At 44.2% G+C, this 56,530-nt stretch carries 56 protein-coding genes, 15 tRNA genes and 2 rRNA genes (1 of these 73 cut by a window edge); 25 read left to right on the top strand and 48 right to left on the bottom strand.

Translation table 11 applies throughout. From position 1 onward, the window contains the following. The 4 genes from KNQ02_RS05295 to KNQ02_RS05280 all read right to left on the bottom strand — a co-directional run. Positions 1–683, bottom strand: the start of a protein-coding gene (locus tag KNQ02_RS05295) for a glycerol-3-phosphate dehydrogenase/oxidase (RefSeq protein ID WP_088836478.1). It extends 991 nt beyond the left edge of the window; 683 of the gene's 1,674 nt are visible here — the first part of the coding sequence; it begins with the start codon at positions 681–683; its stop codon lies beyond the left edge, outside the window. Positions 684–820: 137 nt separating this feature from the next. Next, the gene (gene glpK, locus KNQ02_RS05290; protein WP_214765506.1) at positions 821–2,311 is read right to left on the bottom strand and encodes a glycerol kinase GlpK; all 1,491 of its coding nucleotides are present in this window, start codon (positions 2,309–2,311) and stop codon (positions 821–823) included. Positions 2,312–2,339: 28 nt separating this feature from the next. Beyond that, the gene (locus KNQ02_RS05285; protein WP_214802676.1) at positions 2,340–3,164 is read right to left on the bottom strand and encodes an MIP/aquaporin family protein; all 825 of its coding nucleotides are present in this window, start codon (positions 3,162–3,164) and stop codon (positions 2,340–2,342) included. Between the two features lie 190 nt (positions 3,165–3,354). Next, positions 3,355–3,918, bottom strand: a complete 564-nt coding sequence (locus KNQ02_RS05280) for a glycerol-3-phosphate responsive antiterminator (protein WP_088836476.1) — start codon at positions 3,916–3,918, stop codon at positions 3,355–3,357. A gap of 155 nt (positions 3,919–4,073) precedes the next feature. Here KNQ02_RS05280 and KNQ02_RS05275 point away from each other — a divergent pair, with 155 nt between their 5' ends. After that, the gene (locus KNQ02_RS05275) at positions 4,074–4,715 is read left to right on the top strand and encodes a YczE/YyaS/YitT family protein (protein WP_239456834.1); all 642 of its coding nucleotides are present in this window, start codon (positions 4,074–4,076) and stop codon (positions 4,713–4,715) included. A gap of 45 nt (positions 4,716–4,760) precedes the next feature. On the opposite strand, the gene KNQ02_RS05270 is transcribed toward KNQ02_RS05275, so the two are convergent. Then, a complete protein-coding gene (locus tag KNQ02_RS05270; protein WP_088836474.1) occupies positions 4,761–5,504 on the bottom strand; it encodes an ABC transporter permease in 744 nt (247 codons plus the stop codon). After that, positions 5,482–6,399, bottom strand: coding sequence for an ABC transporter ATP-binding protein (locus KNQ02_RS05265; RefSeq protein WP_214765516.1), 918 nt, complete (start codon positions 6,397–6,399; stop codon positions 5,482–5,484). The genes KNQ02_RS05270 and KNQ02_RS05265 overlap by 23 nt, the downstream gene beginning before the upstream one ends. Before the next feature lie 154 nt (positions 6,400–6,553). On the opposite strand from KNQ02_RS05265, the gene KNQ02_RS05260 reads away from it, so the two are divergent. The 3 genes from KNQ02_RS05260 (at position 6,554) to KNQ02_RS05250 (ending at position 10,236) form a co-directional block, all read left to right on the top strand. Then, positions 6,554–7,045, top strand: coding sequence for a GNAT family N-acetyltransferase (locus tag KNQ02_RS05260; protein WP_088836472.1), 492 nt, complete (start codon positions 6,554–6,556; stop codon positions 7,043–7,045). Positions 7,046–7,087: 42 nt separating this feature from the next. Next, complete coding sequence (locus KNQ02_RS05255) at positions 7,088–8,686, top strand: sensor domain-containing diguanylate cyclase (RefSeq protein WP_088836471.1); 1,599 nt, start codon at positions 7,088–7,090, stop codon at positions 8,684–8,686. Positions 8,687–8,772: 86 nt separating this feature from the next. Continuing rightward, positions 8,773–10,236: a glycoside hydrolase family 32 protein gene (locus KNQ02_RS05250; RefSeq protein ID WP_088836470.1), complete on the top strand. Its 1,464-nt coding sequence runs from the start codon at positions 8,773–8,775 to the stop codon at positions 10,234–10,236. A gap of 162 nt (positions 10,237–10,398) precedes the next feature. On the opposite strand, the gene KNQ02_RS05245 is transcribed toward KNQ02_RS05250, so the two are convergent. Continuing rightward, positions 10,399–10,896: a GNAT family N-acetyltransferase gene (locus KNQ02_RS05245; protein WP_088836469.1), complete on the bottom strand. Its 498-nt coding sequence runs from the start codon at positions 10,894–10,896 to the stop codon at positions 10,399–10,401. A gap of 267 nt (positions 10,897–11,163) precedes the next feature. Between KNQ02_RS05245 and KNQ02_RS05240 the strand changes: the two genes are divergently transcribed. After that, positions 11,164–13,326 (top strand): ATP-dependent helicase, encoded by a 2,163-nt coding sequence (locus tag KNQ02_RS05240; RefSeq protein ID WP_088836468.1) that lies wholly within the window; start codon positions 11,164–11,166, stop codon positions 13,324–13,326. Positions 13,327–13,401: 75 nt separating this feature from the next. Here the strand turns inward: KNQ02_RS05240 and mscL are convergent, their stop codons facing one another. From mscL to KNQ02_RS05205, 7 genes are all read right to left on the bottom strand, one after another. Further along, positions 13,402–13,788, bottom strand: coding sequence for a large-conductance mechanosensitive channel protein MscL (mscL, locus tag KNQ02_RS05235; RefSeq protein ID WP_029332829.1), 387 nt, complete (start codon positions 13,786–13,788; stop codon positions 13,402–13,404). A gap of 12 nt (positions 13,789–13,800) precedes the next feature. Continuing rightward, the gene (locus tag KNQ02_RS05230; protein WP_214765523.1) at positions 13,801–14,685 is read right to left on the bottom strand and encodes a Cof-type HAD-IIB family hydrolase; all 885 of its coding nucleotides are present in this window, start codon (positions 14,683–14,685) and stop codon (positions 13,801–13,803) included. Positions 14,686–14,801: 116 nt separating this feature from the next. Further along, positions 14,802–16,265, bottom strand: a complete 1,464-nt coding sequence (cls, locus tag KNQ02_RS05225; protein WP_214765526.1) for a cardiolipin synthase — start codon at positions 16,263–16,265, stop codon at positions 14,802–14,804. Between the two features lie 111 nt (positions 16,266–16,376). Beyond that, on the bottom strand, positions 16,377–17,783 hold the full coding sequence (gene hemG / locus KNQ02_RS05220; RefSeq protein ID WP_214765529.1) for a protoporphyrinogen oxidase: 1,407 nt from the start codon (positions 17,781–17,783) through the stop codon (positions 16,377–16,379). After that, positions 17,773–18,705 carry a ferrochelatase gene (hemH, locus tag KNQ02_RS05215; RefSeq protein ID WP_214769860.1) on the bottom strand — a complete coding sequence of 311 codons (933 nt, stop codon included), beginning with the start codon at positions 18,703–18,705 and terminating at the stop codon, positions 17,773–17,775. Before hemH ends, hemG begins: the two co-directional genes overlap by 11 nt. Beyond that, entirely contained in the window at positions 18,702–19,748 is a 1,047-nt protein-coding gene (hemE, locus tag KNQ02_RS05210; protein ID WP_088836464.1) for a uroporphyrinogen decarboxylase, read from the bottom strand. Before hemE ends, hemH begins: the two co-directional genes overlap by 4 nt. Positions 19,749–19,891: 143 nt before the next feature. After that, a complete protein-coding gene (locus KNQ02_RS05205) occupies positions 19,892–20,194 on the bottom strand; it encodes a MerR family transcriptional regulator (protein WP_088836463.1) in 303 nt (100 codons plus the stop codon). A 117-nt stretch (positions 20,195–20,311) separates the two neighbouring features. Here KNQ02_RS05205 and KNQ02_RS05200 point away from each other — a divergent pair, with 117 nt between their 5' ends. Continuing rightward, positions 20,312–21,607 (top strand): ammonium transporter, encoded by a 1,296-nt coding sequence (locus KNQ02_RS05200; RefSeq protein ID WP_029332822.1) that lies wholly within the window; start codon positions 20,312–20,314, stop codon positions 21,605–21,607. Between the two features lie 92 nt (positions 21,608–21,699). Here KNQ02_RS05200 and KNQ02_RS05195 read toward each other — a convergent pair whose 3' ends face one another. Both KNQ02_RS05195 and KNQ02_RS05190 read right to left on the bottom strand, forming a co-directional pair. After that, positions 21,700–22,836 (bottom strand): ABC transporter permease, encoded by a 1,137-nt coding sequence (locus KNQ02_RS05195; RefSeq protein WP_088836462.1) that lies wholly within the window; start codon positions 22,834–22,836, stop codon positions 21,700–21,702. Continuing rightward, positions 22,833–23,567, bottom strand: coding sequence for an ABC transporter ATP-binding protein (locus KNQ02_RS05190; protein WP_088836461.1), 735 nt, complete (start codon positions 23,565–23,567; stop codon positions 22,833–22,835). Before KNQ02_RS05190 ends, KNQ02_RS05195 begins: the two co-directional genes overlap by 4 nt. Before the next feature lie 338 nt (positions 23,568–23,905). Between KNQ02_RS05190 and KNQ02_RS05185 the strand changes: the two genes are divergently transcribed. Genes KNQ02_RS05185 through KNQ02_RS05165 form a run of 5 tightly spaced genes read left to right on the top strand, consistent with a single transcriptional unit; the run spans position 23,906 to position 25,344 of the window. Continuing rightward, positions 23,906–24,154, top strand: a complete 249-nt coding sequence (locus KNQ02_RS05185; protein ID WP_088836460.1) for a GlsB/YeaQ/YmgE family stress response membrane protein — start codon at positions 23,906–23,908, stop codon at positions 24,152–24,154. Between the two features lie 44 nt (positions 24,155–24,198). After that, a complete protein-coding gene (locus tag KNQ02_RS05180; protein WP_088836459.1) occupies positions 24,199–24,450 on the top strand; it encodes a GlsB/YeaQ/YmgE family stress response membrane protein in 252 nt (83 codons plus the stop codon). Between the two features lie 45 nt (positions 24,451–24,495). Further along, on the top strand, positions 24,496–24,747 hold the full coding sequence (locus KNQ02_RS05175) for a GlsB/YeaQ/YmgE family stress response membrane protein (RefSeq protein WP_214769857.1): 252 nt from the start codon (positions 24,496–24,498) through the stop codon (positions 24,745–24,747). A 42-nt stretch (positions 24,748–24,789) separates the two neighbouring features. Further along, positions 24,790–25,041 (top strand): GlsB/YeaQ/YmgE family stress response membrane protein, encoded by a 252-nt coding sequence (locus KNQ02_RS05170; RefSeq protein ID WP_088836457.1) that lies wholly within the window; start codon positions 24,790–24,792, stop codon positions 25,039–25,041. Positions 25,042–25,092: 51 nt separating this feature from the next. Next, positions 25,093–25,344: a GlsB/YeaQ/YmgE family stress response membrane protein gene (locus KNQ02_RS05165; protein ID WP_029332817.1), complete on the top strand. Its 252-nt coding sequence runs from the start codon at positions 25,093–25,095 to the stop codon at positions 25,342–25,344. A 65-nt stretch (positions 25,345–25,409) separates the two neighbouring features. On the opposite strand, the gene KNQ02_RS05160 is transcribed toward KNQ02_RS05165, so the two are convergent. After that, positions 25,410–26,474 carry a TcaA second domain-containing protein gene (locus KNQ02_RS05160; protein ID WP_214807443.1) on the bottom strand — a complete coding sequence of 355 codons (1,065 nt, stop codon included), beginning with the start codon at positions 26,472–26,474 and terminating at the stop codon, positions 25,410–25,412. 114 nt (positions 26,475–26,588) lie between these two features. Here KNQ02_RS05160 and KNQ02_RS05155 point away from each other — a divergent pair, with 114 nt between their 5' ends. From KNQ02_RS05155 to KNQ02_RS05140, 4 genes are all read left to right on the top strand, one after another. Further along, a complete protein-coding gene (locus tag KNQ02_RS05155; RefSeq protein WP_029332815.1) occupies positions 26,589–27,014 on the top strand; it encodes an HIT family protein in 426 nt (141 codons plus the stop codon). A 127-nt stretch (positions 27,015–27,141) separates the two neighbouring features. After that, the gene (locus KNQ02_RS05150; protein WP_029332814.1) at positions 27,142–27,483 is read left to right on the top strand and encodes a hypothetical protein; all 342 of its coding nucleotides are present in this window, start codon (positions 27,142–27,144) and stop codon (positions 27,481–27,483) included. Between the two features lie 84 nt (positions 27,484–27,567). Continuing rightward, positions 27,568–28,137, top strand: coding sequence for an HTH-type transcriptional regulator Hpr (locus KNQ02_RS05145; RefSeq protein ID WP_029332813.1), 570 nt, complete (start codon positions 27,568–27,570; stop codon positions 28,135–28,137). A gap of 255 nt (positions 28,138–28,392) precedes the next feature. Continuing rightward, a complete protein-coding gene (locus KNQ02_RS05140; protein ID WP_214807438.1) occupies positions 28,393–29,307 on the top strand; it encodes a peptidylprolyl isomerase in 915 nt (304 codons plus the stop codon). A gap of 161 nt (positions 29,308–29,468) precedes the next feature. On the opposite strand, the gene namA is transcribed toward KNQ02_RS05140, so the two are convergent. Continuing rightward, positions 29,469–30,491 carry an NADPH dehydrogenase NamA gene (namA, locus tag KNQ02_RS05135; protein ID WP_214807436.1) on the bottom strand — a complete coding sequence of 341 codons (1,023 nt, stop codon included), beginning with the start codon at positions 30,489–30,491 and terminating at the stop codon, positions 29,469–29,471. Positions 30,492–30,513: 22 nt separating this feature from the next. Beyond that, positions 30,514–31,434 carry an HD domain-containing protein gene (locus tag KNQ02_RS05130; protein WP_029332810.1) on the bottom strand — a complete coding sequence of 307 codons (921 nt, stop codon included), beginning with the start codon at positions 31,432–31,434 and terminating at the stop codon, positions 30,514–30,516. 103 nt (positions 31,435–31,537) lie between these two features. Between KNQ02_RS05130 and KNQ02_RS05125 the strand changes: the two genes are divergently transcribed. From KNQ02_RS05125 to KNQ02_RS05115, 3 genes are all read left to right on the top strand, one after another. After that, on the top strand, positions 31,538–32,443 hold the full coding sequence (locus tag KNQ02_RS05125; protein ID WP_214807433.1) for a magnesium transporter CorA family protein: 906 nt from the start codon (positions 31,538–31,540) through the stop codon (positions 32,441–32,443). Positions 32,444–32,505: 62 nt separating this feature from the next. Beyond that, positions 32,506–33,585, top strand: a complete 1,080-nt coding sequence (dinB, locus tag KNQ02_RS05120; RefSeq protein WP_251132114.1) for a DNA polymerase IV — start codon at positions 32,506–32,508, stop codon at positions 33,583–33,585. 56 nt (positions 33,586–33,641) lie between these two features. Further along, complete coding sequence (locus KNQ02_RS05115; RefSeq protein WP_088836449.1) at positions 33,642–33,863, top strand: YhzD family protein; 222 nt, start codon at positions 33,642–33,644, stop codon at positions 33,861–33,863. Positions 33,864–33,998: 135 nt separating this feature from the next. Here KNQ02_RS05115 and KNQ02_RS05110 read toward each other — a convergent pair whose 3' ends face one another. Next, positions 33,999–34,376, bottom strand: coding sequence for a YlbF/YmcA family competence regulator (locus tag KNQ02_RS05110; RefSeq protein WP_029332804.1), 378 nt, complete (start codon positions 34,374–34,376; stop codon positions 33,999–34,001). A gap of 20 nt (positions 34,377–34,396) precedes the next feature. Beyond that, complete coding sequence (locus tag KNQ02_RS05105) at positions 34,397–35,533, bottom strand: DUF445 domain-containing protein (RefSeq protein ID WP_088836448.1); 1,137 nt, start codon at positions 35,531–35,533, stop codon at positions 34,397–34,399. 73 nt (positions 35,534–35,606) lie between these two features. Between KNQ02_RS05105 and KNQ02_RS05100 the strand changes: the two genes are divergently transcribed. The 5 genes from KNQ02_RS05100 to KNQ02_RS05080 all read left to right on the top strand — a co-directional run bounded on the left by KNQ02_RS05100 (position 35,607) and on the right by KNQ02_RS05080 (position 39,563). Next, positions 35,607–36,437: a helix-turn-helix domain-containing protein gene (locus KNQ02_RS05100; protein ID WP_088836447.1), complete on the top strand. Its 831-nt coding sequence runs from the start codon at positions 35,607–35,609 to the stop codon at positions 36,435–36,437. Between the two features lie 119 nt (positions 36,438–36,556). After that, positions 36,557–37,663, top strand: a complete 1,107-nt coding sequence (locus KNQ02_RS05095) for an ABC transporter ATP-binding protein (RefSeq protein WP_029332801.1) — start codon at positions 36,557–36,559, stop codon at positions 37,661–37,663. 160 nt (positions 37,664–37,823) lie between these two features. Then, positions 37,824–38,585 carry a transporter substrate-binding domain-containing protein gene (locus tag KNQ02_RS05090; RefSeq protein WP_088836446.1) on the top strand — a complete coding sequence of 254 codons (762 nt, stop codon included), beginning with the start codon at positions 37,824–37,826 and terminating at the stop codon, positions 38,583–38,585. Continuing rightward, on the top strand, positions 38,582–39,232 hold the full coding sequence (locus tag KNQ02_RS05085) for an amino acid ABC transporter permease (RefSeq protein ID WP_088836445.1): 651 nt from the start codon (positions 38,582–38,584) through the stop codon (positions 39,230–39,232). Before KNQ02_RS05090 ends, KNQ02_RS05085 begins: the two co-directional genes overlap by 4 nt. Before the next feature lie 142 nt (positions 39,233–39,374). Then, the gene (locus KNQ02_RS05080) at positions 39,375–39,563 is read left to right on the top strand and encodes a hypothetical protein (RefSeq protein ID WP_014969669.1); all 189 of its coding nucleotides are present in this window, start codon (positions 39,375–39,377) and stop codon (positions 39,561–39,563) included. Positions 39,564–39,922: 359 nt separating this feature from the next. On the opposite strand, the gene KNQ02_RS05075 is transcribed toward KNQ02_RS05080, so the two are convergent. Further along, a complete protein-coding gene (locus KNQ02_RS05075; protein WP_088836444.1) occupies positions 39,923–40,819 on the bottom strand; it encodes an aldo/keto reductase in 897 nt (298 codons plus the stop codon). A 147-nt stretch (positions 40,820–40,966) separates the two neighbouring features. Next, a complete protein-coding gene (locus KNQ02_RS05070) occupies positions 40,967–42,703 on the bottom strand; it encodes a phospho-sugar mutase (protein ID WP_214767940.1) in 1,737 nt (578 codons plus the stop codon). A 91-nt stretch (positions 42,704–42,794) separates the two neighbouring features. Here KNQ02_RS05070 and KNQ02_RS05065 point away from each other — a divergent pair, with 91 nt between their 5' ends. Beyond that, complete coding sequence (locus KNQ02_RS05065; RefSeq protein WP_239456828.1) at positions 42,795–43,607, top strand: sulfurtransferase; 813 nt, start codon at positions 42,795–42,797, stop codon at positions 43,605–43,607. Between the two features lie 38 nt (positions 43,608–43,645). Here KNQ02_RS05065 and KNQ02_RS05060 read toward each other — a convergent pair whose 3' ends face one another. Genes KNQ02_RS05060 through KNQ02_RS05045 form a run of 4 tightly spaced genes read right to left on the bottom strand, consistent with a single transcriptional unit; the run spans position 43,646 to position 49,837 of the window. Next, complete coding sequence (locus tag KNQ02_RS05060) at positions 43,646–46,069, bottom strand: glycogen/starch/alpha-glucan phosphorylase (RefSeq protein WP_214807431.1); 2,424 nt, start codon at positions 46,067–46,069, stop codon at positions 43,646–43,648. A gap of 28 nt (positions 46,070–46,097) precedes the next feature. After that, positions 46,098–47,549: a glycogen synthase GlgA gene (gene glgA, locus KNQ02_RS05055; RefSeq protein ID WP_214807429.1), complete on the bottom strand. Its 1,452-nt coding sequence runs from the start codon at positions 47,547–47,549 to the stop codon at positions 46,098–46,100. Between the two features lie 13 nt (positions 47,550–47,562). Continuing rightward, positions 47,563–48,663 carry a glucose-1-phosphate adenylyltransferase subunit GlgD gene (gene glgD, locus KNQ02_RS05050; RefSeq protein ID WP_029332793.1) on the bottom strand — a complete coding sequence of 367 codons (1,101 nt, stop codon included), beginning with the start codon at positions 48,661–48,663 and terminating at the stop codon, positions 47,563–47,565. Between the two features lie 13 nt (positions 48,664–48,676). Further along, positions 48,677–49,837, bottom strand: coding sequence for a glucose-1-phosphate adenylyltransferase (locus KNQ02_RS05045; protein WP_088836440.1), 1,161 nt, complete (start codon positions 49,835–49,837; stop codon positions 48,677–48,679). Between the two features lie 207 nt (positions 49,838–50,044). Between KNQ02_RS05045 and KNQ02_RS05040 the strand changes: the two genes are divergently transcribed. Beyond that, entirely contained in the window at positions 50,045–51,826 is a 1,782-nt protein-coding gene (locus KNQ02_RS05040) for a transglycosylase domain-containing protein (protein WP_088836439.1), read from the top strand. Positions 51,827–51,829: 3 nt separating this feature from the next. Here KNQ02_RS05040 and KNQ02_RS05035 read toward each other — a convergent pair whose 3' ends face one another. The 21 genes from KNQ02_RS05035 to KNQ02_RS04935 form a co-directional block, all read right to left on the bottom strand. After that, the gene (locus KNQ02_RS05035) at positions 51,830–52,396 is read right to left on the bottom strand and encodes a DUF5366 family protein (protein WP_029332790.1); all 567 of its coding nucleotides are present in this window, start codon (positions 52,394–52,396) and stop codon (positions 51,830–51,832) included. Positions 52,397–52,642: 246 nt separating this feature from the next. Beyond that, positions 52,643–53,116, bottom strand: coding sequence for a tRNA (uridine(34)/cytosine(34)/5-carboxymethylaminomethyluridine(34)-2'-O)-methyltransferase TrmL (gene trmL, locus KNQ02_RS05030; protein ID WP_029332789.1), 474 nt, complete (start codon positions 53,114–53,116; stop codon positions 52,643–52,645). Further along, the gene (locus KNQ02_RS15760; RefSeq protein ID WP_088836437.1) at positions 53,116–53,601 is read right to left on the bottom strand and encodes a methylated-DNA--[protein]-cysteine S-methyltransferase; all 486 of its coding nucleotides are present in this window, start codon (positions 53,599–53,601) and stop codon (positions 53,116–53,118) included. The genes trmL and KNQ02_RS15760 overlap by 1 nt, the downstream gene beginning before the upstream one ends. Beyond that, positions 53,591–54,736, bottom strand: a complete 1,146-nt coding sequence (queG, locus tag KNQ02_RS05020) for a tRNA epoxyqueuosine(34) reductase QueG (RefSeq protein ID WP_214767949.1) — start codon at positions 54,734–54,736, stop codon at positions 53,591–53,593. Before queG ends, KNQ02_RS15760 begins: the two co-directional genes overlap by 11 nt. An 82-nt stretch (positions 54,737–54,818) precedes the next feature. Next, a tRNA-Gly gene (locus KNQ02_RS05015) sits at positions 54,819–54,889 on the bottom strand. A 31-nt stretch (positions 54,890–54,920) separates the two neighbouring features. Continuing rightward, positions 54,921–54,991: transfer RNA gene (locus tag KNQ02_RS05010), tRNA-Gly, on the bottom strand. A 4-nt stretch (positions 54,992–54,995) separates the two neighbouring features. Next, positions 54,996–55,076 (bottom strand) — tRNA-Leu (locus KNQ02_RS05005). Positions 55,077–55,111: 35 nt separating this feature from the next. Next, positions 55,112–55,185: transfer RNA gene (locus KNQ02_RS05000), tRNA-Cys, on the bottom strand. Between the two features lie 6 nt (positions 55,186–55,191). Beyond that, positions 55,192–55,266, bottom strand: a tRNA-Gly gene (locus KNQ02_RS04995). A gap of 8 nt (positions 55,267–55,274) precedes the next feature. After that, positions 55,275–55,346 (bottom strand) — tRNA-Gln (locus tag KNQ02_RS04990). Between the two features lie 10 nt (positions 55,347–55,356). After that, a tRNA-His gene (locus tag KNQ02_RS04985) sits at positions 55,357–55,429 on the bottom strand. Positions 55,430–55,438: 9 nt separating this feature from the next. Then, positions 55,439–55,509, bottom strand: a tRNA-Trp gene (locus KNQ02_RS04980). Between the two features lie 4 nt (positions 55,510–55,513). After that, a tRNA-Tyr gene (locus KNQ02_RS04975) sits at positions 55,514–55,597 on the bottom strand. Positions 55,598–55,633: 36 nt separating this feature from the next. Continuing rightward, positions 55,634–55,706, bottom strand: a tRNA-Phe gene (locus KNQ02_RS04970). A gap of 7 nt (positions 55,707–55,713) precedes the next feature. Continuing rightward, positions 55,714–55,789 (bottom strand) — tRNA-Asp (locus KNQ02_RS04965). Between the two features lie 7 nt (positions 55,790–55,796). Then, a tRNA-Met gene (locus tag KNQ02_RS04960) sits at positions 55,797–55,870 on the bottom strand. Between the two features lie 10 nt (positions 55,871–55,880). After that, positions 55,881–55,955: transfer RNA gene (locus tag KNQ02_RS04955), tRNA-Glu, on the bottom strand. 33 nt (positions 55,956–55,988) lie between these two features. Beyond that, positions 55,989–56,079, bottom strand: a tRNA-Ser gene (locus KNQ02_RS04950). A gap of 26 nt (positions 56,080–56,105) precedes the next feature. After that, a tRNA-Asn gene (locus tag KNQ02_RS04945) sits at positions 56,106–56,180 on the bottom strand. Between the two features lie 6 nt (positions 56,181–56,186). Continuing rightward, a 5S ribosomal RNA gene (gene rrf, locus KNQ02_RS04940) occupies positions 56,187–56,302 on the bottom strand. Positions 56,303–56,395: 93 nt separating this feature from the next. Next, positions 56,396–56,530: ribosomal RNA gene (locus KNQ02_RS04935) — 23S ribosomal RNA — on the bottom strand; the annotation flags it as partial.

The raw sequence follows: 56,530 nt of genomic DNA, 5'->3' as shown, positions 1-56,530 counted from the left end.
ACTTTTTTAGCACGGATTTCATGAACATCTCCTGTTAAGAGATCTGTCACACGCATACCGACGACTTTACCTGCTTCGTAGATGATTTCTTCAGCTTTCGTATAGTTGACGACACGTGCTCCGTGACTGACGGCTTCTTTCATGACTTCAATCGTCAATCGTGCATCATCTGTCCGGTACTCGACGTAATAGCCGCCACCTTTTAATCCGTCTTGTTTGACTAACGGTTCTTTTGCGAGTGTTTCTTTTGCAGATAACATCGAACGCCATTCTGAACGTTTGACACCCGCTAGGAAATCGTAGACACGGAGTCCGATTGACGTACTGAACGGTCCGAATGTACCACCTTTATGCATCGGTAGTAACATCCACTCCGGTGTCGTAACATGTGGTCCGTTCTCATAGACGATTGCTCGTTCTTTCCCGACTTCAGCGACCATTTGAATTTCAAATTGTTTCAGGTAACGTAAACCACCATGGACGAGTTTCGTTGAACGACTTGACGTCCCGGCTGCAAAGTCTTGCATTTCAACGAGACCGATTTTCATGCCGCGTGACGCAGCATCGAGTGCGATTCCTGCGCCTGTAATTCCGCCACCGACGACGAGTATGTCAAGTTCTTCACGTGTCAATCGATTGTAGACGTCTGTACGGTTTTTGCTTGAAAAAGATTGGTTAGCCATGAATAGTTCCTCCTGTTAGGTTCGAAAAAGAAAAAAAGAGACCACAACGAACAAGCTGACTATGCCAACTGCTGTTGTGGTCTCTCCATATTCTCCGACCGGTTTATTAACTTATACCCAATATAACATATGTCACATCATTTAAACAACATCGTTGCCTGGACAGCTTTTTTCCATCCGTCATATAATGCATCGCTTTCTGTTCCATCCATCTCTGGTTCGAAACGACGATCCATTTTCCAATGTGCCGCGATTTGCTCTTTGTCCTTAAAGAATCCGACTGCGAGTCCTGCAAGATATGCAGCACCAAGTGCCGTCGTCTCATTGATTTCCGGACGTTCGACTGGTGCATTGATGATATCGCCTTGGAACTGCATTAAGAAATCATTTTTAACAGCACCACCATCAACACGAAGTGCTGACATTTCAATTCCTGAATCTTGCTCCATCGCCGTCAAGACGTCGCGTGTCTGATACGCAAGCGACTCGAGTGTCGCACGAATGAAGTGTTCCTTTTCTGTTCCACGCGTCAGGCCGAAGACTGCTCCACGGACGTCGCTATCCCAGTAAGGTGTCCCGAGTCCGACGAATGCCGGAACGACATAGACGCCGTCTGAAGAAGTGACACGTTTTGCGTAAGCTTCCGTTTCCTTCGCATCATTAATGAGACGTAAGCCGTCGCGCAACCATTGAATTGCTGATCCGGCAACGAAGATGCTTCCTTCGAGTGCATATTCGACTTTTCCGTCGACACCCCAAGCGATCGTCGTCAATAAGCCGTGATCCGAAACGACTGGTTTTTCTCCTGTGTTCAACAACATGAAGCATCCTGTACCATATGTGTTTTTCGCCATTCCTTTTTCAAAACAAGCTTGACCAAATAATGCCGCTTGCTGATCGCCTGCTGCTCCAGCGATCGGAACCGACTCACCGAAGAAATGATAACCTGCTGTATTCGCATAAATTTCAGACGACGGACGGACTTCAGGAAGCATGGCTTTAGGCACATCAAGAATCTCAAGTAATTCGTCATCCCACTTCAGTTCATGAATGTTGTACATCAATGTCCGACTGGCATTTGAATAGTCTGTCACGTGCGCTTTTCCACCTGACAACTTCCAAATCAACCACGTATCAATCGTTCCGAATAAGAGTTCTCCTCGTTCTGCACGTTCTCGTGACCCCTCGACGTGATCGAGGATCCACTTGACTTTTGTACCTGAGAAGTAAGCGTCAATTAAAAGACCAGTTTTTGAACGGAACAATTCACCATGACCCGCTTCACGTAACTCTTCACAGATTTCAGCTGTCTGTCTGGATTGCCAAACAACTGCGTTGTGAATTGGCTTACCCGTTTCTTTTTCCCAAACGACTGCTGTTTCACGTTGGTTCGTAATCCCGATTCCAGCGATTTGATTCGCTTTTACGTTCGCTTCTGTTAAACATGTTGCGACAACTGCAAGGACTGTACCCCAGATTTCATTCGCATTATGCTCGACCCAACCCGGTTTTGGAAAATACTGCGTGAATTCACGTTGGGCGGAATGAACGATTTCCCCTGCTTGGTTAAACAGAATCGCTCGTGTACTCGTTGTTCCTTGGTCTAATGATAAAATGTAGTTCTCCATCTCTTCCCCATCCTTTGTATCTAGTAAGTTAAGCTGACTTTGACGCTACTGACGTTTCTTTATTCGGACGAATACCGAATTTATAGCATAAACCTAAAATGACAATTGTCACAAGTCCGACGATAATGAAGGCCGGTGTATCCTTGCCTGAGAAAACAGACCGATAAAATAATCCACCTAAGCTTCCGCCTAATACGGGACCGAGTACTGGAATCCAAGCGTAACCCCAATTCGATGATCCTTTTCCTGCAATCGGTAAAATGAAGTGTGCGATCCGCGGTCCTAAATCACGTGCCGGATTCATTGCATAGCCTGTCGTTCCCCCGAATGACATACCGAGACTAACAATCAAAAAGCCGACGATGAGTGGATTCAAACCATCTGAGAACGTATTAGCACCAATCGATAAGATTCCGACGACGAGCAGGAACGTAGCAATCAATTCACTGACTACGTTTGCGAATGTATGTGGAATAGCGGGTGACGTTGCGAAAACACCCAATTTTGTTGCCGGGTCTTTTGTTTCTGCCCAGTGCGGTAAGTAATGAAGATAAACGATACTGGCACCGACGATTCCACCTAAGACCTGCGCGATCATGTATCCTGGTACATCTGCCCAAGCAAATGAACCGTCAAAGGCTAATCCGAGTGTGACGGCAGGGTTCAAGTGGGCTCCACTGAACTGACCGACGGCATAGACGGACAACGCTACCGCAAATCCCCAAGCAAACGTAATGACAATCCATCCAGCGTCTTTAGCATACGACTTTGATAGCGAAACCCCTGCCCCGACTCCGTTACCTAACGCAACAAGTAAGGCTGTCCCTAAAAATTCTGCTAGTACTGCTGACATGTTCTATTCCCCCTTTTATAAAAATAGCAACAAAAAAAAGAGATTCACACTTCCTCCCTCTTGAGAATTACTCAAAGGGAATAAAAGCGTGAATCTCCGATTTCTCCGTCACTGTGTATTAACTTAATGTCACTATAACAATCGATGAAAACGCTGTCAAACACTTTTTGTGCGTTTTATCATAGCGCTTTCATCGTTCAGGTTCAAAATGTCGCCACAACTCTTTATTGGACGTCGTAATACTCGACGCACCCGCTGCGATCGCTTGTTCTACTTCCTCGACCGTATCAATCAACCCACCCGCAAAAACGAGTCGTCCCGTTTTTCGTTTAACTTCTTCAATGTATTTTGGCATCAATCCGGGTAACACTTCGATATAATCAGGCTGAGTCCGCTCCATCAATTGATAACTTTTTTCGAGTGAACTGGAATCGAGCAAGAACATCCGTTGCATCGTTTTAACTTTCTTTTGACGCGCCTTTAAGATGACGCTCGCTTTCGTCGAAATGACACCATATGGCTTTAATTCCTGACAGACGTACTCCGTCGCGTATTCATCATTTTTTAGTCCTTGAACTAAATCCATATGCAAAAACATTTTTTTATCATATCGATTGGCTAATTCATAAACCGACTTTAAACGCGAGACGTGCATCTCGAGTAACACCCCGTATTCATACGGACTTTTCAGCATTTTTTCAAAGTCCTCAAGTTTCCTGACGGACGGTAAAATTTTCTGACCAAAATAAGTCATCGTCTCTCCCCATTTCTTTGAATTGTTTTCAGTATGTCGTGTCCAGTAAGGGTTTCGCAATGGGATTTCCTGAATTTCCATGAAAAGAATCAACACTTTTAGGGTATACCTTAACGTAAAACTGTCTGAAAAGGAGGTGAGAAGCGTAGCATCACTTGCTACGTTCCACCATGAGTCAACAAAAACGAATTACGATTTACTTATTTTCTATCATCATCAACGCCTTAGGGAACAGCTTTATGGTCACCGCCGCAATCGGGAGTGCTCCTTGGACTTCCGCCAGCGAAGCTTTAGCGAGAATTTCACCTTTAACGGTCGGGTTAGCAATCGTTTGTCTGCATATCTTCGCGCTCGCCAGCGCTCTCGCTTTAGGAAGTCGTTTTAGTTGGTGGACAATTATTTTAAGTTTTTCGCTCGTCGTTTTATTTGGTGTTGCGATTGACTTTTTCTTAGCTATTCATCAGTTACTCTATGTGCCATCGAACCTTGTAACCCGTTCGGTTTATATGATAATCGGGATGCCGATGATTTCATTAGGTCTCGCCCTTTATCTACAAATCGGCTTCGTCTTAATGCCGCCTGATTACTTGATGAAATCGTTAATCAGTCGTTTTAACAGTACGACAATCGGTGCGACGATCAGCTTAGCAATCCCTTTCCTCATCGCAAGTGTTCTTTCCATCGTCGAACACGAATTGATTGGAATTGGTGTCGGAACCTTTGTGTTCTTGTTATTGAATGGTCCATTAATCGAGTTTTTCCAGCGGATTTTCCCGATTTCCAATCGAGTGAAGTAATTAAAAAAATCCCGCCCTCACGAATCATATGAGGACGGGATTTTTTTACGTATATGATTTCTTTTGGAAGATTAAAATTGATCCACCGAGCAATACTAAGATATGCGCAAGTACAAAGAGCACGGAGAATGTCAATGTCGTGTCCATTTGATTAGCCATCTCTGCCATTAGTGAACCATCGAAGTACATCGACCAATCGAGGTGCATGAAGACGATCCATTTCGCGATTTCTGGTTTAAAGGCAAGCAAGACGTTCCCGGCAATCGAAGTAAAGAACTGAGCAAGTACAGTAAAACCGATGATCATTCCGACGGAGCGGAAAACGAGCGAAAAGAATAACGTCATGAAAATCGTAAAGATTGGACCTACCAGTTGTAACCAGGTATCCCGCATGACGAGTGGGTCTCCAGCTTCAGAGAACGTAAATGACAATGCGTATGAAAGCAGGACGATAAACAGGAACTGACCGAGCATGATGAGAACGGAAAACGCTAATTTCGAGAAATAAATCGTCATCCGAGAATATGGACTCATCAATAAATGTTTCATCGTATCATACCGGACTTCATTACCAATCGCTTCAGCTGTGAAGACGATTGTGATGATACCAAGCAGTGCAATTAAAACCATCGACGTGATTGAATAAAATTCACTTCGCGTAAAATCGATATCATTTGTCTTTGCGATTATGATGATTCCAATCGTAACGAGTACATACAAGGCCAATACGATTTTCGATTTTTTCATCGTCCACCATTTCATCCATTCATTTTGTATGAGTGAAAGCATGTGAATCCCCCTCTTTTTTCGTGACTTGCAAGAATTGTTCTTCTAACGTCATCCGTTTAATGGTTAACTCGTGTAAATCAGCAATCGGAACGACTAGGCGAGCAATCGCCGGGCATGACGTTTCAGGAGCCGTAACGACGATTCGATCATTCCACAGATCCGCTTGATAGTTTGCTGCTTTAAGTGCTTCAAGTACGTCTTCCGTTTCTTCCGTCGCAACACGTAATAAAATTTTCGATCCCGTCTCATTGCGGACGGATTCGACAGATTTGATGACACCTTGATCGATGATGGCATACCGGTCGCTAATCTGCTCCATTTCACCCAACATATGACTCGATATTAAAATCGCAATCTGTTGATCCCGAGCCATCGCCCGTAAATACTCACGCAGTTCTGCGATTCCGGCTGGGTCAAGCCCGTTCGTCGGTTCATCGAGAATGAGAACACGCGGATTATGTAATAAAGCGCGGGCAATTCCTAAACGTTGTTTCATCCCAAGAGAATACTCGCCGACTTTTTTCGACAGCTTCCCTTCCAGCCCAACGAGACGGGAAAGTGCCTCGTAGTCGACTTCACCTAAACCTGGAATTAAGTTTTTCGCATGAACGAGGTTTTGCTTCCCTGTCATATACGGATAAAATGCCGGATTTTCGACAATCGCTCCAATTTGCGTCAATGCTTTCGAACGCTCCTCGACGACATCATGTCCATTCACGGTCACTTTACCTTCGTCCTGCTCTAACAACCCTGTAATGATTCGAATTGTCGTCGTTTTCCCTGCACCGTTCGGACCTAAAAATCCAAAGACTTCTCCGGGTGCAACTTCAAAGCTGACATCTTTTAAGATTTGCTCTTTTCCCAGCCGCTTCGAGATATGTTCAATCTTTAACATTTTTTTCGCCTCCTCATTTTTTTACTCTACCTTTACATTGTACGGGAAATAAAAGAAAAAGTTCCTTTTCTTACAATTATGTAATCAAAACCCACTTGCTCTTTGTATAATAAAAGCATTGAATGTTACGAAATTGATGAAAGAGAGGTTCGACATGGACGTTACGTTTATTGAAATCACCCCGGACCACTTTAAAGATGTTCAAACCATTTTTAATCACAACCTGGCATATGCTCAGCTAGAAAATCGTCAACTTCCTTTAACTCGTCAAGCATTCACAGAAGAGTTCCTTAACCCCGAAACCGTCAGTCTTCTATGTCGAAGTGATGCGGGATTTTTTGCAATTATCGACTATTTGCCTGAACATCCAAGGGACGGATCAACTTGGATTGGTCTCTTTTTGATTGATGGCCGCTATCATCACCAGGGAGTCGGTACAATCCTTTATCATACTTTTCATGAACGCTATTTAAAGAACAAAGACGTCATTCGTTTAGCTGTTCTTCCAAAAAATCAAATCGGACAATCTTTTTGGCGGAAACTAAGTTATATTTTCGAACAGAAAAGTATTTCTAATACGAACCAGGAGGTCGAAGTTTTCGTCAAATTTCAAGACCTGTCGAGGAACTATGATAAAATAAAGTAGAATACGTCATCGTATATTTACAGGTGAAATGGAGCTCACTAGATGCAAAAGTTATCAATTCGTTTTGATGTGTTACTTGCAATGCTAATTGCCCTACTCTTTTTTACAATGACCTTATGTTTAACCTTTTTTATTAGTGACCGTGCAACAGATCGCCTAAAAGAAGAAGTCGGAATGACGTTGTCTGCGACTGCCTACCAGTTGTCTGATAAACTCGACCATTACATGTGGTCACGGGCAGCAGAAGTTAATCTACTTGCTACGCTTCCGACGCTTAAAAATTCAGCAGACCTCCCTGTCACGCGAACGACGTTAGAACAACTTCAGCAACAAATTCCTGATTTCTCTTGGATTGGTCTACTCGATGCGAACGGTACAGTGCGTGCTTCGACGGATCAAATCTTAGAAGGGCAATCGATTCAATCACGCCCCGTCTTCCAAGAAGCGACAGAACGCCCATTCATTGGTGATGTCCATGATGCCGTCTTGCTTGCAAAACTGCTTCCCAATCCGAGTAATGAACCTTTACAGTTCGTTGATATCAGCACCCCTTTATTCACTGATGGTCGATTGACTGGCGTCCTTGCAGCGCACCTGAGCTTCGCCTGGGCAAAAGAAATCGAACAAAGCTTTAAGAGTTCAACCAAACAAATCGAGGGTTTAGAATTTTTCATCGTCAGCGAAAATCAACGGACTGTTTTACTCGGACCGAATGAGTGGCGCGGTAAAGCGCTCCCACAGAATCTCGTCGAACCCGTCGAGTCCGGTTATCATGTATCGGAATGGTCTGATGGAAATGTCTATTTGACCGGCTCGACTAAAAGCCAAGGCTACAAAAACTACGATGGTCTCGGCTGGACGATTCTTGTCCGTCAACCAAGTGAAATCGCTTTTAACGACGCCATCCTATTGAAGAAATTTATTTTTTTCGCTGGACTGATTGCTTCCATCGTTACTGCCGTCATCGGTTGGTTCATCGCGCAACTCATTACGAAACCACTCAAGAAAATTACATTGGCTGCTGAGCAGATGCAACACGATCATTCAATCTCAATCCCGTCCCATAAAGGAATTCGAGAAATCACCGTTCTATCGGTTGCCTTACGTCAACTGATTGCTCAGCTGTCTGATACAGAACAGCAACGAACGACGTATGAGACGTTAGCGCTCATCGATCCGCTGACCGGTTTACCGAACCGAAACGGACTGTCGAACTACTTACATGAGATTTCTTTAAATGAAACGCCCGAAATCTATCTTTATATTGATTTAGATGGCTTCAAAGCAATCAATGATCGATTTGGACATCAGACAGGTGACGTATTATTAAAAGAAGTAGCTGAACGTTTAAGCCAGATGAGACGCCCGAACAGTATGATCGCACGACTTGGCGGAGATGAATTTTTAATCGTTTTGAACGATGTCGTATCCTTTGATTTACTCGATCAGTACGGAACAGAAATCATAGCGTATCTTTCAGATTCCTATGTCATCAATCAATCCACACTTCAGATTGGGGTAAGTATCGGAATTGCGACGCGACGATTAAACGAATCGGTTGAACAAGTCATCCACCGTGCTGATATTGCACTATATGATTCTAAAAAACTTGGTAAAGGTCGATTGACGTTCCATCGCTAACATTAGACATTGACAAGAGGGAACGCTCTCCGTAATGTAAGCAAATAGAAGAAAAAATATAAATAAATGCATAAGGAGCTGTCAGCATGAATCAGTGGACACGCGAGGCACGCTATCGCCCCCTCTCAGATATCGCACCGGAAGTTTATCAAACAATGAAGGAAGAAGTAAGAAATTCTCCTTGGCGGTTTTCTTACCATATCCAACCTCCAACCGGTCTCCTAAACGATCCGAACGGTTTTGTATATCACGACGGAACGTATCATTTATTTTATCAGTGGTTCCCACTTGGACCTGTTCATGGTCTAAAGTATTGGTACCACATGACATCAAAAGATTTAGTCCATTGGTTTGACGAAGGCGCGGCACTTATTCCGAACGATGATGCAGATTCCCATGGTGCATACTCAGGTAGCGGCTTCATTAAGGATGATGCTGTCCATATTATGTATACAGGAAACAAACGCGATGCAGATTGGGTACGGCATCCAAGTCAAATCGTTGGTCATTTGCGTTCGGATGGTCGCATCGACAAACACTTACCTCCTGCGATTCCGAACGTTCCTGCAGGTTATACAGAACATTTTCGCGACCCGAAAGTCTTCCAGGAAGCGTCTGGTACATGGTATTGCATCATCGGAGCTCAGCGCGACGATTTAACGGGATGCACCGTCCTCTATCAGTCGGAAGATACTGAAACATGGACGTTCCTCGGAGAGTTGAAGACACAATACCCTGACTTTGGCTACATGTGGGAATGTCCTGATTACTTCGAGCTCGACGATAAAGGTATTTTATTATTCAGCCCACAAGGCATTGAGCCGGACGGGGACGCTTATCAAAACATTTTCCAATCCGGATACATGATTGGGGAAAAACTAGCTTTGCCTGAGTTAACGTATCAACACCATGCCTTCTCAGAACTCGATTTCGGGTTTGATTTTTATGCCCCCCAAACGACGCAAGCAGCAGATGGACGCCGGATTTTAGTCGGATGGATGGGCTTACCAGACATTTCATACCCGAGCGACATGTATAACTGGGCTCATGCATTAACACTTCCACGTGAACTGACGTTGCAGGAAGGACGTTTGAAACAATTGCCTGTCCGTGAACTCGATCTTCTTAGAAAACGTACAATTTACGCGCAATCTACTGAAATTAATCATGCGATGGTGATGGCCCAAGCAGAGACATTTGAACTCGATCTATCAAACTTAGCACTTCAAACAACGCAGTTCGAGATACATGTTCGAGCCGCTGACCAGGAAGCAACCGTCCTAACTTATGATGCGATGACACAACGCTTTACGCTTGATCGTAGTCGTTCTGGCGCTGAAGTTCCTGCTGTCGATTACGGTACGACACGTACTGTTCAATTAGAACAACCGTTACATCAACTACGGCTATTCGTTGATCGCTCATCAATCGAAATCTTTTTGAATGACGGTGAAGCTGTCGCTTCCACTCGCATTTTCCCGAAATCAACGAGTCAGGATATTACGTTAATCGGTGATTTGACAGCGGATATTGCGATCTACGAATTGTAAATATAAAAAGCACAGCACTTTTAGACCGAGAGTCCGAAACACGTGATTTGCTCTAAAAAAAATTAAAGAAGGGATTGCCATCTAAAATCGATGCGCAATCCCTTCTTTAATTTCGTCCTGTTCAAAATCATCCGATTGTATCTCAAGCCTTTTCGATGGTACTCAACGCTCTAATTGCGTTTCTTTTTGCAAGCTAAAAGCGAGTATGTGTTGTTCGCCGATTGGTCCCATGACTGATTGGAGCGTATCTACATAACCGGTTTTAAAATATAACGATTTAGCCGCGATATTTTTTTTATTGACAGCTAATGTAATGGCAGTTACTTGTGGAAAGTGTTGCTGAACGAATTTTGGTAGCTGCAACATCGCTTCTTTGGCATACCCTTGTTTTTGATGTTTAGCATCAATCGAAAATGCACGTAAGAGAACACTTTGTTCTTCTGTCCGATGCGTTTTCGGGGGGTTTAAGTGCAAGATGAAAAAGCCGACGACTTCCAAGTCTTTTTTGATGACGACAGGAAACTTATCTGGATTTTCTAACGCTTCCGTTACGACACGAGTCGGGAAAGTCGTAAATTGAACTTGTTCTTCCGGAAGTATAAAGGCATCGCATTGCTCATAGTGTTCATCCGTATACATAAATAATCTGATTTGAGACATGGTTTTTTTCATCCTTCCGTCTATTTCAAAAAGAGCTACTTTAGCTCACTAGACTTACATCAATTCCCATTTTACACTGATTTTAAGTTTTATCCTATACATAACTCACCGAAAAACGAAGTCACTTCTCATTTTTTCTCATATCATACTTTCTGTTTCGTTCTAATATTATTCCACTTCTTTTACTTCCTTAATCAATTATGATGTCGGAAATGCTAAACTAGGGAAAGAAAATCGAGTTTACAGATGTTAGAGGTGAAGATTGACATGTCCGATGATTTCTTTAAAAAAATGGAGCTTGAAACTGGTACGAAGTTGAACCCCGTCCAACGTGCTGCGATTGAGCATGATGAAGGTCCGCTTCTGTTACTTGCTTCCCCCGGGTCTGGTAAGACAACTACCTTAAACTTTAAAATTGCTTATTTAATCTTAGAAAAGAAAGTAAATCCACGAGCGATTCTAGGTTTGACGTTTAGTAAAGCAGCAGCCCATGAAATGGCGGAACGGTTTCACGGTTGGTTTCATCATCTTATTGGGACGACTGCGTCCTTTTCCACCATCCATAGTTTCGCTTTTCAGGTCGTGCGAGATTATGCGTCATTGAATCAGTTACAATATACGATCATCGAAGGTGCTTTGGAAAAGACAGCGAATCAGCCGATGCATAAACGAATGGTATTACGTCGTATTTTCCAGGAAATAAACCGTAGCGTCATCACAGAAGATCAAATGGACGAGTTGTTACGGATGATTTCTTTTGTCAAAAACCGCCTCCTCGTCGAAAAAGATATTCGTACATTAAAAACAACGATTAAAAACTTCACAGAAATCTATCTTGCATATGAACAATTTAAACTGCGCGATCCCTCACATCCTTTGATGGATTTTGATGACATGTTGACGTATGCCAATACGATTCTTGCTGACGATGCTTCTTTGTTAGCTAACTATCAACGACGTTTCGAATATATATTGACGGATGAAAGTCAGGATACCTCTCTCGTCCAGCATCAACTCGTTGAAAAATTGGCTCTTCCGCATAACAATCTCTGTGTTGTCGCTGATGATGACCAAACTTTATATAGCTGGCGTGGTGCCGATGTTTCGAAGATTATCCACTTCAAGGACACGTACCCGGATGCAACGGTTTTGTATATGGAACAAAATTATCGTTCGTCAAAAGAAATCGTCGAAACGGCGAATCAATTCATTCAACGGAATAAAGTACGACATCCGAAAAAAATGTTCACAGAAAATCCATCCGTCCGTCCGATTACGATTGAACAGCTTGCTTCTTATGAAGATCAAACGCGATATGTCATCAATCAGTTGCGGCAGGAAACGAACTTTGAGGAAGTCGCGATTCTTTACCGGAACAATGCATCGTCAATCAATGTCATGAATGCACTCGATTTAGCAAATGTTCCATTTTACATTAAAGATGTCGATCATAAATTCTTCAGTCACTGGGTCCTAAAAGATATTTTACATTTTATCGAATTCGCCCAGGATCCTTCCGACATCGATGTATTGGCACAAATTCATACGAAGTTTGCCGGCTATATTTCTAAAGTCCAGTTGCAACGCCTCTATGAATTACGTAATGGTGAACATGCGTTTGACTTGTTACTTCAACATGTCGAGATGAAGTTTTACCAAAAGAAACAATTAAAAACGATGAAAACTGTTTTCGCTTCGATTCAAACTGCCCGTCCGGCTGCTGCTCTTGCTTTGATTCGTAATGAACTCGGATACGAAAAAAACTTACGTAAGATGAGTGACAGTCTTGGATTCAGTATCGATTATTTACTTGAGATGTTGAACACGATTGAAAATGTCGCCAGTGACTTACCGACCGCTCTCGCATTCAAGGAGCGTATTGTTCACTTAGAGCAACTGATGCGTGATGCCAAGTCCAATAAACATCAAAACGCAGTCACGCTTTCCACGTTCCATAGTGCAAAAGGACTCGAATTTAATCGTGTCTTCATGATTGATTTAATCAATGGCGTTTTACCATCATCAGATAATATCAAATCCTATAAAGATGGTCAGCTCGAAGAAATGGAAGAGGCTGCTCGGTTGTTCTATGTCGGCATGACACGAGCACGTCATGAACTCCATTTGATTTCGTATCGCTACAAATCAAAAGTCGTCGAAGAATCGATTTTTGTTGGCAACGTGCGACAAATCCTGAATCCAGATGCCGCTAAACGACAAAAACAGCAAGCACAAGTTCGACCGAGTATGCGTCCTCCCGTAGAACTATTACCAATCGAGGAAAAGATGCGGATTGCCCATAAATCATTTGGCGAAGGGACTGTTCTTCATTTAACAGGAGACGTTCTCGATGTTCAATTTGATCAAGGTGTCGAAAAACAATTTTCCCTTCAAGTTTGTTCAGAGAATCAACTCATTTCCATTTTATAAGAAAAACCCGCTGCATTTTCTACTGCTACGACGAGTAGAAAAGCTGACGGGTTTTTTCTTGATTTAATTTTCTACTTAAATACGATCATCGTTTCGACTGACGAGTGCATCTCGAATTTCTGTAAGCAGTCTTTCTTCCGTCGTCGGTTCCGGGACTTCTTCCGTAACTTCTTCTTTACTCCGAAAACGATTGATAGCTTTGACGAATAAAAACAACGCAAAGGCAATTAAAATGAATTCAATCGTTGCTTGAAGAAACTGTCCATACAATAATTCTGCACTCCCGACGGACACTGATAATCCTTTTACATTTACTCCACCAACTACGATGCCAATCAACGGCATGAAGATACTGTTGACGAGTGCCTTGATGATACTACTAAATGCTGCCCCTAAGATGACACCAATCGCTAAATCAACGACATTTCCGCGAAAGGCAAACTCTTTAAACGCTTTAAACATATTACCCTCCCGTTAAGACCATGTTCCGGCTGCAAGTTGACTGATTGCATGACCGACACCATGTTCATCGTTTGTTTTTGTGACGTGAGAGGCAATCGCTTTTGCATCTTCATGTCCATTTCCCATCGCAATCGCAACACCTGCGACTTTGAACATTGGAACGTCGTTTAAGTTGTCACCGATGACTGCGACCTCATCGATTGATACACCTAAGTGCTTCGCTAACGTTTTGACAGCTGTTCCTTTATCGGCACCGACTGCCATGACTTCGATGTTATCGTGACCAGACGACGTCACATAAATGCCGTCAACTTTTTCTTCGACTTCTTTCCAAATCTTATTCATTAAGTCTTGATCGAACGAGAATGAGATGAATTTAAAGACTTGTCCCGCCTGATTCCGGATGAAGGAACGGAACCCATCAATCATTTTTACATCTTCATTGACGTAATAGCGTTTATAGAAAAAGTCGAGAACTTCTTTCGCACGGTCACTTTCACGACTCATATCTTTTAATGAGTCATACGCTGCATCGATTGTTGCGCCTTGCGCTGTTACGAGACCTTGATCACAGAACATCTCGAAAAACACTTCATATTGGCTGATGATACTATAAATTTGTTGCGCTTGTTCAGCCGTCAACGTCGTTGCGCTCAGTTGTTCACCATCGCGCGTCATGACACGTGCACCGTTCGATGCAATGATTGGACAAACGATTCCTGCTTGATCCGTTAATTCCTTCGCATTTAAGTAGTTCCGCCCTGTTGCAATCGCAAAATCGACGCCTTGTTCCTTTGCCGCCTTAATCGCATCAATCGTTTCCTGTTCGATTTTTTGATTACTCGATAAAACCGTACCATCCATGTCGGAAATCAATAACTTGATTGCTTTTGCCACTTCTTCCACTCTCCTTTATCTTTTTCAATCCCACTATACCATTTCTCTTTTTCTTTGCCTTCTCAAACCTGTTTCGAACGAATCGTGATCAAAGTCATACCTTTACTTTTTCTTCCTTACAAAATCGGAGACAACAATCTAGAAATGCTCTCTTTAAATTTAATCAGCCTCGACCGTTCTGCATATATTTCAGCAGTTAACAACTTTGATACATCACAATCAGCGAGAAATAATTGTTCTAACTCGAGCGCAGTCGCTCGGTCATATACAATCGAGTTCATTTCAAAGTTCAATCGAAAACTCCGGGCATCAATGTTCGTCGTTCCGACTGAAGCAATCTCTCCATCGACGACAATTGTCTTTGCATGAAGAAACCCTGGTTCGTACGTATAGATTTTCGCTCCATAGGCAATCAGTTCTCCCGCTGCGGCTGTCGTCGCCCAGTAAACGAATGGGTGATCCGGTTTATTCGGAATCATGATTCGAACATCGACACCAGACAATAGCGCCATCTTACACGCATCCATGTAACTGGCATCTGGTATGAAATAAGGCGACTGAATCATTACTGATTTCTTAGCAAGTGAAATCATTTTAATCAATACATTTTTTAAATGTTCTGTCTCAGAATTTGGTCCGGATGTGACAATTTGCATGGGTAACGGCTGATTGATTTCGTGAGATCCATAATAAAAGAGCGTTTTATCCGTGTAGATGTCATTCGCTTGATTCCAATCCAAAATAAATCGATCCAATTGATCGTGAACGACCTCACCTTCTAGCCGAAAATGTGTATCACGCCAATAGCCGAATTTCTCATCAATTCCAAAATACTCCGTTCCGACATTAAAGCCTCCGATGTAACCAATCTGCCCATCGACGATACAAGACTTACGATGATTCCGGTTGTTCATTCGAAAATTAATGACTCCAAACGTCGGTGGAAAAAACGCAAACACTTCTCCACCATGATGAAGTAAGTCTTTAAAATCTTGTCGTTTCAAATCACGAGAGCCTACTGCATCATACAATAAACGGACTTTGATTCCTTGACGCGCCATCTTCGTCAATGCGTCAATCAATGCTAAGCCAAGGGAATCTTTTTGGATGATGTAATACTGGATATTGATTTCATGTTTGGCATTCATGATGTCTGTCATCATTCGATTAAATTTTTGTTCACCATCTGATAGAATCGTCACTTCATTTTTCAGGCTGAGTAATGACCCGTTTGATTTCAGATTCATTTGAATCAATTGATTGTATCGTTCGATCAACGGATATGTCCGTCGAAGGTCACCCAAATGGTTCAATTCTGCAATCTGTAGCTCGACACGTCGTGACTGTTCCAACCGCTCCTCTTCTTTAACATGATAAAAATCCTTTTTCTTGAGTAGGCGTCCAAAAAATAAATAAATTAAAAATCCAACGATCGGAATGAAATAGAGGACGAGCATCCAGGCCCATGTCGCACCAATATCACGCCGTTCCAAGAAGATGACCGTCAACACTGCAAGTAAATTCATGATTCCCAGTCCAAACAGTAAGACAACTGTAAACGTGCTAAGTACATCCATCATATCCATCCCTCCTCTCCCTTCTATTCCCCAGCATCCATTCTTTAGTCCCTTTGCCGTTCATTAAAAAACATGCCTGAAATTCAGTAGTAACTGAATTTCAGGCATGTTAGTTTAAGCGTTCGACTGTTCGTGTCCGTGCTGTATAGCGATTTCTTCAACCATCGTTTTCGCACTGGCAACACAATCCGGTAAACCGACGCCATCATAAGCCAATCCCGCTAAATACACACCAGGATACTTACTCATGACTTCGTCACGGACAATTTGAATCCGTCCTGCATGACCAACCGTATAAGCTGGTAAACCATCAACTAACCGGCTGATGATGACTTGTCTCGGTGCAAGCGTTTGACCACAAATTTGTTCCAAATCTTTTAATACTGTTTCCTTGATGACATCATCCGTCTCGTGAACGAGCGCATCATTACCTGGCCGACCGACAAAAGCGCGTAAAACCGTATGATTCGGTGCAGAATGACTCCACTTTTGATCGATCGCCGTACATGCCGTAATCGAATACGGGGCACGTCGATTGACGACAAAACCTGTACCTTCAATGGGTAATGTCGCTTGCTCATCGAAAATCAGCGTAACCGTCGCCGTTGAATGGGTCTTCAACTGCTCAAGTTCCCGTAAATCGGCATCCGGAAGTAAACTGACGACTTGAGGATGAGGAATCGTCAAGAGTACATAATCGGCATACTCAGGACCATGATCTGTTTTTAAGCGATACCGTTCATTTTCACGCGCAACTTCGAGTAAAGGCGTTTCTAGACGAATTTCAGTCCGTTCAAGCACTTCTTCTAAACGTTCGACTAGCGATTCAAGTCCCGTTGAAAGTGACAGGAACTGTCCTGTCGCTGGTTTCGTTTGTCCTTGAACTTGAGCAGTCGGACGCATCAAACGCATCCCTTCGAATAACGATCCCGCTTTTTGTTCATTCGCAACGAACTGCGGATATGTCGCGAACGTACTCATTTGATCAATGTTCCCGGCATAAATTCCCGACAATAACGGTTCGATCAACTTCTCGACCAGCGCATCCCCGAGGCGAGGACGCAAGTAACTACCGAGCGGAATATCTTCTTCAGGAATCGTCAATTGATCAGAAGGATGAAGCAACAATCGTGCAACCTCCGCTTTTTCCGAATCTGTCAGCAACGTCGTCTCTGAAAATAAGTTTAAATCGGTCGGGATCCCCATCACAGACCCTTTCGGAATCGGATGGAGACCACCTGGATCTAAAATGAATGCTTGCGACGTGTTGTTTCGAACCAACTTATCGCCTAATCCAACCGCTTCAATTAAATCGGTCAAGATGTGTTTTCGTGCGACGTAAGAATCCGGACCACGCTCAATCATGAAGCCGTCTTCTCGATAGGTCGCGACTTTACCACCAAGTCGCTCACCTGCTTCTAGGACGGTGATATTTAAATCAGGAAATAAACGTTCTGCGAAATAGGCAGCGGCAAGACCAGTAATACCCCCGCCGACGATAACGAGACGTTTACTTGACATAGCTACCAACTTGTTTTGCGACGGCTTCCGTGACTGCCTCCATGAAAGCCGGCTCCGCATTTGGCATACCTGGTCGAGCATAGTGGATACCGAGTTCGTCACATACGACTTTACACTCGTAATCATTATCAAACAAAACTTCTAAATGGTCAGCGACGAATCCGACTGGTACGTATACGAATGCTTCATACCCTTCTGCTTCATAAACATCACGCGTTAAATCTTGAACGTCTGGCCCGAGCCAAGGTTCAGGTGTTTGTCCTGCCGATTGCCATCCTGTAATCATATGTTTGACACCAGCACGTTTTGCAATCAACTCTGCCGTTTCTTTCAATTGATCCGGATACGGGTCACCGTTTGCAATGATTTTCTCAGGAAGACTATGCGCTGACACGACGAGGACCGCTTTTTCTTCTGTTACAGGCAGTGCATCGAATGTTTGACGAATCGCTTGTCCCCACCAGTTGATGAATGCTTCTTCTTGGTACCATGATTCGACAGAAGCAAGCTGAATTCCGTGTTTGTCCGCGACTTCTTTTGCTCGTCCATTGTATGAACGAATGCTGAATGTCGAATAGTGTGGTGCTAAAACAACCGTCACTGCTTCCGTGATGCCGTCTTTTGCCATTTGCTCGACCGCATCTTCGACGAACGGTTCGATGTGCTTGAGACCTAGATAGAGTTTGAACTCAATTTCGCCCGCATATTTTGCAGACAACTGACGATGTAATTCTTCCGCCTGGTCAATCGTGACTTGTGCAAGTGGCGAGACACCGCCGATTGCTTCATAACGCTCCGTCAGTTCAGCGAGTGCTTCAGGTGACGGTTTACGCCCACGACGGATGTGCGTGTAATATCGTTCGATATCTTCCGGTTTATACGGTGTTCCGTATGCCATTACGAGTAATCCAAGTGTTTTCATTTTGCTACCTCCATTTTTTCTTTCGAATAATCATGGATAAATGCAGTCAAGCGTTTTAAGACTTCTGGGTCGACTTCCGGGAAGATTCCATGTCCTAAATTAAAGATGAATCCAGGACGTTTCATTCCCATGTCAAGAATCTCTGTTGCTTTCGCTTCTAAGATTTCCCATGGTGCAAGTAAATAAGAGGGATCAAGGTTTCCTTGCAACGTTTTTGTCAACCCGCGTTCGCGTGCTTCGTCGATCGACAGACGCCAATCAAGTCCAACGACGTCGAGCGGTAAATCATGCCACTCTTCTGCTAAGTGACTTGCACCGACACCAAACATAATCATCGGAACGCCCGTTTCTTTTAATTCCGTGAAAATCCGCTCCATTGTCGGTTTGATGTAGAGAACATAATCTTTCTGACTTGTCGTTCCGACCCATGAATCAAAAATCTGAAACGCTTGAATCCCAGCATCAACTTGAGCTTTAATGTAGTCAATCACCATGTCTCCGAGTTTCTCCATTAATGCATGCCATACATCCGGATGTCCATACATCAATGCTTTCGTTTTATGGTAGCCTTTTGAAGGTCCACCTTCAATCATATAGCTGGCAAGTGTAAACGGTGCGCCTGAAAACCCAATCAATGGTACTTCTAATCGTTCCCGTAATAACTTGATGGTCTCGAAGATATATGGAATATCTTCTTTTTTAAACGGTTGTAGCGCCTGTACATCTTCCATCGTTTGAATCGGATTCGCGATGACCGGACCGATGCCACTTTTAATTTCAACATCAACACCCATAGATGGTAATGGCGTCATGATGTCTTTGTACAGAATCGCTGCGTCAACACCAAGTTGTTTAACCGGCAATTCAGTAACGTATGCACATAGTTCTGGATCATGTGTGATCTCGAACAGCGTACGCGTCTTTTTAATTTCACGATATTCCGCTTGATAACGACCTGCTTGTCGCATGTACCAGACAGGTACGTGGCCCACTTGTTCGCCACGGACCGCCCGTAAAAACGTATCATTGAAGTTTTTCATCATAACTACCCCTTTATACTCTTACTAACGCCCCAAAATAACGTACGATAAGTTTGTGAACACAGAAACATTATATCTGAAATGAAGAAGTCTGTGCCAATAAATCGGTTACAAAATTACAGTTCCTTATCCAGTTCATTAAATGTTCACCGTTTCTTGTAAAGACCAAACGCAGCATTCAATTGTCCCCGAATTAAATCAGTTCGTTGCTGCTCCGTTACTTTCCGCTCTTTTTCACGGATTTCATGCGTCCGCCAACCATCTTCGATTTTTTCTGCAACTTCAACTAGTCGTTCAATATCTGTAAATGAATATTTTCGTGTTTTCCCGTTCGTACGCTCCGGGAAAATAAGTTTCCGCTCCTCATAGTAACGAATCTGACGTTCCGATAACCCTGTCAATTCACAGACAATCCCGATCGACATCACTTTCTTTTCACGGTAACTCATCTTCGTCACTCCTTTTGATAAAAATACCATGTCAGATTTTCTGACACAAGTCGTTCCTTAAAAACAATTTCCGTTTAAAGTAAACACATACTTTAAATTGATAAAGGAGGAACGACGATGAATCTTGAAGAAATGATCATTTCAGTTGATACGTTTTATGTCTTATTCGCTACGCTACTCGTCTTTACGATGCAAATCGGTTTCCTATTACTTGAAACGGGAATGTTACGCGCCAAAAATGCAGGGCACGTCGCCGTCAAACAGCTCATTAGTTTTTCCGTCGCCGCGTTAGCTTTTTGGGCGATTGGGTTTGGACTGACGTTCGGAGACGGACCTGGTCTAATCGGAACGGAAGGATTCTTCTTACAAGGAGGGTTCTCAAGTCTCGACTGGTCAAATGTTACAATCGATGTTAAGTTCCTCTTCCAACTCTCATTCGTCGCTGTTTCCTTAGCGATTGCCTGGGGCGGGTTTGCTGAACGAGCTAAACTATCTGTTTATCTGCTGTTCGGAACATTCTTTGTCGCCATCATTTATCCAATCATCGCTCGCTCCGTTTGGGCAGGTGGTTTCCTCGGTTCACTCGGTATGCAAGACTTCGCCGGTTCGACCGTCGTCCACTTACAAGGTGGAATCGCCGCTCTCGTCGCCGCGTTAATTTTGAAAAAGCGGATTGGCGCTGAAAAAACGCCGCTCCTTGGTCACAACGTCATCTATTCTGTCGTCGGCGCCTTCATTCTTTGGTTATGCTGGTTCGGCTTCAACGCTGGATCGACATTGACGATTGCCGACGGGTTCTTCAGTTATGTCGCCTTGACGACGTTACTTGCGACAGCTGCCGGCGCACTCGGCGCACTCGCTATTTCTTTCTGGCATCGTCGTGTGGCAGACATTCCTTCGATTATCAACGGCGTACTTGCAGCACTCGTCGCGATCACTGCAGCCTGTGCATTTGTTGAGCCGTGGGGTGCCGTCGTCATCGGTTTCCTCGCAGGTATCATCACGTACGGAACAAGCATTTTACTCGCGCGCCGTGTCGATGATCCATTATGTGCCTTCTCTGTTCACGGTGTCGCCGGGATTTGGGGCACACTTGCTACCGGGTTCTTCGCCTCACCACGCCTCGTTGAAATCACAGGGATTGGACAAGCTGGATTATTCTACGGGGGTGGATTTGGTCAACTCGGTGTCCAAGCACTCGGTGTTGTCTTCGCCGTCGTCGTCGTCAGTGTCTTAAGTTATGCTTTCCTCAAACTCCTCGATGTAACGATCGGTCTTCGGATCACGCGAGAAGATGAACTCCGCGGACTTGATGTCGCTGAACACGGACAAGCTTCCTATGACCTCCCCGCTCCAATCAGTAAAGAACTAAAAGCAACGTACGATGCTGAAACTTCTGAAAAAGTGAATTAAGCTCTCGCTTTCTTAAACAAGAAACTAACCCCCGATTTCTCGTGCCTACTTAGGAACGAGAAATCGGGGGTTAGTCTGTCATACATTACATTTCATTTTCTGAGATACATTTCACTAACGGCAATGGCGATGATTGCCCCAATCAAGACGATAGGTTGTCCGTTCATTAACATAGCGATTAATGCTAATGCGATAATCTGAAGGATTGACGCGACCCGAATGACTTTTTTACGAGAGCTATTCGCATCTCCAAAAGGCAACAAGCGCGTTAAGAGGTGTGAGTCAATCGCTCGTGTGAACGGTGCCAATTGGAAACTTGTCAAACCACTGAAGGCAGGAATTGCAAACGTGACAAGCCATGGATTATCTTTTCCGAGCCAGATGAAGACTGCTCCAATCAATGTAAGCCGAACAATCAATCCAATTCCGTCTGTGCTACGAATGAGTTGCTTCATGTAAAGGTAGTCGAACGTTTGTTTTTTATCAAATTGAATTTTTTCGACGAGTTGACTTAAGATACGGCGTTGTTTATACGTCTTCGATAAGCGTGGAACATCGACGAACCAGTTCGCAATCCGATAGAAACGATCACGCGACTCTTGCTCGATTGCAATCCATTCCATCAGCGGTAACTGCTGATATTTTTTTAGGTGCAGCGTGACGAGCAGTAAGCTCGTAATCACTATACTGAAAATCGGCATGTCAATCATCACTAAAACCCCTGCACCCACTGCATGCAGAACGACAAGTCGGTGCGGAATCGCTTCTAGTTTCGATAGGTTCGCGCTCGCACCAATCATCGCGAGAGCGAAAAATAATACGATCATCTCAAGCGGACTCGTTGATTCCGTTCTTACATAAAGGACAGCGATTGCTAAAAACGGAATGACAACTCGAACCATTCCTAAAAAAGCATTGTACAGTCGGACCCGCTTCATATAAGAACTAAGTTGCGGCAAGTTCGGCAATAAAAATACTTGGTCAGCTTCGACTAAGAACGTTCGTGCCGTCCGATAAAAGGCGATGATAATGAATAAACCGCCCATCAGCAGATTTCCAGGAAAGTCGCCATTGATTTGATTCAGAAACCGCCCATAGACGACGAGAGCATATAATACGACGAAGTAGACCGTAAATAACAACCCACCGTTCGCCATGTACTTCGTGTACTTGGTCATTTCCGACATCGCAGCTTGATAGCGTTCTCGCCATAAGGTAGCACTCGTCATCCTTCTGCCTCCTCAATGGCAGCTACATAAATGTCATCAAGCGAACTATCCGTTAAATCAAAACGTTTCCGCAATTCCTCGGTCGTCCCCTCTGCTGCGATATGTCCATCGTGAAGGAGAATAAATCGATTACAATGCCGCTCCGCAGTCTCTAAAATATGTGTGGACATTAAAATACCTTTTCCATCGGTTTTTAATTCACTAAAAATATTCAACAATTCCCGGATCGCTAGTGGATCGAGACCAACAAACGGTTCGTCAACAATCAATAACTCACTGCCTGTGATTAAAGCACAGAGAATCATCGCCTTTTGTTTCATTCCTTTAGAAAATACACTTGGAAACCATTCCAGCTGTTTCGTCATCCGCAATCGCTCTGTGTAATGTTCGATTCGTTCTTGTGCTGTTTTCTCATCGACATCATACCCTTGCGCCATTAAGCGAAGGTGCTCTCGAAGAGTCAACTGTTCGTATAACATCGGCTGTTCCGGGATGTATGCCACTTGTTTCCGGTACGTTTGTTCATCAGCTGACAGACTGACACCGTTAATCAAGATTTCACCTGACTTAATGGGTAACAATCCTAATATGTGCTTAATCGTCGTCGATTTCCCGGCACCATTTAATCCAATCAGTCCAACTAACTCCCCTTGCTTTACTGCTATATCAATATGATGCAACACTGTTTTCGATCCATATCCACCTGAAAGATCTTTAATTTCTAATAACAAATCTAGCCACTCCTCTCATTAACTATCCTAGACAATTCATCCTTGTTTTTCTACTGTTGATGATTTTTTTTAAAAGAAAAGGTTTCAATACATCTTATTACGGCAATTACTCTAAGTGTAATCGTTACATCAATATATGAAAAACGATTTACAAAAATTGAAAGTGTATGTCACATCAAACGTTTTATAGAGAAGTAACTGGTCTAATCGTCTAGCTATCTTATCTACTTGTATTGTTTTACTTCTCATCAAAAATTACGTTTATGAGTCATTCATTTTCAAAGTGTTTATAACAACCTGAAAACAGGTAAATCTAAGTATGAAAAGGAGTGCTTCAAATGGGATTCTTATGGGCTTTAATCGTTGGTGGACTAATCGGTTGGGTAGCAAGTTTAATCATCGGGAAAGACGTTCCTGGTGGCATCATCGGTAACATCATCGCTGGTTTCATCGGCGCAATCATCGGACAGTCAATCTTCGGTTCAATGGGACCTGATCTTGCCGGGTTCGCAATCATTCCTGCAATCTTAGGTGCAATCATCTTAATCTTCATCGTGTCATTGATTCTTCGTGCCATTCGCAAGTAATCATTATCATCGAATAACAATTTAAATTAGAGGAGTGTTTTTAAATGGGATTTTTATGGGCTTTAATCGTCGGCGGTTTAATTGGTTGGGTAGCGAGCTTAATCATCGGGAAAGACGTACCGGGCGGCATCATCGGTAACATCATCGCAGGTTTCATCGGTTCAATGATCGGACAAGCCATCTTCGGGGACATGGGACCTTCTATCGGCGGTTTCGCGGTAATTCCTGCAATCATTGGTGCAATTATCTTAATCTTCATCGTGTCACTCGTTCTTCGTTCAGTAAATAAAAAGTAAGTAGCAGTAACCACTAAAACTAGTAATTCAAAGGAGTGTTTTTAAATGGGATTTTTATGGGCTTTAATCGTTGGCGGTTTGATTGGTTGGGTAGCGAGCTTAATCATCGGGAAAGACGTACCGGGCGGCATCATCGGTAACATCGTCGCAGGTTTCATCGGTTCAATGATCGGACAAGCCATCTTCGGGGACATGGGACCTGACCTTGGTGGATTCGCGATCATTCCTGCAATCATCGGTGCAATCATCTTAATCTTCATCGTATCGTTGATTCTTCGTTCAGTAAACAAAAAATAAGTAACAGTAACTACAACTACTAATTCAGAGGAGTGTATTTTAATGGGATTCTTATGGGCTTTAATCGTCGGCGGTTTAATTGGTTGGGTAGCGAGTTTAATTATCGGGAAAGACGTTCCTGGCGGCATCATCGGTAACATCGTCGCTGGTTTCATCGGTTCAATGATCGGACAAGCCATCTTCGGAGACATGGGACCTTCTATCGGCGGTTTTGCAGTCATTCCTGCCATCATCGGTGCAATCATCTTAATCTTCATCGTATCACTCGTTCTTCGTTCAGTTCGTAAACGGTAATAAAAACTAATTACTTGAGACCTTATTCAAACTAAAAAAGGAGTGTTTTAAATGGGATTCTTATGGGCTTTAATCGTCGGTGGTATCATTGGTTGGTTGGCAAGTCTTATTCTTGGTAAAGACGTTCCCGGTGGTATCATCGGTAACATCATCGCAGGTTTCGTCGGGGCCATGATCGGTCAAGCTCTCTTAGGTGACTGGGGACCAGTTATCGGAGGATTTGCGATTATTCCAGCATTACTCGGAGCAATCATCTTGATTCTAATCGTTTCGTTCATTCTTCGTGCAGTGAACAAAAAATAATAAATGAAAGCACCGGTAACAGACTCGAAGTTCTCAAAGTCGTTACCAGTGCTTTTTTTGTACCATCAGCGAAATTCTAACCACATTTTATCCGAACGCTCGATTACTCTTTTTTCTGACCGTAAGTTAAGCCACCCTAGTATATCTTCAAAGAAGCTCGTCGGGTACTCCCAGACGGTCCCGATCGATTCATTACTTTTCGATTCCGGTTTACCGGCGACTGCTTCAAGCTCAGACGGCGTCTTATTTAAATCAATCATGATGCTTTTTACATCATTGTTTGCATACGTCACTTCAAAACCGTCGTACACTGCACGATTTGCTACATTTGATGCGGGAGGACCAAATTCTTTTTCAACAGAAGAACGGTTCTCATCCAAATAAGCTGTCATCGCGTCGATCGACTTGCCTGTTCTTGCCTCGACTTCAGTTTCTAACAATTTTTCGATGTCTAATCCATACTGCTCCGTGACGTCTGGTTTGATTTGCTTCGCCAACTTAAACGTTACTTCCGTTGTTTTTTCGTCTCCCAGTTGAACGGTTTGACGGTCTCGTCCCGTCTTACCATTGGCTTCGACACTTGCAAGTACATCGTACTCACCCGGAAAACGTTTGATTTTCAACGGCTCATCCTCCTGGACGCCTACTTCTTCATCATCTATGAAGACGGTCGTCTCTGGTACATCACTCGTTACTTGAAGTAGCTGTTTATTTAGATGAAGCACATATTCGTCATACCAAAAGCGCCCTGCTGTTTTTTTTAGCTCGAACAAATCCTGTTCATTTTTCTCTGCTGTAGGTTCAGGGTAGTTTCGCTGATCGGCTCTAATCTCCGCCGCTGCTCGGCTGAGACGTCCATCCTCTGCCTGAAACCATTTCATCAAACGAGTTGCTTCCGCAATCGATACGACCTGATCATCTTCATAGACGAGTTTTTGGAACGCAGCCCGATCCTGATCGTTCACGGCTTTCACAAAAACAGCTTCTGTACGCTCTCGCTCAGCAGCCGGCTTGATTTGGCTTACGTACCCCCAGACTCCCCCTGCAACTAAGAGGAGAACGATTCCGATGATGAGCAAACGCTGATTTCGTTTTTTCCTTCGTTCATGTAACGTCATACGAGACGGCATCGTGAGTTCCCTACTTTCTTTAATCTTGTGTATCTAAGTGTAAAAACGTTTGATTACGTTGTCAATCACACTTAAGATGGAGATAATTCTATTTTTATAAAAGGAGTAATCCCTATGCAAAAAGATAACTGTATTTTCTGCAAAATTGCTAAGCACGAAGTACCTAGCCATAAAGTCTTTGAAAATGATGAGGTTCTTGCATTCCTCGATCTTTCTCAAGTTACGAAAGGTCATACATTAGTCATTCCAAAACAACATGCAGATCACGTATACGATTTATCCGTCGAAGATGCTCAATCAGTCTTTGCCGTTGTTCCGGAAATTAGTCGTGCCTTACAAAAGGAAACACAAGCTGCTGGCATCAACATTCTATCGAACACGGGCAAGGTCGCTGGACAGTCCGTATCACACTTTCATATTCATTTAATCCCACGGCATGATAAACATGATGGTTTTGGCGCAAAATGGGAAGTTCATAATGAAGACTACACGGCTGAAGAGCTTGCCATTTTAGCAAATTCAATCTCGACTCACCTGTAAAAAGACCTTCGAATGCATTATTCCATACACCCTTTTTTAGAAATATTGTCAAAATAGGTTTCCAATATCGGATTTTCGGTAAAATAATATGAAACAAATATTTTAATATTAAAGAAGGAGGTAAACTATGTCGAAGCGTCCCCAACGTAACTGGGTCGCTTTTGGTGCTACGCTGTCGCTTGTGACTTTTTACGGTTTGAAGGCGCTTCGCCAAGGTACTAAAAGTGACTCTTCGAATGGTAAACAACGTCGAAATTCTTATTCTACAATCGTAACGAACGTGCAGGATTTAACACAGGAGGGCAAGAACTTAATAGAGACAGCTAAAATTTCCGGTACAACCTTCAAAGATGAAGTTACGAAAGATGTCTCTGTGTATCAAGCCGAGATTCAAGAATCCATTTCGCGTATCCAAGAATTAGCTGATGAGGCGAAACAAGATGCGGATCACCTCTCTCCTCAAAAGTAAGGTCCATTGCTTCGATTTGTTTTTTGTATAGTTTGCATTTTGCGTTTTTTAGCCATCGTCACCTTTCGAAAGGATGAGTCAGATATGGAACATGAAAAATTATATCCTGGACAAGAAGCACTGTTATACAGTCATAAAATTGTCCAGCTGAGCAAAGCACTATGGAAAACGGTAGAAAAAGATTGGCAAAATTGGATTAAGCCCTTTGATTTAAACATCAATGAGCATCATATCCTCTGGATTTCACATGCTTTAGGTGGTGCTTCGATTTCTGAGATCGCGAAGTACGGTGTCATGCACGTTTCAACGGCGTTTAACTTCTCTAAAAAATTAGAAGACCGTGGTCTGTTGACATTCTCGAAGAAAGAGACGGATAAACGAAATACGTACGTCCAGCTTACACCAGCCGGCGAAACGTTATTACTTGAAACCATTCAAGCGTTCCGCCCGGAAGAGAATGGTGTCTTCCGTGCCTCACTCCCGCTTCAAGAATTATACGGGAAGTTTCCTGAGCTGACGGACATCTCTGCGATCGTTCGTCGTTTATACGGAGACAGTTTCATGGATATCTTCGCTGAAACGTCGAAAATGATTACAGAAGAAGCTGATCGTCGCCCGCAAGACCCTGTCATCGATTCAATCAAAAAGGCATGAATTCGTTTAGTATTTGAAGAGCTAGCGTTCTGGCCGATGCCTAGAGCGCTTTTTTTGATTGCGGTCATATTACTAGCCAATGTCAAACATCGCTTCCCCTTCACAATTTCCCATAAAAATAGTCATCAACGCGGATCGTGTATGTGATAGCATAGAAAGGAGCAAACATCTTTTGAAAAGGTGTGCAGCTGTCAACCTAGCCAGGATATGATATGATAGAACGGTTGAAATAAATGGTAAATTAGGGGTGTATGTATGAAGAAGAAATTTTTAAGTGCAGCAGCAGTCGCAAGTGTTTTCACACTAGCAGCGTGTGGGTCAAATGATGAAGCCGTCATCAACTATAAAGGTGGCGAAGTGAACAAGGCTGATGTCCAAGAAGAGGCCTATGAAAAAGCGGGTGCACAAATCGCTTTCCAACAAACAATGAACGAGCTTCTTGAAAAAGAATATGGCAAGAAAGTAACGGATAAAGAAGTAGAGGCAGAAGTCAAAAAAACAAAAGACCAATTCCCGGATGAAGAGCAATTCAACTCTACATTGGAAACAGCCGGTATTAAAAGTGAAAAAGAATTCGAAAAAGTTCTTCGCACACAAATGCTCTTAACAGAAGCAAAATCTGCAAAATCTAAAGTAACAGATAAAGAAATTGAAGAACGTTTCGATCAAGAAAAAGTTGAAGTAAAAGCAAGCCATATTCTTGTCGAAAAAGAATCAGAAGCAAAAGCAATCAAAAAAGAGTTAGATGACGGTGGAGACTTCGCAAAAATCGCGAAAGAGAAATCGACAGATACAGGTAGCGCTACGAAAGGTGGAGACCTCGGTTACTTCACAAAAGGTAAAATGGTCGAGGAATTCGAAACGTATGCCTTCAAAGATGGCGTTGAAGGTAAAATCTCTGATCCAATCAAAACGCAATTCGGTTACCACATCATCAAGGTAACGGATCGTAAAGAGAAAAAAGATTTCACACTTGAAAAAGAAAAAGACCGGATCAAAAAAGAACTTGCTGAAGAAAAAGCAGCACAAGTCAATCCGAACGATATCTACCGTGCATTGATGAAAGAGTACGATGTCAAAGTCGAAAATAAAGACTTTAAAGACGCATTTGATCTCGATAAACAAGAACAAGAACAAATGCAGCAACAAATGATGCAACAACAGCAATAATCAAAAAACGCCGATGATTCCGTTTTCTATACGGAGTCATCGGCGTTTTCTATACATATTTTCTGAACATGGCGACCAAGTGCGTAGATGAAGCAACTCCCCCGCCTGAAAAAAGCACATGTGCGAAAGCGTGATTCCTTTTTAAGTCCGTTCTTTTTTGATCAACGAATGGGCGCACGTTCGTATTGCTTCGGAAGGATGACCTCATCATGGAGTTCTGCCGCTGCATGATGAACCCAGTACGGTTGCCGTAAGAGTTCACGTGCGAGTAATACGACATCAGCACGTTGACTCCGTAAAATCTCTTCTGCCATCGTTGCTGTCGTAATTAATCCAACTGCCCCTGTCTTGATTCCTGTCGCTTGCTTGAGCTCTGCAGCATAGGGAACTTGATAACCAGGGTATACGTCTGGAACTGCATTAGCGACGACGGCACCGGAGCTACAATCGAGTAAATCGATACCTCGTTCTACTAATGCTTGCGCGAGTGGAATATAGTCCGTCGCTGTCATTCCACCCGGTGCGTGATCAGCTGCTGAAATCCGGACCCATAGTGAGATATCCGATTTTGCTTGAATGCCTTCGATGATTTCAAGTAAGAAACGCATCCGGTTTTCAAGCGATCCGCCATACTGATCGTTTCGCTCATTTGATAACGGTGATAAAAATGTATTGATTAGATAGCCATGTGCCCCATGTAATTCAATGAAATCGTACCCTGCTTGTTCAACGCGTAATGCTGCATCGATAAATTGTTGCTGAATTTTTTTAATGTTTTCTATAGATAACTCGGCTGGACTTCCATATGAATCATCAAAGGCAATCGGACTCGGTGCGACAGGCGGACGTGCTGTCGTACTTTTCCGTCCCGCATGTGCTAGTTGTACGCCAGCTTTCGCCCCTGCTGCTTGTACTTGCTCCGCAATCCGTCGTAAGCCTTCAATTTGCGAATCTGACCAAATTCCTAAATCGCCTGCCGAAATCCGTCCGTCAGGTGTCACAGCTGTCGCTTCTAACATGACACCTCCGACACCCCCTACTGCGCGGGACGCGTAATGTGTCACGTGCCAATCCGTCACCTTACCGTCTTCTTTCGCGCTATACATACACATCGGTGCCATGATGACACGATTACGAAACGTCACATTCCCAATTTCGATTGCTTCGAATAATTTTGCCTTCATTTTATTCTCCCCCTACCGCTGATTATAATTTTGGTCGATAAAACGAACGGTTGTCGAGTGCAAACGAACGTTCAGAGAATTGTCCTGGTTCCACGTATTCAAGAAGACGATCCATCATCGTCATTCGTGCATCCAAGTTATCAATTAAAAATAACACTTCTGCTTCGCGCATTTGAGGTGCTACTGCCGATCCCCACTCAGGACGACCGTGATGACTGAGCACTAGATGTTGTAAGACCGTCAACACTTCAGCATCAATCTCGAGTTCTGCTCCGACTTTTTCAAGTTCTGCGACCATTAATGAAATATGACCGACAAGTTTTCCAGGAAGCGTATACTCTGGCGTGACAGGATCTGATAACTCTTTTATTTTTGCATAATCATGTAACACGACACCCGCTACGAGTAGATCGCGATTCAATGTCGGATAGAGCTTCGCGATTTGATCGGCAAGCTTCAGCATCGACAGTACGTGGTACGATAACCCTGAATAGAACGCATGGTGGTTCTTAACAGCCGCCGGATGCGTAAAGTAGGCATTAAAGTTTTTAGTGACAAGGTGTTTGACGATTTTTTTCATATCCGCTTGTTGAATCGACTCGATGTACTGGAGTACTTCTGTTTCGATTTGTTCCCGCGGGAGCGGTGCTGCCTGAATGTACTCTTCAACATTGGTCTCATCGAGTACCGTAATTTGTTTTAGTTTCAACTGTGTCCGGCCGCGATAATCCATCACTTCACCTGCCGCATGGACGATGAACTTAGGTGCATACTTTTCGACATCACTCGTATCCCACATCTTCGTCTCAATTTCACCTGTCTTATCTGCTAAAATCAATGTGAGATATGGTTTTCCGTTCGCCGCGATGCCTTTCATCGACTGCTTAATCATCACACGTTGATCAAGCATTTCTCCAACTGCCAGTTGTCCAATACCTTTCATTTCACAACACGTCCTTTATTTTAGAAGTTAATCGTATCTTTAATATTTTTCATTATGCTTACTGCAATTCACTTATTTATTCTACTATATGGGAGCCTTAAACATGAAATTCGATTCGCACTTTAACTGGTACCGCTACATGACTGTATCAGACTACGACCAACAACTAAATAACGAAGAGACCGTCAGTCCCTCAAAAATTGAGTGGGTTCGTCAGCTTCGTACAAAAGATGTCAACTTTACCCGAGCAGAACTCGGTGTCTTATACGGTTCAATCGTGACTTGGCAAAATCCTGACGACAAAAGCGACCGTCGCTTCATCTGCTATTACATCACGCCTACTGAACTCATCACGATCGGACTCTCTGAACATATTATGTCACTGACTGCACCGTTTGACTCAAAAACAGCTTTTGATGCCTTTTATGCGATTCTTTCGTTACAAATGAATACGTACTTTTCAGGCATCGATGACTTTGAAACGGAACTCTTTTCTCGACAAGATGAACTCCGGGGCAACATCAATGAGAATTCACTCGATAGCATCTTTGCCTTACGCGATACAATTGAGAACTGGTCCGACTTAATCGTCCCTTTTCAAGAATTGATTCTCGCAGGCCAAGAAGCCTTCGTTGCAGTCACTGATTTTGAACAACATCTTCCGTTTCGCCTTGCCAAACGACGTGTCGAGCGTTTATTGATGTTGATTGAACACTATCAAAAAGATATTGAGGTTCTGCTCGATTTATCGACGACCGTCTCGAACTTCAGGGGAAATGAAATCATGAAGGCCCTGACGATCTTCACGGCTGTTGCGACCCCGATGATGGCCCTCGGCGCGATTTGGGGCATGAACTTCAAGAACATGCCCGAACTTGACTGGAAATACGGTTACGCAGGTGCACTTACCCTGATCGTGATTACGACCGGCGGAATCTTTTATTGGATGAAATGGCGTGGATGGCTCGGAGCACTCGTTCGCATGCCTAAAAAACGGACAAAAAAATAGATATAAGAACATAAGTTCGTTATACTTAGTTTATCATATTTAGTTGGAGGAGGTGACTTTTGATGGGACGAAAAATCATTCATATCGATATGGACGCTTTTTACGCTTCTGTCGAACAACGCGATCGCCCTCACTTAAAGGGTGTTCCTGTCATCGTCGGTGGCCCTCCTCATGCACGTGGAGTCGTCGCGACTTGTTCCTATGAAGCACGGAAGTACGGTGTCCACAGCGCGATGCCATCTCGTCGTGCCTTTCAGCTCTGTCCGCGTGCCGTCTTCATCCGTCCCCGATTCGACGTCTATCGTGCAGTTAGTGCGCAAATCATGGAACTGTTTCTTGAAGTCACACCGCTTGTCGAACCATTATCACTCGATGAAGCGTACCTCGATGTGACGGAGAATAATTTAAATATGACGAGTGCGACCCACATCGCAGAGTATATCCTTGCTGAAATCAAACGCCGGACGGACTTGACGGCATCCGCTGGTGTCTCTAATTCGAAGCTCGTCGCAAAGATTGCTTCCGGTTATCAAAAACCGAACGGCTTAACCGTTCTCCCACCTGAGGAGGTACTTCCCTTTTTGTCTTCTTTACAAATCGGTGACTTGCATGGTGTTGGGAAAGTCACCGAGCAGACGCTTCGAAAACATGGATTTGAGACCGTCGCTGATATCCAACAGTCACCGGTCGAAGAACTCCGCGGGTTACTCGGTCGGGACCGTGGAACAGAATTGTATACGATGGCCCACGGTGAAGACGAACGTTTAGTCCGTCCCCACCGTGAGCGCAAATCGATTGGATCTGAAACGACCTTCGAAGAAGATACGGAAGATATTGATACGATTTTCGAAACCTTAAAGCGAGAGGCCCAATCTGTCGTCCGTAGTCTGCAACAAAAAGAACTCGTTTGTCGGACGGTCACCGTTAAGTGGAAAACAGAGACATTCCAATCACGTTCAAAACGTTTCACCTTTCTTGAAGAGACGAACGACGAAGATCGGTTACTCACGGTAACGACAAAATTATTTAATGAAATCGAATTCACGGGTCCGATTCGTTTAATCGGAATGAGTGTCAGTCATCTTGAAGTACCACCAAAGTCGAGACAATTAACGTGGCAAGATATTGACTCCTACTTGTAAAATGAATGACTATTCAGTACACTTGAATTAGTTATTTTATTAAAGGAGGAAGAGACATGCTCTATACACTTACTGTATTCGCGGACCGTGGAGAAACTTTACTCGATGATACGTTTGAATCACCTAACGATTCAGATGCAAGGGAGGAAGGGATCCGTCGTCTCAAAGAAGGAAAGTTCGAACATAAAGGCGCCCGCGTCACGCGTGCCGGTAAATTAATTCATTTCGAGCGTGCTTATTTACCTAAAATTGTGCCTGTTGCAGGCAGTTCAACATAAGTTCTTATTGAAATCAGAGTCATCTATGTACAAATTAAGAGGAACGCGACGAAAAAGAAAGAATCTTCTATTGTCTAATGCCACTTTGTCTACACACCGAGAGCCCCGGACATTGTCCGAGGCTCTGTTTACATCTTATTGCACGTCGTCTTGATTTTGCTCCATCATTGGCGCATAAAGTTCTTCGAGCGGCTTCATGATGATTTGAGTAACTTCCGTCAACATCGTATGCATCCGTTGTTCTTCTTGCATCAATTGACTGATGAGTGGATTGTTTTGAACTTCCAACATTTTTGCTTGAGCTGAAGCCATATCGTCAGGTGTGATTTCTTCACCTTCCATTTGCTTTTGTTGAAGCTCAAGTTGAACGTTACGGAATGAAGCAAACAGTTCATTCGATGCTGGATCAGCGTTCACTTGTGTGTATAAATCTTGTAATGTTGTGTACTCCGGAGTTTCTCGCAGTGCACGTTCGAGCGTATAGGCGTGGTCATACAAATTTGTTTCAGACATATTAAAACCCTCCAATTTAGTTAAGCAATCACGATGATTGCTTGTATCATCCCAATTAAACCACCTAACAGTCCTCCAAGCCAAGTGATAGCCCGGAATTCCTTCCGAGAAATCGATAAGACGATTTCTTCGAGATACTGTGTATCGAGTAGGTCGACCTCATCACGCACAATCGATTCGACGTCGAGTGTCGTCATGATTCGTTCTGCGTGTTTCACCGCTTGGTCAATCAACCGGTCGACAATCACCGGAACGAACTCGGTCCGCACTTTCTCATCAAACCGGCCGAGATAATGGTGTAATGGCTTATCCAACGTTTCTGTTAGTGGAATCCGGTTGATGATTTCCGATTTGACGCGTTCGATGACTTGTTTCTCTAACTCTTCATCAAGGAGTGTATGAATCGGACGTTCCATCACTTGTTCGATTTCTTTCTCGACCATTTCAGTAATGAACTGACGCGTCGACTCTCCTTGTAATACCCGTTTGATTTCAGGTTGAATCATCTCCACCAAATTGATATTCGCAAGTAACATCCCGAACATTCCGCCTCCAAGTTTTCCTTGGATGAATCCGGCGGCCGTCTCCTCTAATTTCATCTTCCCTTCTGGACTATCAAAATAAACATCCGTTTGTTTTAACAATGCATCTACGACGTCAGGGATTGCTTCCTTGACTTTTAAGACTCCGCCTTCGCCGATGACTTCTTGAATCGTTGAGTTTTTCAGATGAATCACGCCGTCCATCAATTCATGTTCAAGCGTCTGTTCGATTTTTTTTCGCAATTGTTCTTCCGGTTGATTGACGAAGCGGCCGATCACTTCTCGAATCGTGACGGTTGAGTGTACCCATTTCATGAGTTCGGTCGTGACAAGATTTGTAACGGCCTCGTGCATCGCAGGTTGTCGAAGGCGTTTCCCGATTCCTTCAGGGGTCACTAAATGCTTGACAACGGTCCGTCCGAGATTGGCTGCTAGTTCATCGCGCCGTTTCGGAATTAGACCTGGTGTAAAAGGAATCCGGTACTTTCCGATATATTTTGCTTCTAGCGGTCGAAATAACATACGAATCGCAAGATGGTTCGTGACTGCACCGATTGTTGCACCTAATACAATCATTCCGATGATTTTTAAGATGGTCATGAATTCGATTTGCATAGCTCATCGTTCCTTCCGAATTTAGTATTGTGGTAAAGTCTGAGTATCACTTTTTACGTAGGAGAGATGTAACGTGCTACAGCAATTGATTTCCTTATTCAAAGATCAGTTATCGACAGACCCCACGGTATATTGCATGGATAATTATAGCGTATATCAGTTAGCGGATGGGCTTCGTTTCGGAATCGAAAGTTCCGCGTTGTCCGGGCGTGAAATCGACTTATTGAATTTAATCGCAGAACGCGTCGTCGTTTCAGCATCAACCGATACAACTTACTGGCATCAGCGTCTGGAATTATCGAGCGCCGTCGAGCACGAACCCTTCCGGATGACCCATTTCTTATTCAATCAACTCGATGATCGGACGACTGAAGATCTCGAACAGCTATTGACTTCTTTTTTCGACTCCTCGAGCATCTTTGTCCCCTTGACGACGACTCGACTGCTTGTCATTGAACGAGATGAGTTAGTGAGCGAACATGATTTAAATGACTTATTCACAGCTTTACAATCTGATTTTCTAACAGATGGAAAAGTATTAATCGGTCAACGCCGAATAAATGGAGATATCGCAGTCCAGTTCCGTCTAGAACAAGCAGCCCTTAACCTGCTTCCGTTCCGTGTCGAACGTTTCTTACCTGCCCTCACACGACTCGCTCTTTTATCGGAAACGGTCCGTGACGAGCTGACAGATCGCTTCATTGCACCACTCGAACCTGAATCGCGTGAGACGATTGATGCTTTCTGTCGTGCCAATCTGAATGTATCGTTGACAGCAAAACACTTATTTCTTCATCGTAACAGCCTTCAGTACCGACTTGACCGGTTGACAGAACAGACAGAAATCGATATTCGATCGTTTGAAGGTGCCGCCTTTTTATATACCTTGTTACTTCTAGCATAGTGCCCAAATGAAAACGGTTGCATTTCGTCATCTTGTCCATGTTCAGTTGATCCCTTTTCTTCTATACTAAGGATTGTAAGCGTTACATTACCCGATCACACTACTAGGAGGATATACACATGGCAGATATTCGTCTTGAACATATTGATAAAATTTATTCCGGCTCAGCAAAGGCCGTTGACGACTTTAACCTTCACATCCAAGACAAAGAATTCATCGTTTTCGTCGGACCATCAGGTTGTGGTAAATCAACGACACTTCGGATGATCGCTGGACTCGAAGAAATCTCGGGTGGAGATTTCATCATCGATGGTAAACGGATGAATGACGTCGCACCGAAAGACCGTGATATCGCAATGGTTTTCCAAAACTATGCGCTGTATCCACATATGAACGTGTTTGATAACATGGCATTCGGACTCAAGCTACGTAAGTTCCCGAAAGACGAAATCAAACAGCGCGTCGACAATGCGGCACGTATCCTTGGACTTGAAGAGTACCTCGAACGGAAACCAAAAGCATTATCAGGTGGACAGCGTCAACGTGTTGCAATCGGCCGTGCCATCGTTCGTGATGCAAAAGTCTTCTTGATGGATGAACCCCTCTCGAACTTGGACGCAAAACTCCGTGTTCAGATGCGTAAAGAAATCATCCAACTTCATAAACGTCTCGAAACGACGACGATTTATGTTACCCATGACCAAACAGAAGCGATGACGCTTGCGACGCGTATCGTCATCATGAAAGCAGGTCTCATTCAGCAGGTCGGTTCTCCTAAAGAAGTATACGATCACCCGGACAACATGTTCGTCGCCGGATTCATCGGATCGCCTTCGATGAACTTCCTAACAGGCAAACTGGCTGACGATGGACTTTTCCACGTCACAGGGACAGAAGAGAAATTCGAAGTCCCTGAAGGCAAAATGAAAGTTCTCCGTGAACGCGGCTATACGAGCAAAGACCTCGTCCTCGGAATCCGTCCGGAAGACATTCATGCTGAATTGATTTATCAAGACACAAAAACAGCACACCGTTTCCCGGCACATATCGAAGTTTCCGAATTGATGGGTGCAGAATCGTATCTCTATTCCAAGGTAGGTAATCAAGCCTTCACAGCTCGTGTCGACTCACGCTCACACGTCGAGATGGGATCAGATCTCGACCTCTTCTTCGACATGACAAAAGCGCATTTCTTCGACGCTGCAACTGAAGCGACAATTCGTTAATTTCAACTGAATGTTTACTTTTCTAAGACTGTCCATTCGTGGGCAGTCTTTTTTATTGACAGACGTTCTTGTAACTTTGTATGATACTGCTTGTAGTCTTAAATTAATCCTATTCGAAAACTAGGAATTGAAATCATTTATTTTTAAAGGAGAGAGCGCTATGAAACACGGACTAAAGCTAGCAGTAGCAGCACTATCAACGGCGGGGGTGTTAGCAGCGTGCGGCGCTTCTAATGAAGAAGCAAGCAAAGACAGTAAGATGATTACGGTTGGTACTGAAGCGACATACCCACCATTTACGTATAAAGAAAAAGGCGAACTGACTGGTTATGACATCGATGTCATGAATGAAGTCGCTAAACGCGCCGGCTATAAAGTCGACTATAAAGCAATGGACTTTAAAGGATTGATTCCAGCACTTGATTCAGAACGTATCGATGTCATCGCGAACCAAATGGGTATCACGGATGAGCGGAAAGAAAAGTATGCATTTTCTGATGCATATACGGTATCCGGATCAACAATCATCGTCAATGAAAAAACGGACGACATCAAAACACTTGATGATTTAAAAGGTAAAGTCGTTGGTTCGACACAAGGTTCGCTTTATGCAAAGACAGCAGAAGATGCTGGCGCAAAAGTGAAGTATTATAAAGGTGCAAACCAAGTTTTAAAAGATCTTGAAGCAGGACGTGTTGATGCTGCGATGAACGATCGCTTGTTCGTTTTGACTGAACTCAAAAAAGCCGGTTATAAAGTGAAAGCAGTCGGAGAAACATTTGATAAAAATGAGTCTGGTTTCATGATGGCAAAAGATAGCAAGTATGCAGAGGACTTCAATGAAGCACTTGCAGAAATGAAAAAAGACGGTACACTTGCAGACATCGGTAAGAAATACTTTGACGAGGATATCAGTCAGTGACGGAATTGTTCACGATCGTTCGCGATAATGCGAACGTCTACGGAGAGGCGATTGGCATTACACTTCTTGCAAGTGGACTTGCCATCGTCTTTGCGCTTTTCCTCGGGTTGATTCTTGCCGTCATGCGTGACAGCCGCTTCACCGTCTTTAGCGGTTTCGCTCGATTGTATGTCTCGTTCTTCCGCGGAACACCTTTACTGTTACAGATTTTGATTTTATATAATGGTCTTGTCGCATTACAACTGACGGGCTTTCAGGCACTCGCTTTTGGATTATCACTGCACTTTTCCGCTTATATTTCGGAATCGTTCCGTGCCGCCATCGCTTCTGTCGATCGCGGGCAATGGGAAGCAGCTGATTCGCTCGGAATCCCGCGTCGGAAAACGTTCAAGGACGTCATCCTTCCTCAAGCATTATCACGCGCCATTCCGCCACTGTCGAATTCTGTCATCGATATCATTAAATCGACGTCACTCGGTACGCTTGTCGCTGTCGAAGAGTTAACGTATGTCTCGGATCAAATTTCTGCTACGACCTATCTCGTCATGCCACTTCTGCTGTTCTCAGCAGCGATTTACTGGATCATGTCGACGCTCGTACAGATGGTTCAACACCGCTTAGAAGTTCGCTTTAGCATCCCGAATTAAATGAAACCAACTTGGAATGGTCAGCACATTCCAAGTATTTTTTTGTTCTTTTTAAGGTTTAACACTAGGCAACACGGGAATAATCAAGTATACTAATAAAAAATCAGAATTATCTGATAACTTTAAAAGGAGCGTGGCCAAGATGAAACAAGTAATTGAAGCTTTCCGTAGACAAGATGCAGAACAGCGGATTCCAGTGCTACGCCTCGAGATTGATTATGAGCTCAGCACACTCTTTGATGCTATCCAAGTCAGTGACCAAGCTGCCGTAGTTGCCAGTAAAGAACGTCTAGATAAATACCGCCAGGAGATGCTTCGCCTAGAAGCGTGACCCTATAGATACCCATCTCAAATCCCCCTTGAGATGGGCTTTTTGTGCAAAAAAAATAGCCCGGAGGCTATTTTTAGGCTATGGCCAAACTCTAATGAAGGATTTATACCGATATGATCGTGTGTAACGCTTCCCTGTCTCGCCTCGTCTCAAAAGCGTCACTTTTCCGTTGACTCCTACGGGGAAAAGTGCGTTTTTAACGCACTGTCAGAGGTAGGCAAGACCCTGCTCGTTATCCGCTAGGATCAAGGAGCAACGGCTTGCCTCTCGCCCGAGGAATGCAACGGAACAGGGATAAGCTTTTATCTCACCCTATGTTACTTCGGCTAGACGCTGAAAATAGCCCGAAGGCTATTTTTTTAATCGACGTCACGTCCGCGAGACGCTTTCAAAATTTCGAACCACTGTTCACGTGACAATGTCAAACGCGTCGCATTGACCGCGGATTCAATCCGTTTGATTTTCCCTGAACCGACAATCGGCATGATGCGTGCCGGATGTTTCAAGAGCCACGCATAGGCGACTTCATCAATATCTGTCGCTCCGATTTGTTGTCCGATTTCTTCAAGCTTATCTCGTAAGACGCGATATTCTTCTTCTTTGAATAACCGTCCACCGGCGAGCGGACTCCATGCCATGACCGGCATCTCGTTTTCATGGCAAAGATCCACCGATCCATCTTCGAAATGTTTCAGTTCAGCAACTGAGAGTTCCAATTGATTCGTCACGAGCATGAACGGTAGACGTGATTGAATTAAACTTTGTTGAGCTGGCGTATGATTCGATAAACCGAACGTCCGAACTTTACCGGACTCTTTTAATTCAACAAACGCTTCGGCAATTTCGTTCGGGTCCATCAATGGATCCGGTCGGTGAATCAATAACGTATCAATGTATTCGACACCAAGTTCCTTTAATGAACGTGTCGCATTTTCAATGATATGTTCTTTTGTTGTATCGTAAAATGAAAGGTTTTGATCGGAATAGTAGTTCCCTTTCATCTTGATCCCCGTTTTCGTCACAATCTCCATTCGTTCACGTAATTCTGGTTTTAAGGCCAACGCTTCTCCGAACAAACCTTCATTCGTATAATCCCCGTAAATGTCCGCATGATCAAACGTCGTGATCCCAAGCGCTAAACATTGCTCAATCAAAGCAAGACGTTCTTCTGCCGTCATGTTCCACTCATTTAATCGCCATAATCCATGAATCACACGCGAAAATGACAATTCTTCTGTTAGTTGAATTCGTTCCATTCCAATTCATCCTTTCGATCTCGTACTTTTTCTGTCCCATTTAACTCTACAGGAAGTTGGTAACGGTTGCACGGATTTCGCTTTTCACAAAAAGGCACGAGATACCTGTCCGGTACTCGTGCCTTGATAATCATTTAGTCAACGGTCTTACTGAATTTGTTCCACTTCTTGCATCACTTCATCTTCAATCAGTTGACGTTTACGTGTCGTATCCGCCGCATCCGGTGAAGTTACACTGAAGTAAAACTTGATTTTCGGTTCCGTTCCTGATGGGCGGAGGCAGAACCATGAACCATCCTCAAGCGTGAACTTCAGCACGTTCGATTTCGGAAGATTGATTGGCGATGGTTTGTGTTGAATCAAGTCGTGCGCCATGCTCGCATCGTAATCTTCGAACAAGACCACTTTCTCTCCCGCCACTTGTTTGGGTGGGTTTTCACGGAACGTGTTCATGATTCGTCCAATTTGTTCCACTCCGTCCTTTCCTTTTAACGTCAGTGAACGTAACGACTCTTCGAAGTAACCGAACTGTTCGTAAATGGCTTGTAATGCCTCATACAACGTCCGTCCTTCTTTCTTATGGTACGCTGCCATCTCTGCTGCGAGTAAGCACGCCTGGACAGCATCCTTGTCGCGACAAAAATCGCCGATCAAATAACCGTAACTTTCTTCATAACCGAACAGGTATTCATATTCACCTGACGCATTATATTGTTTAATTTTTTCACCGATGAATTTAAAGCCCGTTAATGTGTTTTCGACATGCAGATTGTAATGACGGGCAATTAACGCACCGAGTTCTGATGTTACGATTGTTTTCGCGACAAAGCCGTTCGCCGGTAATGTACCTTGGGCTGATTTTTGCGACAGGATGTAGTCGAGTAACAATGCACCCGTTTGGTTTCCTGTCAGTACCGTCCATTCCCCACTTGCATCGCGCGTCGCTACACCGACGCGGTCTGCATCAGGATCTGTCGCGAGCAGTACATCCGCGTCGACCCGATTCCCGTATTCGATGGCAAGTTCAAACGCAGCGTGTTCTTCCGGGTTCGGTGACGAAACCGTTGGGAACGCCCCGTCCGGTTTTGCTTGTTCTTCAACGACCGTCACGTTTTCAAAACCGTAGTTCTTTAGTCCGACAGTAACAGGAACAAGACCTGTTCCGTGAAGTGGCGTGAACACAATTTTTAATGAATCTTGCAACTCGTCTTGAATCGCCGGTAAAACACGAATCGTTTTTAATTTTTCTTGATACGCATCATCGATTTGTTCTCCGACACGAACGATAAGTCCATTTGCCCGAAGGACTTCTTCTGCTTCTAACACGATCGATAGTTCATCTTCAACTTGATCGACATACGATACGAGTTCATCCGCTTCTTTTGGCGGCAATTGTCCACCGTCATTACCGTATACTTTGTAACCATTGTACTCAGGCGGGTTGTGGCTTGCCGTAATGACGATCCCCCCTGCAGCGCGAAGCTCACGTACAGCAAACGATAATTCTGGTGTCGGACGTAGTCCATCGAATAAATATGCTTTAATGCCATTGCTTGCAAGCGTTTTTGCTGCTTCTAAAGCAAACTCAGGCGAAAAGTGACGCGAGTCATGTGCAATGACGATTCCTTGCGTGACAGCTTCTTCCCCTGCCGCTTTAATAAAGTCTGCAAACCCTTGAGATGCTTTACGGACTGTGTAAACGTTCATCCGGTTCGTACCGACACCGATTTCTCCACGCATACCGCCAGTACCAAACTCAAGTTCTTTATAAAAAGCGTCCTCTGCCGCTTTATCATCTGCTGATAACGCGACGAGCTCTTCTTTCAATTCAGGCTCTAATTTTTCAAACTGATTCCACTTTTGATAGGTCTCTTTCCATGACATATTCATTCCACTCCTTTAATTTATCGAAGTCACACTTGCGATGAAGCGTCACCTTTCATATGATTAATCTAGAAAGGTCGAGGTGATTCAAATGTTTCCAACCATTCAAATGGCGGACTTACAACAACTCGTCCACTCGGATCAAATCCGTTGGTTCGATTGCCGCTACGATTTACGTGATCCGAATTATGGTCGTCTAGCTTTTGAGGACCAACATGTGCCTGGTGCACTGTATCTAGATTTAGCAAATGATTTATCAGGACCCGTATCCTCTACGGGCGGGCGTCATCCTTTACCGTCGAAAGAAAAATGGATTCAAACGCTAGAAGCGCACGGCATTAAAAATGATGACTTCGTCGTCTTATATGATGATGGTTTTCCTTATGCAGCACGCGCATGGTGGCTTTTCAAATGGGCCGGTCATGAACGCGTCGTCGTACTCGAAGGCGGCCTCTCCTCTTACCTTGCGTTTGACTATCCGATGACACAAGATTTGGAATCCTTCGCGCCTTCTACATACGACGCTGAGTTCCAAGATGACATGCTCGTCGATTTTGAGACAGTCAAAGGACGTTCGACGGATACGCTACTCGTCGACTCTCGTTCCCCTGACAGATTCAAGGGTCAGAACGAAACGATTGATGCTGTAGCTGGTCACATTCCCGGTGCTGTCAATTGTTTCTTCGAAGAAGCGATTTCACCCGACGGAAGACTGAAAGATGCAGAAGATTTAAAGGAGCTTTATGCTCCGTTACTTGAAGAAGCATCTCCGATCCTCTATTGTGGTAGCGGTGTGACAGCTTGCGTCAACATACTCGCATTACACTCGCTCGGTAAAAATGATGTTCGGCTATACGCTGGTTCTTATAGCGACTGGATTAGTCAAACGAACGATATTTCATAATTTTTAAAAGCCTGATTAGATCAGGCTTTTTCTTATGATCAAACTTGAACCGGCTTGATGTTCCAAATCGCGTTCGCATATTCTTTAATCGTCCGGTCACTCGAGAAGACACCTGATTTTCCAATGTTCATAATAACCATCTGGTACCACTTCTCAGGGTTTTGATACGTCCGGTCGATTCGTTCTTGTGCCTGCTGATACGACTGGAAGTCTTTTAAAATCAAGTACTCATCGTTATACGTGATGAGCGAGTCATAAATCGCTTGAAACTCCCCAACCGGGAATAATGAACCATCAACTAAGCTATCGACGATTCTCCGTAACTCCGGTTGTGAACTGTATTGGTCGTATGCATTATAGCCACCGTACTTTTTATAGTTCATGACCTCTTGCGGTGTAAGTCCGAAAATAAAGATATTTGCATCCTCGACCTCGTCCCGAATCTCAATGTTCGCTCCGTCAAGTGTCCCGATTGTCAAGGCCCCGTTCATCATGAACTTCATGTTTCCTGTACCAGACGCTTCATAACTCGCCGTCGAGATCTGCTCACTGACATCACTCGCCGGGAAGATTTTTTCAGCAAGCGAAACACGATAGTTTTCTAAGAACACGACTTTCATGTAAGGGCTGACTTCCGCATCAGAATTAATCAATTTTGCGAGTGCATTGATGTAACGAATGACTTCTTTCGCATAATGATACCCCGGAGCTGCTTTTGCTCCGAAAATAAAGGTCCGTGGTGTCATCTTGAAGGATTTATCTTCTTTTAGACGGTAATACAACGAATGGATATGCAAAGCATTAAGTAACTGGCGTTTATAGACATGGAGACGCTTGACTTGCACATCAAAAATCGAATATGGATCGACAGTAATGCCTGTCTCCGCTTCAATCAATCGAGCAAGTTCCTGTTTATTTTCAAGCTTAATTTGTTTGATATCCTGTTGGAGTTGACGATCTTCCGACCATTTCGTCAACTTTTGCAAGTCTGACGGATGATTGATCCAGCTATCTCCAATCGCTTCCGTCACACGGTTCGCGAGTTGCGGGTTCGATAACAAGAACCAGCGACGATGCGTAATCCCGTTCGTTTTATTGTTGAAACGAAGTGGGAACATCTCGTAAAACAGACGCATCTCCCGTTGTTTCAGGATTTCAGTATGAATCTGTGCGACGCCGTTCGTCGAATGTGTCCCGACAACTGCTAAGTTCGCCATGTTGATCCGTCCATCGGCGATGATGGCGATTTCTTGCATGTGTGAAGCAAGGTGTGGATAGTTATCAAGGACGTCCTGACAGAAGCGACGATTAATTTCCTCGATGATTTGATAAATCCGCGGTAATAAATTTCTAAATAAGTCGACCGGCCAGCGCTCGAGCGCTTCGGCGAGCAATGTATGGTTCGTAAACGACATGACACTCTTCGTGATGCGCCACGCTTCTTCCCACTCATAGCCTTCCTCATCAATTAGAATCCGCATCAGTTCTGGAATCGCGACGACTGGGTGTGTGTCGTTGATATGAATCGCGATTTGATTTCCGAGCTGTTTAAACGATGCATTTCGTTTTTTGTGAGACAAGAGAATACTCCGTAAGCCGGCGGCAACAAAGAAATATTGTTGCTTCAAACGTAGGACTTTCCCTTCGTACGTCGTATCGTCCGGATAAAGAAACTCTGAAATCGTTTGAATCGATTGTTTATGTGCAAGTAAATCTTTATAGTTCCCGCTGTGCTGGTGCAACAGTTCATCATCATCATATGGAGATTCTGCGCTCCAAAGACGCAAGTTATTGACGACACCATTTTGATAGCCGACGATTGGCATATCATACGGGACGGCCCGGACAATTTCAGCTGGTTCATGATGGACACGGTACCCGCCGTCTATTTCCTCGAGCCAGACGTGTCCACCGAACGGAATATCGACTGCCTTATCGGGACGACGTATCTCCCACATGTTTCCGTTTTTGAGCCAGTTATCCGGGAGTTCGACTTGATAGCCGTCGATGATTTTTTGTTTAAATAAACCATACTGGTATCGAATTCCGTTCCCGTGTCCAGGTAGACCGAGAGCTGCCAACGAGTCTAAGAAACATGCTGCTAATCGTCCGAGCCCTCCGTTACCAAGTCCTGGTTCCGGCTCTTCTTCCGTCAAGTCTGCTAGGTCGTAGCCAAGTTCCTCTAATCCCTCGCGAACTTCCTCGAGTACGTCTAAGCTCAGCAAGTTGTTGTACAGAAAACGTCCGAGCAAAAATTCGAGCGAGAAATAGTAGACTTGCTTACTCTTTTTATGGATATAGGTTTCCTTCGTGTGCATCCAATCTGATGTGACATATTCCCGGACCATGTAGGCGAGTGTTTGATACACATCATTCTCTGTTGCTTCACTCAGTGCTTTTCCGTGCATCGACACAAACCGCTCATTAAACCTCTTCTTGAACTTCTCTTTATCTTTAAACATGCCAAAACCTCATTTCTCTTAATCCCAATCAGTCAACAGATGGTGCGATGAGATGATAGAGTGCTAAATATTCATCGGCTGAGCGAATCCAGCTAAAATCTTCTTCCATTGCTGTCTCAATCAGATGCTTAAAGACTGGTTTATCTTGATAGGTATCAATCGTTCGCTTGATCGCGTCAAGGAAGTCATGTGCATTATAATTCGAGAACGAGAAGCCATTTCCCTCTAATGTAAATTGATTGAATGGTGTCACCGTGTCTCGCAAACCACCTGTTTCACGGACGACAGGTAAAGAACCATACTTCATCGAAATCAATTGACTGAGTCCACACGGTTCAAAGCGTGACGGCATCAAGAACGCGTCGCTCCCTGCATAAATACGTTGAGCGAGTCCGACGTCAAAGCCGATGTATGAAGCCACTTTATCCGGACGAATTGTTGTCGCATGGTGGAACAAGCCCTCGTATTCCGCCTCACCTGACCCGAGAATGATAAACTGCGCGTCGAGTTCGAATAAATCAGGTAAAATGTGCGCAAGTAAATCAATTCCTTTTTGGTCGACAAGACGCGACACGAATCCGAAAAGTGGAACATCCGGATTGACCGGTAAACCCAATTCTTTTTGCAATGCTTCTTTATTTACTGCTTTTCCTTCTTCAGCCGTCTCAACATCATAATTCTCGACAAGATGCTCGTCTGTTTCCGGATTGAATTGACGGTAGTCAATTCCGTTTAAAATCCCACGAACATCGACTGCCCGGTGTTGCAAGATGGATTCTAGACTCTCACCATAGTACGGGTCCATGATTTCATCCCGATACGATGGGCTGACCGTCGTAATTTGATTGGCGTGAACAAGTCCCGCTTTCATATAGTTGACGAGACCGTTATGCGCAAGTCCATCCATCGTAAAGTGTTCATGACTGAGGCCAAGTAAATCGCCAAGAACTTCTTCCGGGAAAATACCTTGGTACTGCAAATTATGAATCGTAAAGACCGTTTTGATGTCTTGATAACGCTCAAGGTGTTGGTAATGAATTCGTAAGAAAGCTGGAATGACACCGGTCTGCCAATCATGACAATGAATGACATCTGGTACTTCCGCACGATCAAGGTGTTGAATCATCTCGAGCACCGCCCGGGAAAAGTATGCGAAACGCTCCGCATCGTCGTAATGACCATAAATAATCCCATCTCGATTAAAGTAATATTCATTATCGATGAAATAAAATGTGACACCATCCTGTTTCAGACGTAGGACGGCACCAAACTGTTGCCGCCAGCCGACGGGTACGATGAAATCGAATAAAAATTCCATTTCCGACTTGAACTGTTCTTTAATTTGACCATAGTTCGGTAAGACAACGGATACTTCCGCACCCTCTTCAGCAAGCGCTAAAGGGAGCGAGCCGACGACGTCAGCTAGCCCCCCCGTCTTGATGAAGGGTGTCGCTTCTGTGGCAGCAAACCATACCTTCATGATGACATCCCCTTTAAACGATTGTTTGTTTTTTGATGACGATCGGTTCTTCCGCCGTTCCACGAATCACTTGTCCACGTTTGACAGTGACTTCTTTATCGAGAATCGCGTATTCGACGACTGCACCTTCTTCGATGACCGATTTTTGCATGATGATTGAATTTTTAACACGAGCATGTTTCCCGACTTTCACACCCCGGAATAAGATGCTGTCTTTCGCTGTTCCTTCTAATTTACATCCATTCGCGACGAGCGAGTTCTTGATCGTCGAGCCTGGGAGATAACGTGTCGGTGGTTCATGCTTAATCTTCGTGTAGACATGTTGGAAATCATTGATTGCTCCCCACTGCTCGAGCAATAGCATGCTCTCACGGTAATACGAGCGTAGTGAGTGGATGACTTGTGATGTGCCCTGATACTCGTACCCATGAACATGCAGACGGTTCAACTGCGAGCGAATGATGCTTTGAAGCAAATCATATTCGCCACGACCGACTGCTTCGTCAACGAGACGGACGAACAGGTTTTTCGATAGGACGACTGTTTCCATATAGAATGTTTCGTCAGACGGTTCAAAACCGCGCGAACCAATCGCTGTCACTCGATTTTGATCACCAAAACGAATCGGACGGCAATATTTACATGGCAAGTCACGCTTCGTATAGACGACTGTGATGTCAGCATTCGATTCTTTATGTTCACGCAAGACATCGCGATAATCTACTGCCGATAACACATTCGAACCCGAAATCACGAGGTAGTTTTCTTTACTACGCAAGAAGAAGTCGCGGTGTAAATGGAAGTTTGATAAATCGCCCCGGAATTCATGGGCATCTTGTGATAATGCCGGTGGGAAGATATAGAGTCCCCCGTTCGAACGGTCAAGATCCCACTCTTTTCCCGACCCAAGGTGGTCCATCATCGCTCGGTACTTTTCAAGCGTAAAGACACCAATGTTGGCGATTTCATTTTGTACCATGTTCGTCAACGTGAAATCAATCAACCGATACCGTCCGGCGAACGGAACCGCGGCTAAATTTCGATGCTCCGTCAGTTCTTTAAAGAATCCTTCTTCTCCACTTAAATTAATGACACCCAATAGATCTGCTTTCATCGGTAGTTCCCCCTTATTGAATCGCTTCTTTTACGACTTCATTTTTCTTGATGACACTATTTGCCTCGATGACGAACACTTCGCCGCCCGGTGTACCGATTGTTGCGCCGTCTTCGACGACGACGCCGTCCGCTAAAATCGCACGATGAATCGTGACATCTTTTCCGATTTTGACATTCGGGAAAATGACCGAATCTTTCACGAGTGCACCTTCCGCGACATCAACGCCGTAGAAGAGAACGGAATGGTTGATTTCACCTTCAATGTGACAGCCTTCATTGATGATTGACGTTTCAATCGTCGCATTGTTTCCGATGTACTGTGGTTGTTGATTCGGGTTAACGGAATGTACTTTCCACGATGGTTCATACAAGTCGAACTCTGGTTCCGCTTCAAGTAAATCCATATTCGCTTCCCATAACGACTGGATTGTCCCAACATCTTTCCAATATCCTTTAAATTTGTACGCGCGAATATTTAAGTTTTCAAACAACATATTCGGAATAATGTTTTTCCCGAAGTCAAAGCTTGACTCGGCATCCCCGGCGTCTTGAATAAGGTGACGTTTTAAAATATCCCAGTTGAAGACGTATATGCCCATTGAGGCTAAGTTCGATTTTGGATTTTCAGGTTTTTCTTCAAACTCATTGATCCGTAAATCATCATCTGTGTTTAAGATTCCAAAACGTGGTGCTTCTTCCCACGGCACTTCACGGACTGAAATCGTTACATCTGCCCCACCTTGACGATGCTCTTCAATCATCTTCTCATAATCCATCTTATAGATATGGTCTCCAGATAGGACAAGGACATAGTTTGGATCGTATTGATTGATGTAACTCATGTTCCGATAAATCGCGTTGGCCGTTCCTTCATACCAGTTCTTTCCGTTTTGGGCTTGATATGGAGGCAAGATCGTTAATCCCCCGTTTCGACGGTCTAAGTCCCAGGCACTCCCGATTCCGAGATAACGGTTCAATTCTAGTGGTTCATATTGCGTTAAGACACCGACTGTATCGATTCCCGAGTTCGTACAGTTCGATAATGGGAAATCAATGATTCGATATTTCCCTCCGAACGCAACTGCTGGTTTTGCAGTGTGTTTCGTAAGTGCTCCTAGACGTTTTCCTTCTCCACCAGCAAGTAGCATTGCCACAACATTCTTTTTAGCCATTTCGTCCCCTCCAGTTTATGCTCTTTCTTTACAGTCAGACCATGATGTAGTTTTTATACAGATACTCTTATATACCCACCTTTTCTCTTTTTAATATAACATTCCTGCAAAATAGGTTTATTAAAATACGAAATTCAGAAAAAAATCTATTCCTTTGCTTAAAAGAGACCGATAATAAGAAGGAAATGTCTTTTGAGAGGAGTTTTCATGAGAATTACGACTGGCTACCTTTTATTAATTGGACTTACTATCGGTTTACTTTTGACGTTGTTTTCCGTTCGCGACCAACTCGAGACGTCCCGCAAACTTTTCCATTGGGCAGATGTACAGACGACCCGTCAACCATTGACGTCGTACAAACCGATCACTGTCACATACGGCAAAGAGAAGGTAAAGTTGTACGATGGACTTCGCCGTGATGATTTAACAGCAAATGCGTTACCTAAAAAGGTCGAACAAACCTTCATCGCTATCGAAGATCAACGTTTCTATCAGCATGGTGGTTATGATATTACAGGAATTCTTCGCGCATTCACTGAAAATCAATCGACTGACCAAAAAGGGCAAGGTGGCAGTACGATTACACAACAATTGGCTCGAATGACGTATCTTTCAAATGAAAAAACATATACTAGAAAAATAAAAGAACTTTTAATCGCCATTTCATTGGAGCAAAAATACTCCAAAAAAGAACTCTTAACGGCATATGTCAATCAAGCCTATTTCGCAAATAATATTTATGGAATCGAACTGGCATCATCGGCGTACCTCGGAAAAAAGGCGAACGATTTGACGTGGGCAGAAGTGAGTTATCTAGCGGCGATTCCAAACAACCCCACACTATACGATCCGTTACGTTCACCTCAAAATACAGAAAAACGTCAACAGCGGATTTTAAAAATTTTAGCAAATACAGACACGATACCAAAATCGATTAAAACAAAAGAAATTGCATTGTCCTTCAATAAGCCGGTCATCCCATTCCCTGACTATATTGATGCAAGTGTCAAGGAAGCAATCCGTCAAACGGCCGCCATCAAAAAATTAGATTATGAGGCCGCACAACAATATCTGCATCAACATGGCGCGACGATTGCGACTTATTTGGATTCAACGGAGCAAACACGGGCCAAACAATCCATCGTGGCACTACCTAAGGAAATCGAAGGTGCTTATGTTGGAATTGATGGACGAACGCATGGTGTGACAGCACTTGTCGGCCATAAAACTGACTTACCTGGTCAATTCAATCGGGCAACACAATCCTTTCGTCAACCGGGATCCACATTAAAGCCCTTACTCGTCTATGGACCATACCTCGAGAAAACAAAAGCCACGTTAAGTAGTCCTCTTGACGGTCGTCCTGTTTGCTTTGACGGCTATTGTCCTGAAAATAGCGGGAACCGGATTCTTGGTGAAGTCACACTTGCCGATGCCATTGCCTATTCCTATAACACGCCAGCCCTTCGTGCGTTTTCTGTCTCCTTCGCTGAAGGATTAAAAGCGATTCGTCCGTTTAAATTCAGCCAATGGTCGAAGCAAGACAATGCCTACACGAGTGCGTTAGGTGGATTAAAATATGGTGTTAGTCCTTACGAGTTAACGAATGCCTATACAACGTTTGTTAATGACGGCTTGTATAGTCCAGCATCCATGGTTCGAACCATCACCTTATCGAAAGGCGAAGGGACGCTGTATCGGCATACTGTTCAAAATAATCGCATTTGGTCGAGTCGGACAAACCAGGTGTTACGTAAAGGATTGACGAATGTCATGACATACGGAACAGGGCGTCTTGGTTATGATGCACGCCCCACTTATATCGGTGGAAAAACAGGGACGACGAATGATAATAAAGATATGTGGTTCGTCGGAATCAAAGATCAACACATAGGAGGGATTTGGTTAGGCGCAGACATCCCACGACCTTTCCCTGCCGAGGCCAACTCAACGCTTCAAGTAAGGACGTGGGCTAACATTCTACGCTGACGATCATTTCGGGAATAAAATCGCTTCGCCTAACGAATTGAACAAAGTCAATCCGACCCAGGCTAAGCCAGCCAGTAAGATGCCCCATGCAAGAAACAAAAAGACAATCAAGCCAATCGCTCCGGCCGCAGTCGTCATCTTGCTGATTTGAAAGGTATAAAAGAAAAAATAAATTAGGAATGAACTTGCTAATACGAGGCAGACGAGTGGGAACGATGTCATGAAAGCAAAGCTGATGCATCCACCTACGAGCAATAAAATGCTACCAGGTCGAAGCATACTGAGTGTCGTCCCAATCTGTTCCTTGATGAAGAAGGCAAACCCTAACTGATTGATTGTGTCTGAAATCAGTTTGAGCGTACTAAAAATCATAAAATAGACAATCAAAAAACCAAGCCAAACTAATAATTTAGTGTCACGTGCGCTCAAAATTTGTAACAATTCATTGTATACACCGACATCCTTTAGCCATGAGAGTGCTAACTCCGATGTCGCAATCGCAAGCGACGTACTGAACAACAGGATGCTAATCAACGGCGCATAACTTAACAGATAGACATTCGTCCGCATTTCCAATCTCCATTCATAGAAAATTCATATGTAGCACACAATTTCTCTTACAGGTATACTATAATAGATTATATCGGTTATTGAGACTGAAGGGGGAAGCAAAAATGGCATTTATTTTAATGATTGGTGTAAGTCTCGCTTTCTTGACAGCGATTTTCACTGCAGGCTACAACAAAAAACCTGAAGGTAACGAATAATAAAAAGGCGCTGATGCATCGAATAGGATGCGTCAGCGCTTTTTTGTGTTTAAAGTAGTCCAGCGTACCCTTGCTGCCGTAATGCTTCATACACGATAATTGCAGCCGTATTTGAGACATTTAGCGAACGAACTAAATTTGACTGCGGTAATCGAATACAACGATCTGCATTTTGGTCGATCACTTCAAGCGGTAAGCCTTTTGTTTCTCGACCGAATACAAAGAAGTAGTCTTCCTCGACATTTGACAAATCAATTTGACTTGGATACTGTTCCCCATACTTCGTGATGTAATAAAACTTCCCTTCCGGGTGCTTCTCCCATAATTCTTCGAGTGAATCATGATATCTTACATCAACAAACTCCCAATAATCGAGTCCGGCTCGTTTCAACTGCTTATCATCCGTTGAAAAACCTAATGGACGGATTAAATGAAGAACGGAATGTGTCGCAGCACACGTTCTTGAGATATTTCCTGTATTTTGAGGAATCTCTGGTTGATACATTACAACATGAATTGCCATTATCTTCTCTCTCCTATCTCATGCGCAAGTAGCGCTTGTTTATGATCGATTCCACTCGCAAACCCCGTCAACTTTCCGGATGCCCCGATGATTCGATGACAAGGATAAATCAGCGCGATCGGGTTTCGATTTAATGCCCCACCGACGGCTCGCGCTGCTTTTTCGGAACCCATCATTTTAGCTAATGTTCCATAACTCGCTGTTTCTCCGAATGGAATCCTTCGAAGATTCGTAAGAACACGCCGCTGAAAATCCGTCACGTCGAGGCGGCAACTAATGCGTTCTAGCGCATTTGGTAGACGATTTTCATAATCATCGAGAGCTTGTTTTAGATGCAGTGGAAGTGGCGCTTCGTACCGCTGTCCTTCTCGAACATATCGTTTAGCGCGCTCAGTATCAAGACCAAAATCTAAATAAACAACGACGTCGTCCTCCCAGGCAATCAGTAACTCTCCGAACGTGAACTTCACTTGTTTATACGGCATCGGGTTCCCTCCACTCCGACAAAAGACGCTCACCTTCCGTTTGGACATCCTGTGCGGAATCATTCATTAGTCGTTCTTCTACGTAACTTTTTTCATCGCCCCCCGCAATACGGCCAATCGCCCAGAGCGCGAGAGCCCGCATATCATCACGTGGATCTGTTTCTGCCATCAAGCGCAGAGCATCAAGCGCTGTCTTGTCTTGATAATGGACGAGTGCACAAATCGCATTTCGTTGAATCGGCTTCTTTCCACGCCATGCTCCTGAAAGCGAACCGAATTTCGCTTTGAATTCACGATTGCTGAGCGACAAGATTGGAATTAAGAGTGGTTTGACTTGTTCCGGGTCCGGCTGCAATTCAGCATGTTGCGTCGCATGTTTTTTTCGATTGTAAGGACAAACTTGCTGACATGTATCACAGCCGTATAAGCGATTACCTAATGCGTAACGGAAATCTTCCGGAATCAGCGTCTTCGTTTGGGTAATAAAGGAGATACAACGTTTCGCATCAATTACCCCCGGCTCGACTAATGCATCCGTCGGACAGGCATCGATGCACTTATTACACGTTCCGCAGAGTTCTTCAACCGCTTGATCAGGAGGTAAGTAAAGATCTGTAATCAATTCACCGAGATAAAGATAAGATCCATGTTCTTCGCTAATGATCGAACAATTCTTTCCGCTAAAACCAATTCCTGCCCGTTCTGCGACGGCGCGATCGACGAGTTCACCAGTATCCACCATCGAACGTGTCTTTGCTCCAGGCGATAACTCTTCGATTTTTTTCTCTAGTAGCTGGAGTCGTTGATTCAGCGCCTGATGATAATCAAGCCCCCAAGAAGAGCGACCAAAAATCCCACGCCGTTCCCCGGCTTTCCCACGTGGTGCATCCGTTAACTTACTCGGGTAAGCAACTGCAATCGCGATGATTGATACCGCGTCATCTAGCAACAGTTTCGGAGTTGTCCGTTTTTCGAGATCAGGTTCTTCAAAACCAGATGCATAATTTTTATCCTGCTGATCAATCAATCGTTGTTTCATCGTTAAAAATGGATCGGCCGTCGTCACCCGAAACACATCGATCCCAATCTCTAAAGCATATGCTTGAAGTGTTTCTTTAAGTTGTTCTCCGCGCATGACAGATCCCTCCTTTCATCGTTCTATCCTAAACAAAAAGAGCAATGTGTCAGATGAAAACGACACGTTGCTCTTTTAAATAAGCGGGTGAAGGGAATCGAACCCTCATCATCAGCTTGGAAGGCTGAGGTTTTACCACTAAACTACACCCGCATGGGTTAAAACTAAGATTGTGAAAAGGTAAAGCGGGTGAAGGGAATCGAACCCTCATCATCAGCTTGGAAGGCTGAGGTTTTACCACTAAACTACACCCGCAAGATACCGGTGGTCGGAATCGAACCGACACTCCAAAGGAACACGATTTTGAGTCGTGCGCGTCTACCAGTTCCGCCACACCGGCACAATCTCTTGCAAAACTATTGAATTGAAAAGAATTGGAGGCGCCAGTCAGAATCGAACTGACGATAGAGGAGTTGCAGTCCTCTGCCTTACCACTTGGCTATGGCGCCACTCGTTGGAGCGGAAGACGGGATTCGAACCCGCGACCCCGACCTTGGCAAGGTCGTATTCTACCACTGAACTACTTCCGCTTAAAAAGCTGGGCTGGAAGGGATCGAACCTTCGCGTGCTGGAATCAAAATCCAGTGCCTTACCACTTGGCTACAGCCCAATAATAAGAGGGCGACTGATGGGAATTGAACCCACGAATGCCGGAATCACAATCCGGTGCGTTAACCACTTCGCCACAATCGCCATAATAAACAGGGGCAGCAGGAATCGAACCCGCGCTGACGGTTTTGGAGACCGTAGTTCTACCGCTAAACTATGCCCCTATGGTGGTGGGGGGGGGCGGATTCGAACCGCCGAACCCGAGGGAGCGGATTTACAGTCCGCCGCGTTTAGCCACTTCGCTACCCCCCCACAAATGGGAAATCAACTTCATTCTTCTATAAAAGGTGGCTTTGGACGGAATCGAACCGCCGACACGAGGATTTTCAGTCCTCTGCTCTACCGACTGAGCTACAAAGCCTTAACAATGGCGGTCCTGACGGGATTCGAACCCGCGATCTCCTGCGTGACAGGCAGGCATGTTAACCGCTACACCACAGGACCGTATGTATTGCGGGGGCCGGATTTGAACCGACGACCTTTGGGTTATGAGCCCAACGAGCTACCAGACTGCTCCACCCCGCGATGATAAAAATGGTGACCCGTACGGGAATCGAACCCGTGTTACCGCCGTGAAAGGGCGGTGTCTTAACCGCTTGACCAACGGGCCATCGTAGTAAAATTGAAACGTTACATATAATTATGGCGGAGAGCAAGGGATTCGAACCCTTGAGACGCTTATGACGCCTACACGATTTCCAATCGTGCTCCTTCGGCCACTCGGACAGCTCTCCAGTGAACGTGGTGAAGAAGTTATTAATGGCTCCGCAAGTAGGATTTGAACCTACGACCTACCGGTTAACAGCCGGTTGCTCTACCACTGAGCTATTGCGGAACGATCGCCTGGCAGCGTCCTATCCTCACAGGGGGAAGCCCCCAACTACTTTCGGCGTTCAAGTGCTTAACTTCCGTGTTCGGCATGGGAACGGGTGTGACCACTTGGCTATCGCCACCAGACATCTATTATCTTAACATTATGTTTCCATAACGTCAAGCACTTTTTTTGAAAGGCTCGCGCCCTCAAAACTGAAGTCATCAACAATCATCTGCTAGAACAAGGCCTCGACCGATTAGTATCACTCAGCTCCGCATGTCGCCATGCTTCCACCCGTGACCTATCTACCTCATCGTCTCTGAGGGGTCTTTCTTGATTACTCAAAGGGAAATCTCATCTTGGAGGGGGCT

Origin of the sequence: Exiguobacterium sp. s102 (assembly GCF_018618635.1) — a bacterium.
Lineage (GTDB): Bacteria > Bacillota > Bacilli > Exiguobacteriales > Exiguobacteriaceae > Exiguobacterium_A > Exiguobacterium_A oxidotolerans.
Note: the sequence above shows the minus strand (reverse complement) of the source record. Positions and strands in the feature narration are given on the sequence as shown.

Bases quoted from the DNA above. Each gene is read 5' to 3' on its own strand.
- glpK (WP_214765506.1), bottom strand. From the start codon at position 2,311: ATGGAGAACTACATTTTATCATTAGACCAAGGAACAACGAGTACACGA.
- KNQ02_RS05285 (WP_214802676.1), bottom strand. From the start codon at position 3,164: ATGTCAGCAGTACTAGCAGAATTTTTAGGGACAGCCTTACTTGTTGCG.
- KNQ02_RS05280 (WP_088836476.1), bottom strand. From the start codon at position 3,918: ATGACTTATTTTGGTCAGAAAATTTTACCGTCCGTCAGGAAACTTGAG.
- KNQ02_RS05270 (WP_088836474.1), bottom strand. From the start codon at position 5,504: ATGCTTTCACTCATACAAAATGAATGGATGAAATGGTGGACGATGAAA.
- KNQ02_RS05265 (WP_214765516.1), bottom strand. From the start codon at position 6,399: ATGTTAAAGATTGAACATATCTCGAAGCGGCTGGGAAAAGAGCAAATC.
- KNQ02_RS05260 (WP_088836472.1), top strand. From the start codon at position 6,554: ATGGACGTTACGTTTATTGAAATCACCCCGGACCACTTTAAAGATGTT.
- KNQ02_RS05255 (WP_088836471.1), top strand. From the start codon at position 7,088: ATGCAAAAGTTATCAATTCGTTTTGATGTGTTACTTGCAATGCTAATT.
- KNQ02_RS05250 (WP_088836470.1), top strand. From the start codon at position 8,773: ATGAATCAGTGGACACGCGAGGCACGCTATCGCCCCCTCTCAGATATC.
- KNQ02_RS05245 (WP_088836469.1), bottom strand. From the start codon at position 10,896: ATGTCTCAAATCAGATTATTTATGTATACGGATGAACACTATGAGCAA.
- KNQ02_RS05240 (WP_088836468.1), top strand. From the start codon at position 11,164: ATGTCCGATGATTTCTTTAAAAAAATGGAGCTTGAAACTGGTACGAAG.
- mscL (WP_029332829.1), bottom strand. From the start codon at position 13,788: ATGTTTAAAGCGTTTAAAGAGTTTGCCTTTCGCGGAAATGTCGTTGAT.
- cls (WP_214765526.1), bottom strand. From the start codon at position 16,265: ATGATGGATGTACTTAGCACGTTTACAGTTGTCTTACTGTTTGGACTG.
- hemG (WP_214765529.1), bottom strand. From the start codon at position 17,783: ATGTCAAGTAAACGTCTCGTTATCGTCGGCGGGGGTATTACTGGTCTT.
- hemH (WP_214769860.1), bottom strand. From the start codon at position 18,705: ATGAAAACACTTGGATTACTCGTAATGGCATACGGAACACCGTATAAA.
- hemE (WP_088836464.1), bottom strand. From the start codon at position 19,748: ATGATGAAAAACTTCAATGATACGTTTTTACGGGCGGTCCGTGGCGAA.
- KNQ02_RS05205 (WP_088836463.1), bottom strand. From the start codon at position 20,194: ATGAGTTACCGTGAAAAGAAAGTGATGTCGATCGGGATTGTCTGTGAA.
- KNQ02_RS05200 (WP_029332822.1), top strand. From the start codon at position 20,312: ATGAATCTTGAAGAAATGATCATTTCAGTTGATACGTTTTATGTCTTA.
- KNQ02_RS05195 (WP_088836462.1), bottom strand. From the start codon at position 22,836: ATGACGAGTGCTACCTTATGGCGAGAACGCTATCAAGCTGCGATGTCG.
- KNQ02_RS05185 (WP_088836460.1), top strand. From the start codon at position 23,906: ATGGGATTCTTATGGGCTTTAATCGTTGGTGGACTAATCGGTTGGGTA.
- KNQ02_RS05180 (WP_088836459.1), top strand. From the start codon at position 24,199: ATGGGATTTTTATGGGCTTTAATCGTCGGCGGTTTAATTGGTTGGGTA.
- KNQ02_RS05175 (WP_214769857.1), top strand. From the start codon at position 24,496: ATGGGATTTTTATGGGCTTTAATCGTTGGCGGTTTGATTGGTTGGGTA.
- KNQ02_RS05170 (WP_088836457.1), top strand. From the start codon at position 24,790: ATGGGATTCTTATGGGCTTTAATCGTCGGCGGTTTAATTGGTTGGGTA.
- KNQ02_RS05165 (WP_029332817.1), top strand. From the start codon at position 25,093: ATGGGATTCTTATGGGCTTTAATCGTCGGTGGTATCATTGGTTGGTTG.
- KNQ02_RS05160 (WP_214807443.1), bottom strand. From the start codon at position 26,474: ATGCCGTCTCGTATGACGTTACATGAACGAAGGAAAAAACGAAATCAG.
- KNQ02_RS05155 (WP_029332815.1), top strand. From the start codon at position 26,589: ATGCAAAAAGATAACTGTATTTTCTGCAAAATTGCTAAGCACGAAGTA.
- KNQ02_RS05150 (WP_029332814.1), top strand. From the start codon at position 27,142: ATGTCGAAGCGTCCCCAACGTAACTGGGTCGCTTTTGGTGCTACGCTG.
- KNQ02_RS05145 (WP_029332813.1), top strand. From the start codon at position 27,568: ATGGAACATGAAAAATTATATCCTGGACAAGAAGCACTGTTATACAGT.
- KNQ02_RS05140 (WP_214807438.1), top strand. From the start codon at position 28,393: ATGAAGAAGAAATTTTTAAGTGCAGCAGCAGTCGCAAGTGTTTTCACA.
- namA (WP_214807436.1), bottom strand. From the start codon at position 30,491: ATGAAGGCAAAATTATTCGAAGCAATCGAAATTGGGAATGTGACGTTT.
- KNQ02_RS05130 (WP_029332810.1), bottom strand. From the start codon at position 31,434: ATGAAAGGTATTGGACAACTGGCAGTTGGAGAAATGCTTGATCAACGT.
- KNQ02_RS05125 (WP_214807433.1), top strand. From the start codon at position 31,538: ATGAAATTCGATTCGCACTTTAACTGGTACCGCTACATGACTGTATCA.
- dinB (WP_251132114.1), top strand. From the start codon at position 32,506: ATGGGACGAAAAATCATTCATATCGATATGGACGCTTTTTACGCTTCT.
- KNQ02_RS05115 (WP_088836449.1), top strand. From the start codon at position 33,642: ATGCTCTATACACTTACTGTATTCGCGGACCGTGGAGAAACTTTACTC.
- KNQ02_RS05110 (WP_029332804.1), bottom strand. From the start codon at position 34,376: ATGTCTGAAACAAATTTGTATGACCACGCCTATACGCTCGAACGTGCA.
- KNQ02_RS05105 (WP_088836448.1), bottom strand. From the start codon at position 35,533: ATGCAAATCGAATTCATGACCATCTTAAAAATCATCGGAATGATTGTA.
- KNQ02_RS05095 (WP_029332801.1), top strand. From the start codon at position 36,557: ATGGCAGATATTCGTCTTGAACATATTGATAAAATTTATTCCGGCTCA.
- KNQ02_RS05090 (WP_088836446.1), top strand. From the start codon at position 37,824: ATGAAACACGGACTAAAGCTAGCAGTAGCAGCACTATCAACGGCGGGG.
- KNQ02_RS05080 (WP_014969669.1), top strand. From the start codon at position 39,375: ATGAAACAAGTAATTGAAGCTTTCCGTAGACAAGATGCAGAACAGCGG.
- KNQ02_RS05075 (WP_088836444.1), bottom strand. From the start codon at position 40,819: ATGGAACGAATTCAACTAACAGAAGAATTGTCATTTTCGCGTGTGATT.
- KNQ02_RS05070 (WP_214767940.1), bottom strand. From the start codon at position 42,703: ATGTCATGGAAAGAGACCTATCAAAAGTGGAATCAGTTTGAAAAATTA.
- KNQ02_RS05065 (WP_239456828.1), top strand. From the start codon at position 42,795: ATGTTTCCAACCATTCAAATGGCGGACTTACAACAACTCGTCCACTCG.
- KNQ02_RS05060 (WP_214807431.1), bottom strand. From the start codon at position 46,069: ATGTTTAAAGATAAAGAGAAGTTCAAGAAGAGGTTTAATGAGCGGTTT.
- glgA (WP_214807429.1), bottom strand. From the start codon at position 47,549: ATGAAGGTATGGTTTGCTGCCACAGAAGCGACACCCTTCATCAAGACG.
- glgD (WP_029332793.1), bottom strand. From the start codon at position 48,663: ATGAAAGCAGATCTATTGGGTGTCATTAATTTAAGTGGAGAAGAAGGA.
- KNQ02_RS05045 (WP_088836440.1), bottom strand. From the start codon at position 49,837: ATGGCTAAAAAGAATGTTGTGGCAATGCTACTTGCTGGTGGAGAAGGA.
- KNQ02_RS05040 (WP_088836439.1), top strand. From the start codon at position 50,045: ATGAGAATTACGACTGGCTACCTTTTATTAATTGGACTTACTATCGGT.
- KNQ02_RS05035 (WP_029332790.1), bottom strand. From the start codon at position 52,396: ATGCGGACGAATGTCTATCTGTTAAGTTATGCGCCGTTGATTAGCATC.
- trmL (WP_029332789.1), bottom strand. From the start codon at position 53,116: ATGGCAATTCATGTTGTAATGTATCAACCAGAGATTCCTCAAAATACA.
- KNQ02_RS15760 (WP_088836437.1), bottom strand. From the start codon at position 53,601: ATGCCGTATAAACAAGTGAAGTTCACGTTCGGAGAGTTACTGATTGCC.
- queG (WP_214767949.1), bottom strand. From the start codon at position 54,736: ATGCGCGGAGAACAACTTAAAGAAACACTTCAAGCATATGCTTTAGAG.